General features: G+C 61.0%; 40 protein-coding genes (1 of these 40 running past the window's edge). 13 read left to right on the forward strand and 27 right to left on the reverse strand.

Annotated elements, in window-relative coordinates; translation table 11 throughout:
• Positions 1 to 916: the 5' portion of an AraC family transcriptional regulator gene (locus ACTQ0H_RS01940; RefSeq protein ID WP_441547703.1), read on the reverse strand. Its footprint begins 92 nt before the window's first position; the window shows 916 of its 1,008 coding nt (coding positions 1–916); the start codon lies at positions 914 to 916; its stop codon lies off the left edge, out of view.
• A 116-nt stretch (positions 917 to 1,032) separates the two neighbouring features.
• On the opposite strand from ACTQ0H_RS01940, the gene ACTQ0H_RS01945 reads away from it, so the two are divergent.
• On the forward strand, positions 1,033 to 3,603 hold the full coding sequence (locus tag ACTQ0H_RS01945) for a hypothetical protein (protein WP_441547704.1): 2,571 nt from the start codon (positions 1,033 to 1,035) through the stop codon (positions 3,601 to 3,603).
• A 42-nt stretch (positions 3,604 to 3,645) separates the two neighbouring features.
• Positions 3,646 to 4,500: a MurR/RpiR family transcriptional regulator gene (locus ACTQ0H_RS01950; protein ID WP_441547705.1), complete on the forward strand. Its 855-nt coding sequence runs from the start codon at positions 3,646 to 3,648 to the stop codon at positions 4,498 to 4,500.
• 235 nt (positions 4,501 to 4,735) lie between these two features.
• Here ACTQ0H_RS01950 and pyrE read toward each other — a convergent pair whose 3' ends face one another.
• The 4 genes from pyrE to ACTQ0H_RS01970 all read right to left on the reverse strand — a co-directional run bounded on the left by pyrE (position 4,736) and on the right by ACTQ0H_RS01970 (position 10,352).
• Complete coding sequence (pyrE, locus tag ACTQ0H_RS01955) at positions 4,736 to 5,419, reverse strand: orotate phosphoribosyltransferase (RefSeq protein WP_161145429.1); 684 nt, start codon at positions 5,417 to 5,419, stop codon at positions 4,736 to 4,738.
• Between the two features lie 121 nt (positions 5,420 to 5,540).
• The gene (locus ACTQ0H_RS01960; protein ID WP_427793657.1) at positions 5,541 to 7,085 is read right to left on the reverse strand and encodes a LuxR C-terminal-related transcriptional regulator; all 1,545 of its coding nucleotides are present in this window, start codon (positions 7,083 to 7,085) and stop codon (positions 5,541 to 5,543) included.
• A 315-nt stretch (positions 7,086 to 7,400) separates the two neighbouring features.
• Positions 7,401 to 8,714, reverse strand: a complete 1,314-nt coding sequence (locus tag ACTQ0H_RS01965; protein ID WP_441547706.1) for an apiosidase-like domain-containing protein — start codon at positions 8,712 to 8,714, stop codon at positions 7,401 to 7,403.
• A gap of 210 nt (positions 8,715 to 8,924) precedes the next feature.
• Positions 8,925 to 10,352, reverse strand: a complete 1,428-nt coding sequence (locus ACTQ0H_RS01970) for a PTS transporter subunit EIIC (protein WP_441547707.1) — start codon at positions 10,350 to 10,352, stop codon at positions 8,925 to 8,927.
• A 490-nt stretch (positions 10,353 to 10,842) separates the two neighbouring features.
• On the opposite strand from ACTQ0H_RS01970, the gene ACTQ0H_RS01975 reads away from it, so the two are divergent.
• From ACTQ0H_RS01975 to ACTQ0H_RS02000, 6 genes are all read left to right on the forward strand, one after another.
• Complete coding sequence (locus tag ACTQ0H_RS01975) at positions 10,843 to 12,177, forward strand: prolyl oligopeptidase family serine peptidase (RefSeq protein WP_441547708.1); 1,335 nt, start codon at positions 10,843 to 10,845, stop codon at positions 12,175 to 12,177.
• 78 nt (positions 12,178 to 12,255) lie between these two features.
• Entirely contained in the window at positions 12,256 to 13,767 is a 1,512-nt protein-coding gene (locus ACTQ0H_RS01980; RefSeq protein WP_441547709.1) for a nucleoside hydrolase-like domain-containing protein, read from the forward strand.
• Between the two features lie 208 nt (positions 13,768 to 13,975).
• Complete coding sequence (locus ACTQ0H_RS01985) at positions 13,976 to 14,713, forward strand: DUF4428 domain-containing protein (RefSeq protein WP_154518194.1); 738 nt, start codon at positions 13,976 to 13,978, stop codon at positions 14,711 to 14,713.
• 24 nt (positions 14,714 to 14,737) lie between these two features.
• Positions 14,738 to 16,060 (forward strand): hypothetical protein, encoded by a 1,323-nt coding sequence (locus ACTQ0H_RS01990; protein ID WP_441015342.1) that lies wholly within the window; start codon positions 14,738 to 14,740, stop codon positions 16,058 to 16,060.
• Between the two features lie 48 nt (positions 16,061 to 16,108).
• Positions 16,109 to 17,350 (forward strand): SPFH domain-containing protein, encoded by a 1,242-nt coding sequence (locus tag ACTQ0H_RS01995; protein WP_441537715.1) that lies wholly within the window; start codon positions 16,109 to 16,111, stop codon positions 17,348 to 17,350.
• Positions 17,351 to 17,430: 80 nt separating this feature from the next.
• The gene (locus ACTQ0H_RS02000) at positions 17,431 to 18,273 is read left to right on the forward strand and encodes a hypothetical protein (RefSeq protein ID WP_427718120.1); all 843 of its coding nucleotides are present in this window, start codon (positions 17,431 to 17,433) and stop codon (positions 18,271 to 18,273) included.
• Between the two features lie 192 nt (positions 18,274 to 18,465).
• Here the strand turns inward: ACTQ0H_RS02000 and ACTQ0H_RS02005 are convergent, their stop codons facing one another.
• The 4 genes from ACTQ0H_RS02005 to ACTQ0H_RS02020 form a co-directional block, all read right to left on the reverse strand.
• Complete coding sequence (locus ACTQ0H_RS02005) at positions 18,466 to 19,089, reverse strand: response regulator transcription factor (RefSeq protein WP_418825693.1); 624 nt, start codon at positions 19,087 to 19,089, stop codon at positions 18,466 to 18,468.
• Positions 19,086 to 20,585 (reverse strand): sensor histidine kinase, encoded by a 1,500-nt coding sequence (locus ACTQ0H_RS02010; RefSeq protein WP_441547710.1) that lies wholly within the window; start codon positions 20,583 to 20,585, stop codon positions 19,086 to 19,088. The genes ACTQ0H_RS02005 and ACTQ0H_RS02010 overlap by 4 nt, the downstream gene beginning before the upstream one ends.
• On the reverse strand, positions 20,582 to 22,465 hold the full coding sequence (locus ACTQ0H_RS02015; RefSeq protein WP_441547711.1) for a histidine kinase N-terminal 7TM domain-containing protein: 1,884 nt from the start codon (positions 22,463 to 22,465) through the stop codon (positions 20,582 to 20,584). Before ACTQ0H_RS02015 ends, ACTQ0H_RS02010 begins: the two co-directional genes overlap by 4 nt.
• A 142-nt stretch (positions 22,466 to 22,607) precedes the next feature.
• Complete coding sequence (locus ACTQ0H_RS02020) at positions 22,608 to 24,038, reverse strand: 6-phospho-beta-glucosidase (protein ID WP_441547712.1); 1,431 nt, start codon at positions 24,036 to 24,038, stop codon at positions 22,608 to 22,610.
• Positions 24,039 to 24,501: 463 nt separating this feature from the next.
• Here ACTQ0H_RS02020 and ACTQ0H_RS02025 point away from each other — a divergent pair, with 463 nt between their 5' ends.
• The gene (locus ACTQ0H_RS02025; protein ID WP_441547713.1) at positions 24,502 to 25,608 is read left to right on the forward strand and encodes an ATP-binding protein; all 1,107 of its coding nucleotides are present in this window, start codon (positions 24,502 to 24,504) and stop codon (positions 25,606 to 25,608) included.
• A gap of 116 nt (positions 25,609 to 25,724) precedes the next feature.
• Here ACTQ0H_RS02025 and ACTQ0H_RS02030 read toward each other — a convergent pair whose 3' ends face one another.
• From ACTQ0H_RS02030 to ACTQ0H_RS02070, 9 genes are all read right to left on the reverse strand, one after another.
• Complete coding sequence (locus ACTQ0H_RS02030) at positions 25,725 to 26,369, reverse strand: DUF4867 family protein (protein WP_441546911.1); 645 nt, start codon at positions 26,367 to 26,369, stop codon at positions 25,725 to 25,727.
• Between the two features lie 144 nt (positions 26,370 to 26,513).
• A complete protein-coding gene (locus ACTQ0H_RS02035; RefSeq protein ID WP_441547714.1) occupies positions 26,514 to 27,002 on the reverse strand; it encodes an S-ribosylhomocysteine lyase in 489 nt (162 codons plus the stop codon).
• A gap of 150 nt (positions 27,003 to 27,152) precedes the next feature.
• Positions 27,153 to 28,643 (reverse strand): FGGY family carbohydrate kinase, encoded by a 1,491-nt coding sequence (locus ACTQ0H_RS02040; protein ID WP_441063923.1) that lies wholly within the window; start codon positions 28,641 to 28,643, stop codon positions 27,153 to 27,155.
• Positions 28,644 to 28,813: 170 nt separating this feature from the next.
• On the reverse strand, positions 28,814 to 29,752 hold the full coding sequence (locus ACTQ0H_RS02045) for a transketolase family protein (protein WP_441547715.1): 939 nt from the start codon (positions 29,750 to 29,752) through the stop codon (positions 28,814 to 28,816).
• Positions 29,745 to 30,581, reverse strand: coding sequence for a transketolase (locus tag ACTQ0H_RS02050; protein WP_427718096.1), 837 nt, complete (start codon positions 30,579 to 30,581; stop codon positions 29,745 to 29,747). The genes ACTQ0H_RS02045 and ACTQ0H_RS02050 overlap by 8 nt, the downstream gene beginning before the upstream one ends.
• A gap of 2 nt (positions 30,582 to 30,583) precedes the next feature.
• A complete protein-coding gene (locus ACTQ0H_RS02055) occupies positions 30,584 to 31,984 on the reverse strand; it encodes an L-fucose/L-arabinose isomerase family protein (RefSeq protein WP_441547716.1) in 1,401 nt (466 codons plus the stop codon).
• Between the two features lie 255 nt (positions 31,985 to 32,239).
• Positions 32,240 to 33,250 carry a LacI family DNA-binding transcriptional regulator gene (locus ACTQ0H_RS02060; protein ID WP_427793677.1) on the reverse strand — a complete coding sequence of 337 codons (1,011 nt, stop codon included), beginning with the start codon at positions 33,248 to 33,250 and terminating at the stop codon, positions 32,240 to 32,242.
• Between the two features lie 219 nt (positions 33,251 to 33,469).
• A complete protein-coding gene (locus ACTQ0H_RS02065) occupies positions 33,470 to 34,444 on the reverse strand; it encodes a nucleoside hydrolase (RefSeq protein ID WP_441547717.1) in 975 nt (324 codons plus the stop codon).
• A gap of 4 nt (positions 34,445 to 34,448) precedes the next feature.
• Positions 34,449 to 35,444: a ribokinase gene (locus tag ACTQ0H_RS02070; RefSeq protein ID WP_441547718.1), complete on the reverse strand. Its 996-nt coding sequence runs from the start codon at positions 35,442 to 35,444 to the stop codon at positions 34,449 to 34,451.
• Positions 35,445 to 35,630: 186 nt separating this feature from the next.
• Between ACTQ0H_RS02070 and ACTQ0H_RS02075 the strand changes: the two genes are divergently transcribed.
• Complete coding sequence (locus tag ACTQ0H_RS02075; protein WP_441547719.1) at positions 35,631 to 37,823, forward strand: acyltransferase family protein; 2,193 nt, start codon at positions 35,631 to 35,633, stop codon at positions 37,821 to 37,823.
• A gap of 189 nt (positions 37,824 to 38,012) precedes the next feature.
• Here the strand turns inward: ACTQ0H_RS02075 and ACTQ0H_RS02080 are convergent, their stop codons facing one another.
• From ACTQ0H_RS02080 to trhA, 8 genes are all read right to left on the reverse strand, one after another.
• Positions 38,013 to 39,209 carry an Nramp family divalent metal transporter gene (locus tag ACTQ0H_RS02080; protein ID WP_427747655.1) on the reverse strand — a complete coding sequence of 399 codons (1,197 nt, stop codon included), beginning with the start codon at positions 39,207 to 39,209 and terminating at the stop codon, positions 38,013 to 38,015.
• Between the two features lie 74 nt (positions 39,210 to 39,283).
• Positions 39,284 to 41,128 carry a magnesium transporter gene (locus ACTQ0H_RS02085; RefSeq protein WP_441547720.1) on the reverse strand — a complete coding sequence of 615 codons (1,845 nt, stop codon included), beginning with the start codon at positions 41,126 to 41,128 and terminating at the stop codon, positions 39,284 to 39,286.
• Positions 41,129 to 41,448: 320 nt separating this feature from the next.
• Complete coding sequence (locus ACTQ0H_RS02090; protein ID WP_441547721.1) at positions 41,449 to 42,855, reverse strand: polysaccharide deacetylase family protein; 1,407 nt, start codon at positions 42,853 to 42,855, stop codon at positions 41,449 to 41,451.
• 72 nt (positions 42,856 to 42,927) lie between these two features.
• Positions 42,928 to 43,683: a PRC-barrel domain containing protein gene (locus tag ACTQ0H_RS02095; protein WP_427718078.1), complete on the reverse strand. Its 756-nt coding sequence runs from the start codon at positions 43,681 to 43,683 to the stop codon at positions 42,928 to 42,930.
• Positions 43,683 to 44,072, reverse strand: coding sequence for a YtxH domain-containing protein (locus ACTQ0H_RS02100; RefSeq protein ID WP_154516595.1), 390 nt, complete (start codon positions 44,070 to 44,072; stop codon positions 43,683 to 43,685). Before ACTQ0H_RS02100 ends, ACTQ0H_RS02095 begins: the two co-directional genes overlap by 1 nt.
• Before the next feature lie 136 nt (positions 44,073 to 44,208).
• The gene (locus ACTQ0H_RS02105; RefSeq protein ID WP_427718075.1) at positions 44,209 to 45,036 is read right to left on the reverse strand and encodes a cyanophycin synthetase family protein; all 828 of its coding nucleotides are present in this window, start codon (positions 45,034 to 45,036) and stop codon (positions 44,209 to 44,211) included.
• 24 nt (positions 45,037 to 45,060) lie between these two features.
• The gene (locus ACTQ0H_RS02110) at positions 45,061 to 46,434 is read right to left on the reverse strand and encodes a hemolysin family protein (protein ID WP_441547722.1); all 1,374 of its coding nucleotides are present in this window, start codon (positions 46,432 to 46,434) and stop codon (positions 45,061 to 45,063) included.
• Between the two features lie 114 nt (positions 46,435 to 46,548).
• A complete protein-coding gene (trhA, locus tag ACTQ0H_RS02115; protein ID WP_441547723.1) occupies positions 46,549 to 47,232 on the reverse strand; it encodes a PAQR family membrane homeostasis protein TrhA in 684 nt (227 codons plus the stop codon).
• 161 nt (positions 47,233 to 47,393) lie between these two features.
• Between trhA and ACTQ0H_RS02120 the strand changes: the two genes are divergently transcribed.
• The gene (locus ACTQ0H_RS02120; protein ID WP_441547724.1) at positions 47,394 to 47,609 is read left to right on the forward strand and encodes a hypothetical protein; all 216 of its coding nucleotides are present in this window, start codon (positions 47,394 to 47,396) and stop codon (positions 47,607 to 47,609) included.
• A gap of 7 nt (positions 47,610 to 47,616) precedes the next feature.
• Here ACTQ0H_RS02120 and ACTQ0H_RS02125 read toward each other — a convergent pair whose 3' ends face one another.
• Entirely contained in the window at positions 47,617 to 48,822 is a 1,206-nt protein-coding gene (locus ACTQ0H_RS02125) for a DUF362 domain-containing protein (RefSeq protein ID WP_441537726.1), read from the reverse strand.
• A gap of 359 nt (positions 48,823 to 49,181) precedes the next feature.
• On the opposite strand from ACTQ0H_RS02125, the gene ACTQ0H_RS02130 reads away from it, so the two are divergent.
• Complete coding sequence (locus ACTQ0H_RS02130) at positions 49,182 to 50,300, forward strand: sensor histidine kinase (protein WP_441547725.1); 1,119 nt, start codon at positions 49,182 to 49,184, stop codon at positions 50,298 to 50,300.
• Positions 50,297 to 50,926, forward strand: coding sequence for a response regulator (locus ACTQ0H_RS02135; protein WP_441537728.1), 630 nt, complete (start codon positions 50,297 to 50,299; stop codon positions 50,924 to 50,926). Before ACTQ0H_RS02130 ends, ACTQ0H_RS02135 begins: the two co-directional genes overlap by 4 nt.
• The last annotated feature ends 605 nt before the right edge of the window (positions 50,927 to 51,531 follow it).

Below are 51,531 nucleotides of genomic sequence, written 5' to 3' on the forward strand. Positions count from 1 at the left end.
CCTCTCGTGCCGCGGTTTCGGCAGTGGCGCCGGCGTCGAGCAATGTTGCCGCGCGTGCCAAGCGGCTCTCCTGCACGAGCTGCATAAACGTGCGGCCCGTCTGCCGTTTGAGCAGCGCGCTTGCGTAGTTGGGACTCAGATGCAGGTGGCGGGCTACGTCCTCGAGCGTACAATCGCAGGCATGGCGCTCGATGTAGCTCACGGCGGCCGCGACCTGCGCCGAAGGCAGCGTGGGCATGTCCGCCTGCAGCAGCGATGTCTCATAGCTTTGCATAAGTTCGACCAGCAGCAACTCAAACAGCCTCGACACGATCTGGGGACTCGCCGCCGTCGGCTCCAGAAGCTCGCACAGCATCTCCTGCATATATCGGCGCACGCGGCGGCTGTTGCCCGTGCGGAAATGCACATGACCGCGATGGTCGGTTTCGTCATTGAGGGCATTAATGAGGAACTGCGAGACGGCGCTTGACGGCGACAGGCTCTGCTCTAGGCTGCGGTGCAACATCACCCGCGAGATGACGATGCTCAGCATAATGTCATGCTCGCCGAGCTCGCCTACGGCATGCGGACAGGCCGCGTCGAGCAAGAGCACCTCGTTTTGGGCAAGCGTGAGCCGTGCGCCGTTGACGACCTGCGGCGCATGCCCTCGATAGACATAGCTGATTTCGACATAATTGTGCACATGCTCCGGCACGGGGTTAAAGCGCGAGTTGCGCACGATTGACAGGCCCTCAGGCATGCCTTCTTGGTGCAGGGCTCGCGTCGGGTCACCGATTTTATGGATATGTTTTTCACCGATATTCTGCTGATGACCCGAGCCGAACGCATCGTTCCAGTCATAGCGGGTGCCTGCGCAGTAAGCGCGCTCGCTGTCGGTCAGCTTGAGCAAAAGATTGTCCAAACGCGCGATATCCATAGCGCCACCATCATTGATTTGGTCATATTCTGCCGTGGTTTTGATATTAGCAGGAGTGTGCGCGCGACGTACTCTGACTTCAATCGATTTAAAAGGTTTGTTTTAGAAGAGTGGATATGGCGGCATACGACAACCATGTGCTTCCGTTCTTGTGGCTCAAGGGCGAGGCGCGCGAGACGATTACCGAATACTTAGAGCAGATTGCCGGGGCGGACATCCACGAGGTCTGCCTCGAATCGCGCACGCATCCCGAGTTTTGTCGCGACGGCTGGTGGTCCGACCTGCGTTTTATCATTGGCGAGTGCAAGCGCCTGGACTTGAAGATCTGGCTGCTCGATGATGCCCACTTTCCCACGGGCTACGCCAACGGCGCGCTTGCAGGCGAGGATGTAGACCCCGCGCTCAAAAAGACCGTGCTTAAGCATCGCACGGTAACGGTCGTCGGTCCCCAGCCGTCCACGACCATTAAGCTCGGCAATCTTATGGATCCCACGGAGCGCTTTGTGGGCACGGCGACTTTCGACGCCACCGGTGCACCGCTCGACCTTGAGCTCGCCGTTGAACAGACCGAGGACGGCACTCCCGTCCGCCTGCGCTTTGACGCTCCTGCCGGCATCACCACCCTCGAGCTCTACGTCACCAGCCAAAAGACCGGCTTTCGCGATGAGTACATCAACATGGTCGACGCCGATTCGTGCCGTATGCTCATCAACGCCGTCTACGAACCCACGTTTGAACATCTGGGCGACGAGTTCGGCAAGACCATTCTGGGCTTCTTTACCGATGAACCGGGCTTTATGAACGAGAAGGGTGCGACCCTCGAAGACGCTTCCACCAGCAGCTTTATTGGACGCGGCGATATGGCACTGCCCTGGTCGGATGAACTTGCCCGCCGCTTGCACGAGGAGTTGAGCGCGAGCTGGCTTGCCGAGCTCCGCGGCCTTTGGACGCGCGACCCCGCCGGCGCTCGGGTCCGCCACACCTACATGGACATCGCCACGCAACTCTACCGCGCGTGCTTTGACGAGCAGATTGGTGACTGGTGCCGCAAGCGCGGCGTCATGCACATCGGACATGTGATTGAGGACAAGAGTTGCCACACGCGCCTGGGCCAGGGCGCCGGACACTACTTCCGCGCGGTCGCCGGGCAGGATATGGCGGGCATCGACGTTGTCATCAACCAGCTTGCCCCCAGCGTCGACCACGGACGTTACAGCTACTTCCACGGCGCGTGGAACATGGAGTTCTTTACCTACGCGCTCGCCAAGTTGGGCTCTTCGGCCGCACGCCTCGACCCCAAAAAGCAGGGGCGCTGCATGGCCGAGGTCTTTGGCGCCTTCGGCTGGCACGAGGGCTTGCGCGAGATGAAATGGATCGCCGACCACATGCTCGTCCGCGGTATTAACTGGTTTACGCCGCACGCGTTTAGCATGGCGCCCTTCCCCGATTGGGACTGCCCGCCGCACTTTTACGCACACGGCAACAATCCGCAATGGCCGCACTTTGGCCAGCTCATGAGCTATATGAACCGTACGGCAACGCTGCTTTCAGGAGGCTATGCCATGCGCCCCGTTGCCATCCTGTACCATGCCGATGCCGAATGGGCCGGCAACGCCATGCCTATCGAGCGCGTGGCGGCAGAGCTCACGCGCGCGCAGATCGACTTTGATTTTGTGCCCGCCGAGGCTTTTGAGGATGAGAACCGTTACGAGGTTTCGATTGCCGACGGATTACTTACCGTAAACGATTGTCGTTACCAGGCGTTTGTTATGCCAGGAGCTTCATTTATTGGCGCTGCGACGGCGGAGGCAATGAGACGCATGGCGGATGCAGGCGTTATGGTGCTTGCCGTCGACGAGGTGCCCGGCACATTCTACGATACCGATGGCGCGGTCGAGCTGGGAAGGCTCGTCGCAACGCCGCTGGCCGATGTCGCCCGCGCGCTTGCAAGCGCGGGACTGCAGACCGTTGTGCCTGACACACCGCAGCCTTGGCTACGCGCACTTCGCTACGAGCGGGTGGGCGAGACCTACGTTATGCTCGTCAACGAACACCCACGCGAGCGCATCGACTGCACGGTTGCACTTGCGACAGGCGAGCGCCTTTGCGGCACGCGGCTCGACCTGCTAAACGGCGCCGGGCCCGTTGCGTTTGACGGTGCGTTGGAGCTCGCACCCTTCGAGAGCTGCATCGTTGTTTTGGAAACGAGCAGCGAGAATGCGCCTGGAGACGGCACAATCGACGCTGACACGTCGCTCGGCCTGCGCATCGAAGGCCCATGGACCGTCGCCCTCTCTCCTGCCGGCAGCAATGGCGCCTTTGGTGAATCACAAAAGCTCAAGCACCTGTGCGACCTTACAGCCGATCTGTTCACCGGCACCTGCGGTACCTACCGATATCATGCGTCGTTTGAGCTGGCCAACGATTGCGCCGACGCCACAATCGACCTGGGAGACGTCTACGAAACCGCGACGCTCACGCTCGATGGACGCCCGCTCGGCACACGCATCTGCCCGCCCTATCGTTTTGCCGCCGGCGCACTTTCCGCCGGTGCGCATGAGCTCACGATCGACGTCATCAACACGCTCGACCATGCGATCCCCGACATTTTCGCCCTCACCGAGCCCGTCGCCCCCAGCGGCATCCTCGGCCCCGTTACCCTTTGCGGGCAAAACCTGCCAAAATAAACCTGTCCCTTTTTGGCAGGTTTGGCGAGTGTGGGAGTTCGTATGGATATCAAACGCAAGATCATCGAGGCGCAGGGGCTCACCCCCACCGAGCAACAGCTCGGCATTGCAGCCCTTGCCATCGGTCAGGACATCCGCGGGCTTTCTATTAAGGAATTTGCCGCGCGCACCAACGTTTCGGTCGCGAGCGTGCATCGTTTTTGCAAAAAGCTCGGCCTCGAGGGCTTCAAGGATCTCAAGGTCGAGCTCATCCGCTTGGCAACCGAGGCGGGAAACCGCCGCGACGTGGACATCAACTTCCCTTTCGATGCTACGTCCAGCCCTGCGCAGGTTATGGAGCGCATGGAGGGGCTCTACCAGACCACGCTGGCCGAAACGCAGGAGCTGCTCGACCCCACGCAGCTCGACCACGCCGCCAAGCTCATCGCGAACGCCCGACAGGTCGACATCTACACGGGCTCGCACAACCTCTATCCAGCGGGAATGTTCCGCGACCGCCTGCTCTCTGCCGGTAAAAGCGCGACGTGCCACAACGGTGTCGAGGCCCAGGTGCGAACGGCACTCGCCTCGGATCCCGACCATGTGGCAATCGTCATCTCCTACAGCGGCCTTGCCCCCAACCTCAAGGACATCTTGCCGATCCTCAGCAGTCGGCATGTCCCGGTCATCGTCATCGGCACGCCTTATTGCGCTCGCATTCACCCCGGCTTTGCCGCCTACCTTACGGTGAGTGACCACGAGAGCATGACGCATCGCATCACGCAGTTCGCCAGCCACATCGCCGTGCAATACGTACTCGATTCGCTCTACAGCAGCTACTTCGCCAAAGACTACGCCCGCTGCTCCGAATTCCTGGAGCGTTCGTTCCCCTATACTCGCCTGCCCGGGCTTAAGTAGTCGTTTAAGAACGTCCCCAATGACTACTCTGGCAACGGCAGCGAGCGGGCCGCATTCGGAGCAAGACAACGCCGCAAGTAGAGGACGGACAGCGAGCGACGTCCAGGGCGAACAAGTTGGCGTGAAAAAGGCGAGGCATTGACCTTCTGGTCATGCCTCGCCTTTTGAATGACAAACTGTCGCCCTGGGCGGCGCGCAGCGTCGGCCGGTTACGGCGTTTGGTAAAACGCCGTAACTACTCCTGTGCTCCGTACTGCTCGTAGTAGGCGTCGATGGCGGTCTTAAGTTCGTCATCGATGACGACCTTGCCATCGATCTCGTGGTTGTAGAGGGTCTCGACGACCTCGGCCATGGAGACGATGCTCGCGACGGGGAAACCGTACTTTGCCTCGATCTCCTTCTGAGCGGTGGTCACGCCACCCTTGCCGACCTCCATGCGGTTGAGAGACACGATCAGGCCCTTGATTTCGACGTCGGCGGCAGCCTTAACCTTGGGATAGGTCTCGTCGATGGACTTGCCGCTGGTGGTAACGTCCTCGACCATGACCACGCGGTCGCCGTCCTTGGGCTCATAACCCAGCAGGTTGCCCTTATCGGCACCGTGATCCTTGGCCTCCTTGCGGTCGCAGCAGTACTTGACCTCCTTGCCGTACAGCTCGTGGTAGGCAATTGCGGTCACGACGGCCAGCGGAATACCCTTGTAGGCCGGTCCAAACAGCACATCAAAGTCGTCGCCAAAGTTATCGTGGATGGCCTGGGCGTAATACTCGCCCAGCTTCTTGAGCTGATAGCCCGTCACGTAAGCGCCGGCGTTCATAAAAAACGGGGACTGACGGCCGCTCTTGAGCGTAAAGCTGCCGAACTTAAGAACGTCGGACTCAACCATAAACTTGATGAACTCTTGCTTGTAAGCCTCCATGCGGGCTCCTCTCGTAATCGCGTACGTGCCCTCCAGTTTAGCGCAGGCGAAGCGTCGATGCGGGTGCGCTTTGGAGCCACATCCCCCCGTTAGAGTAAGGAACTGGGCGGCGCCTCATACGCTAGTCCTTGGGTGCCCAGGACCAGAAGAAGTTGATAAGGGCCACACGCGAGTCGGTACCGGTCTTTCTGTTGATCGAGGAAATGTGGCGGTAGAGCGTAGAGCGCGAAAGGAAAAGCGTTGCGGCAATGTCCTGAACGCTCTGATCCGAAACGACCAAGGCCTCAAGAATATCGCGCTCGCGCTCTGTAAGCCCAAAGGTGGTGACGAAGGCATCGAGGCGTTCATCGGGCGTGGGCTCCGCTGCCTCCACAAGCGCGGGGTCGGAACATGCGGGCGCAAGATCTCCACCAAGATTGTCGGCAGCAAGCGCCAGCCCGTCCTGCATCACGGCATCATCGGCCCGTTGCCCCAACTGTCCCAACAGCGTAATCGCAATACCCACAAACATCACGAGTGCCGCGCCGACTGCAGCCAGCACGTTTTGACTCGAGATAATCGCCACCGCCGGCGCCGTCACGAGCATCGAGCACACGTTATTGACGACGCGACCCATGCACGGCCAAAAATACGACCAGTGCGCATAGAGCGAGATAGCGGCGAATTTTGTGGTAAAGAACACCACAAAGAAGCCCGAGCCCAGATAAAAGATGATCGTGGCAGCAAGCTCGTTGCCGCCATTGCCATCGATGATGAGCACAAAGAACGAAAGCGTGGACAGCATGGCGACACATGTCATGCCGATATTCATATACGAACGGCCGCTCAGGTCAAATAGGGCGCCGGCGGCCAACGAACTCGCAACAAGCAGCAGGCGCGGCCAATCACCCAAATCAACGGCTCCGGTAGCATGCAGGGTTGTGAGGCCCGCGTTGAGAGCGGCGAATACGCCGGAAAGATACGCCGTCGCCACGGTCAGGCGAACTACGGCGCGGCGGAATGCCGCCTTTGTCTCGGGCTCGTCATGCCACTTGGCGCCATATTCCAAAGCATCTACCGAAAGCCCGGCAGCACTGGGTTCAAAGTTGGGATCGGACTCATCGCGCAGTTTGGCGCGTCGGGCACCGTGAAGCAACGCCACCTGCGCGATCGCACCGACGACCAGAACAGCCTGCTGAGGAATGCCGGCAGGTATCACCATATGGTTGAAGACCTGCACCAGAACGCCCATGGCGTAAGAAAGTGCGGCGGCGCGCGCCAAGCAGGGCGTCCGCGCAAAGCGCCGCGCAAAGTTTGCATGGGCAGTCGATCCGCAGTAGCCCAGCGCGCAGCACGCCACCAAACCGCCGGCGATTACCACCTCAGTCCGAACCGCCATAATCAACAGCAGGAATGCCGCCACCAGCAAAACACCCGTAACGTCACTCGTTGCATCGATGGCATGGGGACGGCGATAGTACAGAACGGGACGTACAAGAAAGCCAATCACACTCGCGCCGAGGACAAGGCTCTCATAAATAACGACCTCGTTCGGAGACACGAACTCGGCCATGCGCACATCAAAGAGATACTCGCACGCCAAAAACGTGAAGAAGAACAGAGCCAGGCATATAATCTCCTGAATGCCCCGACGCAGACATGCGGTTGTGTCTCCCGTGCCTCTCATGGTTAACCCCCAGCCGCTCAATTGTCTGGAAATCTATTTTAAAACAGAACCAGTCTCAATATCGAAGCCAGGCTCGAAATGCCGCTCATTTCGAGCCCACCGTCCACATCACGCCGCGATTTTGAGCCGCATGGACCAGAAGGGACACGCGAGACCTCTAGATCGGCTAGGAGCGTCTCCCACTACCACTCATTTAAGTACGTCCCCAATGAGTGCGACGGAATGGCTCCCTTGGCAGCTTAAAGCTGTCATGCAGGAACCATTCCGTCGCAACCTCATGAAAGGGACTGGATTGTAAATGTTGGAGAAGAGCCGTTAGCGCCCGGGAGCCAAGATCACCAGTGCGTCGTGCTCAAAGGGATGCTGAGCCACGCGCACGGTACCGTCACCGTTGTCGCGAACGGGCAGCTTGGCGATGCGCTTGTCCTCCATGTCAAGGACCGTCGCCGTCCAGCCGCACGCGCCGTCGAGCTTAAACTTGAGCGCCGTAGTGCGCGGCAGGTACGTGACGACGTGATCGCCAACGCGCGCCACACGAATGGCCTCGCGCGCGTCATCGAGCAGCTCCTGCGCCGGAACCACGGCAAGTGCGTCGTCGCCAGCCGTAGCGCCCAGACCGGCAAGCACATGCTCGATCGCGCCAAAGTCCCAAACGCCCGCAAACTGCAGGCACTCCTGCCAGCGGAACGGCATGTCGAAGCCCTCGCCCAGCACCGAGCCCTGGCTCTTGCTGGTCTGCCAGTTCCAAACGCCGTGCGCGCCATAGGTCACGCCAGCGCTCGCACCGGCAAGGATCGACGACCACACGCTCGCGCGGCAGTCCTGCGCGGTGAAGCGCCAGTACACATTGCGCGACGCACCCATCTGCTCGTAACAGGGCTCGGAGTTGACCATCGGCTTTTTAGGGTAGTTGGCGATAAAGTCCTGCGGCAGGTGCCAGGCCTCGGGCTGGCCCTCGTAGTTGTGGCCGGGCTGGAACATGTAAAAGTCCAGGCGGTCCAGGTACTGTGCCGGAATGGTGCGGTTGCCGCGGTTGATATGCATAGTGCGCAACGCCTCGGGCGCGCGCTTGACGACTTCGTCGAGAGCATCCTCGTAGTAGGCGATCGCCTCGTCGCTGGTAAAGTCGGTATCGCCCGTCACCACGTAGACGGGGTCGAACTCGCCCAGGTTCTCGACGACGCGGGCAACGTGGGCACGGACTTCCTCGCGCGGCATAACCTCGGCACCGCAATGCTCAGCAATCTTGGCACCCCAGGTGCCGGGCACGTAGTTGCACCACATAAGCACGAGCGCCGGACGGATGCCGTGCTCGACGGCAGCGCGACACATGGCAGCAGCGCGATCCCAGTACACCTGGTTGGGGCGGGACCAATCAAAATGCACGCCATCCTCGCTGGCATAGGGCCAAATGCCAAGGTCGGGGCAGCAGCGATCCCACTGCGGCAGCGTGTTGATCTGCAGCACGTTCATGCCCTGCTCGGCGCGGCGGGCCAGATAGTAGTCCCAATCGGCCTCGGTAATGCTCGTAAACGCGCTCCAGCACGTATCGGCAAACCAAAAGAACGGTTTGCCCTCGCACAAAAAGCCGTCCTGGCGACCGTTGACGGTCAGCTTTCCCAAACTCATCTGCATGTCCTTTCGTTTGATAAAGGAGTTGCGAACCGCCAGGGGTTTTCGCGGTAACCCCGCGCGAAAGCCCCTGGCGCTTAGCAAGCCCCGGCGAGCAGACGCCACGCGCCCCCAATCAGTCTACCTTGCAAGAAGGGCCCCGCCGGGCTTGCGCCTGACGGGGCCCTGTCGTGTAGGTAAGGTCGTATGTGACCGAATGGCTTGGCCTTAGGCCTCCATCTCGGCGAGCTCCTCTTTGGAGAAGCCAGTGGCAAAGACGACGGCGGCTGCGATGACAAAGGAGATTGCCATACCGACGATAGCCCAGACGGTGTTCATCTGGCCACCCTGCAGGTAGTTGGTGAAGACCAGGAAGTTGGAGGCACCGCCGGCCAGGTAGTAGGTAACACCCATGAGGCCGGAGAACACAGCGCCGATGGCACCGCCGATGAACATACCGAGCATGGTGCGACGGAAGCGCATGAGGATACCGAAGAGTGCGGGCTCGGTGACGCCGCCGGCGATGGCGGAGATGACGTAGCCCAGGGCAAGACCCTTCTCGTCGGGGTTCTTCATCTTGAGGAAGGCACCGAAAGCGCAGCCCCAGACGGCGGCCATAGCGCAGTTGGTGGAAACGAAGACGAAGGGATCGTAGCCGGCGGCGATGATCTGAACCTGAGCGAGCAGGATGACGGGCATGTGCATGCCGCAGACCACGAAGAGCTGCCAGAAGGCGCCGAGGACGGCCATGACGATCAGGATGCCGATACCGCCAAGGTCGGCAAGACCAAAGAGAGCGTTGGCAATCAGCGTACCGAGCTCGTTGCCGATCGGGGCAAGGACGATGAAGGCGATGGGGATGGTGACGATCATGGTGCAGAACGGCGTGAAGACCGTGGACAGCACGTCGGGCATGACCTTCTTAAAGAACTTCTCAACAAAGTAGAGGACCGGCACCGAGAGGATAATCGGCAGGACGGACTGCTGGTAGTTGGCAGCGGTGATCTGGATGCCATAGACGGAGATGATTCCGCCACCCTCCTGAGTCGCGACACTCACGACGGACGGGGCCATGAGAGCGCCGCCGAGGAGCATGCCCAGAACCGGAGAGGCGCCGAGCTTCTTAGCAGCGGCATAGCCCAAGTAGATGGGGATAAAGGTAAACGTGGCCTCGTACAGGGTGGTGTAGAGGAACGTGTAGGTCGGATCGGTATCGGAGATAACGCCGAGCATGGTGGGACCAAGAACCGCAGCGATGGTGCGGAACAGACCGCCGGCCATGAGCAGCGGAATCAGCTGGGTCATGGAACCCGACAGGTAGTCGAGGATGATGTTGGGCAGGTTCTTGATCTCGAACTTCTCCTTAGGAGCGTCGAGGTTCTCGTCGACCGCGGCACCCTGCTTGACGCCGGACATGGCGACGAACTCGGCGAGCACCTTGGGCACGTTCTGGCCGATGATGACCTGGAGCTGGCTGCCGGCGAACTGGCAGCCCAGAACACCCTTGACCTTCTTGATCTTCTCCACGTCGGCCTTGCTGTTATCCTTGAGCGTCAGACGCAGGCGCGTCATGCAGTTGGTGGCGACGGTGACGTTTTCCGCACCGCCCACGAGCTCGAGGACATCGGTGGCAATCTGCTTGTTATCTACTGCCATGGGACCCCTCCCCATATCGTCGTGTGCCTAATCGCCTGGGCGCAGGCACGCCTTTGGCCCGGTGACCATAACCCCTTACGGTTACCGAACCCTTGGATACGCTGTCGTAAACAATCTGTTTACTGAACGTTTACAGCGCTTAGTTTACACTCAGCGTTGAATTTGTGGCAGTTTTGCCGTTTGCAGTCCGGTGAACGGTAGGAAATCGGGGGTGAACGTAATTGAATGCAGAGGCATTACATATAGTGCCATTTATTTATAAATGGTCTTTTACGTGGGATTTTATATAATCTGGCACCTCAATGCCTTGTTGACTCATCAACAAAAGCCCTGCTAGATAGTAGTAAACAAGTGTTTAGTAGTTCATTGAACGTTTGATGCTACCGTTTACCGAGTTCATCCGCTTATTCTCAAATTCTGCTTTACACTAAACATGTTTAGATTGTATTGCCGCGATTGTTTAGCACGCGCGGCACAAGGGAGGCAGCTCATGGAACTCAAATCGTGCACCTACGCAACCGTCAGCACCTTGGGCGACTTTGGCCCCTGGATCAGCAAGGTCGTTCTCGACCTACCCTGCACCGTGCGCGCCAACGATGTCGATGCGAACACTTTCCATATATATGTAGAGCGTCGCGAGCGCACGGGCGAGGTCCTGATGCGCAAGGAGCACGGCGCCGACCATGCCACGCCCTCCGTGGGCTACATCGACGTTCTCGCCGCGTATCCGAGTGACGAGAACGGCCGCAAGCTCGCCGTGGGCACCCATGTGGCACTCGAGGTCGCCGAGCAGCGCCTGACCAAAAAGATCGAAGGCGGCGTCATGGGCTCGCGCATGCTCGACAACCAGCTGCACGTCACGCAGCTCGCGGCTCTTCCCGGCAACGACGGCGAACCCACCTGCGGCCTGGTCTTCGATACCTGTCGCGGCGACATCTGCCCCGCGCTCAAGGGCTGGAGCAATGCCGTGCAAAAGACTGCCATTGATGGCATCGCGCTCGAGTACGGCTTCTTTGAGCCCAGCTTTAAAGCCGAGGACTCGGCCTGCTTCAATCCCTTCGCGCCCGAGGCCACGGTCGTGCCCCAAAAGGCCCCGCTCGTGGTGTACCTACACGGCGCCGGCGAAGGCAGGGGTGCCACGCAGGGCGAAGGCGCCACGCGCGCCTATATCGGCAACCGCGTGACAGCCATTAGCCAGGCGCAAATCCAGCGCTACTTTGGCGGCTTTGCCTGGGTGCTCGTGCCGCAGTCTCCCACGTTTTGGATGGATAACGGCGTCGAGCAGCTCGGCCGCTCCAACCAGAGCATCTACTCCCCCGTACTCAAGGCGCTCATCGACGAGTTTGTCGCCGAGCATGCCGAGCGCATCGACACCGACCGCATCGTGGTCGCCGGCCTTTCCAACGGCGGCTTTATGACCCTGCGCCTGTGCGCCGACTACCCCGATTTCTTCGCCGCCGGCCTTCCCTGCTGTGCCCCGTGGTACAACGCCACGGACGAGGACGTAGCCGCGCTCGCCAAGACGCCGCTGTGGTTTACGCACTCCAAGGGCGACGAGCTCGTGTCGCCGCAGCAGACCGTGCTGCCGCTCACGGCACGCCTGCGTGACGCCGGAGCCAACGTGCACCTTACCTACTTTAGCCATGTCGAGGACCTGACCGGTCGCTATCGCGAGACCGATGGCTCGCCCAAGAAGACGTTCAACCACGGCGTGTGGATCCACCAATTCAACGACCTGTGTTATCAAGACTTCGACGGGGGCAGCGTGCTCATCGACGGCGAGCCGGTGGGCTGCTGGGAGTGGTCGGCCAGGGTCAAACGGTAATCCGTCCCGGCGCGGGGACGGGGTCCCGTCTTGCCTTGCGCGTAACTGGCTGAATTGATTTTGATTGGAGCTGTTCCTATGTCCCAAGAGTTAACTCGGGTGATTGTTACTACCGATATGGAAGTCGACGATATGAACTCGCTCGTTCATTTGGCTCTGTATCTTAATGTGCTTGATGTTCAGGCTGTGGTGTATACGGCTTCGCAGTATCACTTTCTTGGGGATGGGGTTCATACGCTGGGCGAGGTGAATTCGCATTGGCGGACCAAAGGGCGTCGCTCTTATGAGTGGGATGTTGTGCCTCATGAGCCCGATCCGCTGGCCGGCGAGCTTCGTGAGTATCGTCCGTTTCCCGAGCATTGGATTGAGAGTCTCTGGAGTAATGAATACGCCCAGGCTTGGCCGCAGTTGCAGGCGAATGCGGGCGCTGCCGGTGAGCCGCCGTTTCCCACGCCCGCCCAGATGATCGAGCGCACCTTTGTGGGAAATGTTGCCTTTGAGGGTGATGTGACTGAGGAAACTGAGGGATCTCGTGTAATTGCGCAGGCAATCTTGGATGATGATCCGCGTACGTTATGGCTGCTCAGCTGGGGTGGCATGAACACCATCGTTCGCGCCCTCATGAGTATTGCCGAGCGTTATCGCGCCACGCCCGAATGGCCTGCCGTGCAGCAGCGGGTCTATCAGAAGGTGCGCGTGATGGGCGTTGCCGATGGCGTGGGGCAGGACAACTCATGGCTCGACCATGGACGCGAGCTCTTTCCCGAGCTCATCTTTTGGTGTGTGCCCTATATGTATGGCGGCTATGTCGATGCCAAGATGGCTCAACCCGATACGCTGCCGCTGTTTAGGGCACCTTGGCCTGAGCAGAATCTCACGCAGGGTAACGGCCCCCTCATGGCACGCTACATGCTCTATGGCGACGGCAAGGTCTACGAAAATGAACCCGAGCGCTTTCAGTTTGGCAAGCATGCCCGTCTGGATTGGGGTCTAGAAGGCATGCCCGCGATGCAGTTTGAGCACGGCGACTTTATGGCCGAAGGCGACAGCATGACCTATATTCCGCTGCTGCCGTTTGGCCTGCGCGGTATCGACGACCGCGGCTTCGACACACTGCTCGGCCGCATGTTTCTTGATGGACATCCCGATACGGACGCACCCGCCGGTTTTGCCGCCATCGGCACGCCCGTAGACGGCAACCCCAATCCCTACCTGCGCGCCTATCAGGAAGACTTTGCCGCCCGCGCGCAATGGTGCGCCCATGATCCGGCAGCTTGCTCGCATCCGGCATATGTTGTCGAGGTCACGGCCGACCGCAGCGCTACAGCCGGCGAGCGCGTCACCCTTGCAGCGACCGTCGTCGACCCCGACGGCAAGGGCTTTGATGCACATTGGGATGTCGCCGTGGACCCGTCGAGCTATGCAGGCACGCAGGATCTTTCGCTGTGGCAGGAATGCACGGTGAGCACCGCTTTTATCGTGCCCGCCGACGCGCAGCCCGGCGACCGCTTCGTGCTCACCCTTACCGTGCAGACGCGCGCCGAGCGCCCCTGCAGCCGCTACGCCCAGGTTGCCGTGACCGTGGCGTAGCAGGGACGGCGCCCACATTCGGCAGCCGCCACATTCGGCATGGAGCATCCCCAGCTGCCACTCATTTAAGTACGTCCCCAATGAGTGGCCGAAAATGGGCCATGTGTCCCAGTTGTGGAGACTCGTTGAGCCGTCTGGGTATCGTGAAAGATCGAGCGCTCACCCATCATCAAAAGTGACACACGCTACCTGTTGATGGGAGGCAGCCATGGGCTTCTTTGACAAGATGTTCGAGAAGAAAGAGTGCGCGATTTGCGGTACCGAACTGGGGATTTTGGGAAAGACCAAGATCAACGAAGGCTACCTGTGCAAAGAGTGCGCAGGCAAGCTGTCCCCCTTCTTTAGTGGTTGGCGCTCCAGCACCGCGGACGATATCCGCGAGCAACTCGCCTACCGCGAGGCCAACGCCGAGCGCCTGGCCTCGTTCAACCCAACGCGCACGCTCTCTGCCGGGCGCACCAACATCATGCTCGACGAAGACGCGGGTCTGCTGATCATCACTTCGCAGAGCCGCTGGCGCGACGCCAATCCCGACATCATCGAGTTCTCACAGGTACTCGGCTGCGATATGGATATCGACGAGCATCGCACCGAGATCTATCGCGAGACCAAGGACGGCGAGCGCGAGAGCTACAACCCGCCGCGCTACGACCTGGATTACGACTTTAACCTGACCATTCACGTCAACACGCCGTACTTTACCGAGATCAACCTGCGCGTGAACGACTCCACCATCGATCAGCGTGGCTCCATCGAATATCGCGAGGCCAAGCGCCAGGCAACCGAAGTCCGCGATGCGCTGGTACAGCTGCGTCAGGAGACACGCGACAGCGTCGTGGCCGCCAAGGCCCCCAAGACCGCGGTCACCTGCCCCTTCTGCGGTGCAACCACCATTCCCGATGCCAGCGGACGCTGCGAATACTGCGGCGGCGCCATCGGCGCATAGCCTCCGGCACGGAAAGGACCGATCATGGCCTTCGAGAGTGTCAACTATCAGTGCCCCGCGTGTGGCGGCCCCCTTCACTTTGCCAGTGCCGAACAAAAGCTTGTCTGCGACTACTGCGATTCGCGTTTTGAAGTCGAAGAAGTCGAGGCCCTCTATCGCGAGCGCCAGGACAAGGCAGATGCCAAAGCCGATGCCGCAGCCGCGGCCCCCAAACCTGCTGTCGACGATGCCGTGCAGGATCTGGCCCAAAACGCCGGCTACATCTGCTCGTCGTGCGGCGCCGAGCTGGTCTCGGACGGCACCGTCGCCGTTACCACCTGCCCATACTGCGGCAACTCCGCCGTGGCGCCCGGCCAGCTCTCGGGCGACTTCTCACCCGACCTGGTGATTCCGTTTAAGCTCGGGCGCGATGATGTCATGGCAGCACTCAAAGAGCATTACAAGGGCAAAATCCTGCTGCCCAAGAGCTTTGTCACCGGCAACCACATCGACGAGGTCCAAGGCGTTTACGTGCCGTTTTGGCTCTACGGCGCCCGCGTGGATGGCGAAGTGTACTTCGATGCGACCAACGAGACCGTGACCGAGGAATCCGACCGCACCGTCACGACCACCGACCACTACGACGCCTACCGTAAGGGCAAAATCTCGTTTGAGCGCGTGCCCGTCGACGGATCGTCCAAGATGCCCGACGGCCATATGGATGCTATCGAGCCGTTTGACTACGACGCGCTGCGCCCGTTCTCGGTCGCGTATATGCCCGGCTACATCGCCAACCGCTACGATGAGGATTGCGAGACCTGCAAGGCGCGCGCCGAGCGTCGTATGGAAGAAAGTACGATTTCGGCCCTGCGCGAGACCGTCGTCGACGAATATGACGATGCCAAGGTCGAAAGCAAGCAGCTCGACTACACCTGGGAAGACAGCAACTACGCTCTGTTCCCCGTGTGGATGCTTTCCACCTCGTGGAACGGCAAGAGCTACCTGTTTGCCATGAACGGCCAAACCGGCCGCATGGTCGGCGAGCTGCCCTGCTCCAAGCCCAAGCTCGCCATCGCCTCGGTGCTGTTCTTTGTAATCGGGTTTGTCCTCTCCCAGATTCTCTTTATGGGCGAGAACGCCTTCGATCCGGACTACCTCACCTTTGATATCGAGGGCATCCTCATCAACATCGTCGCACCGCTGATTATCGTAATCATCGGAGACGTGCTGCTGGTAGGCCAGCTCAAGACGGCCAACGAGGCCACCCACGCCGATTGCTACTGCGGCGAGCTCGACTTGACCGAGAAGCACGACACCTTCAGCCACACCGAGACCACCGTTGTCATGAAGGACAACAAGGACGATTAGCCATTCTGACCAATACCACCCGGCCTTTGACGAGAAAGGAAGATCACCATGGGACTCTTGAAAGCTGGATTGGGAGCTGCCGGCGGCGTCATGGCCGACCAGTGGAAGGAATATATCTATTGCGAATCGATGCCCGCTGACGTCTTGGCCTGCAAGGGCAGCAAGCGCACCGGCGGCCGCAGCTCCAACACGCGCGGCGAGGACAACGTCATCTCCAACGGCTCCGTCATCGCCGTCAACGACGGCCAGGGCATGCTCGTGGTGCAAAACGGCAAGATCATCGAGGTCGCGCTGGAGCCCGGCGAGTTTGTCTTTGACACCGGCAGCGAGCCGAGCGTCTTTAGCGGCAACCTGGGCGACTCCATCAAGGAGACGTTCGCCAATATCGGCAGCCGTTTTACCTTTGGCGGCGACGCGGGCAAGGACCAGCGCGTCTACTTCATCAACACCAAGGAGATCATCGGCAACAAGTACGGCACCGCCTCGCCTGTGCCCTTCCGCGTGGTCGATAACAACATTGGCCTGGATGTCGACATCTCCGTTCGCTGCAACGGCGAGTATTCGTACCGCATCACCAACCCGCTGCTGTTCTACACCAACGTGTGCGGCAACGTGACCGATAGCTACACGCGCGATAAGATCGATAGCCAGCTTAAGTCCGAGCTGCTCACCGCTCTGCAACCCGCCTTTGCCAAGATCTCGGAGATGGGCATCCGCTACAGCGCTATCCCCGGCCACACCACCGAGCTCGCCCGCGCGCTCAACGAGGTTCTCTCCGCCGACTGGCGCGACCTGCGCGGCGTCGAGATCGTGAGCTTTGGCGTCAACTCCATCGCCGCCTCGCAAGAAGACGAGCAAATGATCAAGGACCTGCAGAAGGCCGCGGTCATGCGCGATCCCACCATGGCAGCCGCCAACATCGCCAGCGCCCAGAGCGATGCGATGCGCGCGGCAGCCGCCAACCCCAACGGCGCGATGGCCGGCTTTATGGGCATGGGTATGGCGGGCGGCATGGGCGGCATGAACGCCAGCCAGCTGTTCGCCGCCGGCCAGGCACAGCAGCAGGCCGCCCCACAGCCGGCTCCGGCACCCGCCCCCGCACCGGCTCCTGCCGCTGCCCCCGCGGCCGGCACGTGGACCTGCAGTTGCGGTGCCACCAACACCGGCAAGTTCTGCCCCGAGTGTGGCAGTCCCGCACCCGCCCCGGCACCGGCCAAGTGGTTCTGCCCCAACTGCGGCAGCGAAAACGGCGGCAAGTTCTGCAGCAACTGTGGAACGCCCAGGCCCTAGCGCCTCTATCTGGTAATTGGCGGGGGGTCCGCCACCCCCGCATTTGCTTCTATGGGTTTCGTTCGATAAAGGAGGACACCATGAAGACAACGTTCAAAAAGTCCGTACTCGCATTTCTGACATGCGTCCTGGCGCTCGCCTTTGCCCTGACGGGCTGCAGCGGCGGCGGCAAGGACCCCAAGGCCAACTTCGTCGGCAGCTGGGAACTCTCGGGTGGAACCCTGGAGGGCGAAGAGCTCACCGATGAGTACATGGATATGCTCAAGGAGTGGGGCCTCAACTGTATCCTGATCCTCGACGAAGACGGCACGGGCGTCCTCGACATGTTCCTTGAGGTCGCCGACCTGAAATGGGAGGCCAAGGACGCCACCACTGCAACCATCACCGCCGACGGCGATTCGCAGGACATGAAACTCAAGGACGGCAAGCTCGTCCTCGAGGTGGAAGGCGACAAGCTTATCTTTACGAAGTCCGACAAGGATCTGTCCGGTACGATAAAAAAGGATCGCGAGGCGGCCGAGAAGGAAGAGGAGATCGATGAGGCCGTCGAAGACGACGACGTCCAGAGCGTCGAAATCTCCCCCGCCGTCACCGTCGCCGATGACGATCTGTGCACCATCACCATCACCGAGAAGTTCAAGGACGAATGGGGCGACATCGGCTTTGTCGTCAACATCACCAACAAGAGCGACAAGGACCTGACCTTCTACGCTCCCTCCGGCAAGACCAACGTCAACGGCACCATGAAGGAACCCTGGTTCTCGGCTAACCTGATGCCCGGCACCAACGCCACCGAGGAATTCACGTTCTCGAGCGGCGAGCTTGACAGCCTTGACGACCTGGTCAACACGACCATCGGCATCGACGCCTACCTGACCGATTCCTACGAGGACGTCGCCTCCTACACCGCAACCATCGCGTAGCGGCACGTAACATCAGCCGCGGATTGGCGGACGCATCCGCGCACTTGCCAGGCGGGGCCGCAGGAGTTGATCCTGCGGCCCCGTCGTTTTTATGCCGACAGCACAGCCGCACAAGCAGGCCGACCGTCGTTTTCTGATCCAAAACGGCGGGCGGCCTATCTTTACGGCGCCGGAACACGGCGAGCGCGTCGATTACGGGCGCTCCATGTTGGGGACGATGCTGCCCTCCGTTACCGCGCGCACGGCAAGACGCATGATGTTGTCGTAGCCGGTCTTGCTTAGGATCTCCGAGATGCGACGCTTGATGGTACCCTCACTCATAAACAGCTCGGCCGCGATCTCGCGGCGGCTTTTGCCCTCGCAGGCAAGGCGCAAAATCGACAGCTCGACATCGTCGAGTGCCGCCGTGCCCGAAAAAATGCTTTCGGGCGGCTTGGGAAACGTGCAGTAGCCCGCCAGCGTGGAGCGCATCACGGCGAACAGCTCGTCGATACCGACGTTCTTGTACACAAAGCTATCGACGCCCGCCTCGCGAGCCTGATCGACAAAGGTGATCTCGGGCATGCCTGTCATGATGATGACGCGGCACTCGGGCAGCTGCTCCTTGATGCGCGCCGCCGCCACGATGCCGTTTGAATCGTGTTCGGTGCACACGTCCATCAATATCATGTCCGGGCGCTCCTTGAGCGCGACACCCAAGGCCTCGGAGGCATCGGCGATCGCGGCGACGACGGTCATATCGGGCTGGTCGCCAACGGAGCGCGCCAGGCTTTCACGCAGAATGGCCTGATCTTCGACAATTAACACGCGGATCATGAACTTCTCCTTTGGACCGTGGCGTTGGGGCTCAGCGGGATGGACACCGCAAGCGTAAAGGGCTGGGCGGCGTGGACTTCCAGGCCGCCGCCCAAATCTTGCGCGACATGCCTCATACCTGGGATACCCGTTCCCTCGCGATACGATACGGGGGCCGGGGACCCGTCGTTAGAAATCGTCATGCGCGCGACGGCGCTAGCATTCGTCCCCTCCTGCCACAGGCGCACGTGGACCTGATGCGCCTGCGCATGCCTGGTAGCATTGGTCGAGGCCTCGCGGATAATCTGCAAAAATGCGGCGGCGACACGCGCGTCCTCAGGCAGCGCACCCTCAACATCGATCTGCACACTCACCAAGCCAAAGGCGTGGACGATATCGCTCAGCTGCTCTGCAGGCTCGCTGGCACCGCCACTGCGCAAATCGGCGGCGATTGAGCGCAGCAACGGGTCAATCTGCTCGAGCGACTCATCATCCAGACGTCCCTCCTCCAAATAGCGATGAAGAATGGACAGGCGCTGGCCGATCACATCGTGAACGCGGGCACGCATACGTAGGTAGGCCGCATTGTCGGCAACCTTTTTGGCTTCTTCGATCTGGGCCTGGAGCTCTTGGCCAGCACGCTCAAGCAGGTGGTTGGCTTGCGCCAGACGGTCGTAGGCGTGTGCGTATTCCGTCACGTCCAGGCCGACGACGCGCTCGAACGGACGGCTCGAGACCGTAACGGAGTCACGCACGAACAGACGAATCTCGGAAGGAGAGATCTCGACCACGGCGCGATCCCTACCAAAGCGATCAAGGTCGATATGGGCGCGATTAGCGCTGCTTTCGGGCATTTGCATGCTCAGTTTGCGCAGGTCGTTCCATGTGCTGCTCATGTCGCCCAGGTCGGTGGGCATATGGAGCTCTACGAGGTTTTTACGCATGCAGCGGTTCATGAGCAGCGGACGGCCCCTCGGGTCTAGATACAGGATGCCCACGGGAATCACGTTGATGGTCTCGATCGTCGAGAACATGGTGATATCCTCTTGGCGGTTACGGACGTCCATCAAGAGCGCCGCGATGGAACGGAACAGGAAGAACGCTCCCTCTGCGATAAGGACAACGGTCCACGCCGAGCCCATGGCAAAAACCACCGGTGGTGTAACGGCGGCAACAAGCAACAGCTCGACCAGCATGACGGGACGACGATAGTGCACCATAAGTACCACGCCATAGGCAAAGATTGCGGCATTGAGCCACAACGCTCCGCCCATTGCCCTGGCGCAAACGTCAAGCGGCGCCACCAGATACGAGCCAGACGACGTGAACAAGATGAGCGCCGAAATCATCAGGTGAAGCACAAGACTCGCCTCGTAGGCGCAAATCACCTTACGGTTATAGGACGAGCGGCGCGATGCGATGAGCGGGACGTGGATCGTCTGCAGACACGCAGCCAGGGCAAAGACAACATCGAGCGCAACGATTTGGGGAAGGATGAGCGAAATCTGCATCGTCACTCACCCACCCTCGGCATCAAGACGATCATGCGCAGCTGACCGGACTCGCCCTCAAGGCGGTATGCCACGTTGCGCCCTTGCAAAGCGCTTTCGAGCTCTTGCGCAGCGGGCGTCTGCGAAAGATCTTCATCATCGTTGGAAAAAAGTGTGGCGCGCAGCTCGACGCTGCATCGGTCATGGTCGCCCAAGTGATACATAAGTGCCGGATGATCGGTGGTGTAGGCAAAAAACGCAAAGTCATACACGCAGTCGTACAGCGCGCTTACCGTACTGGCGTGCATCGGGCGCCGTATGGCAATAATCGAGGCGCAATCGACATCGATCGTGCGCAGGTCGCTTGCGAGCTCGTTGGCAATGAGCTGAATGCGGTCGCGGTCAAAACCGCTCTCCCCGTGCTGTGCCAACGTGAGCGACCCCTTCCGTTTGCAATAGGCAACGAGCATCTTGGCGCGCTGCAGCATGCGGTAACGCTCGCGCGAAGATTCCTCGTCAGTCAACGGCGGCAGCGAGCTCAACAAGTCGTACATCTCTTCGAGCGCGCGGGCAAGCGCCTGGTCCACGTCTTGGACTAGCAAGGTCTCGGCCTCTTGATCTGCCAAATGTGTCTTAAGGTCGTAGTCGGCGGCAAGCAGCTCGTTTTGGCGTTGCAGCTCCATGCGACGATGTGCCAGTTCGCGATTGAGCTCGTTGAGCTCCGATACGTCTTGGGCAAGCAGGGCCGATCCCCCCAGCAGCGGAAAAGCACGATACATCACATCGGGATCGGACGCCACGGTAAAGGCATGGGCGCGGCCGTGCTCCTGGGTCCGCAGCTCCTCGCGCACGCCTACCGGCATTGGCTTTGACACCGGCGTGGCATAGACCTCCTGCAGGTCGCGCGTTAGAACTTTGAGGTCAAGCGGCAAGGTGTCGAAGATGCCGGCGATATCGTGGTACGACGGAATGACACCGCAATCGAGACAGATTTCCATCGCCACCACGCACAGGATGCAATAGACGAGCGAAAAGTTGAGCCTCCATGCCCAGGGCACGCGCAGAGCATATGAGATGCCAAAGAATGCGCCGCCCAGCAGCACGAGCGCCGCCGTGCCCGAGAAACGTTGGATGCGAAAGGACGAGGACCGACCAACCAGGATAAAAAAGGCCACGAAGTTAGAGGCCGTCCACACGAGGAAGGCGAAATAACCCCGGCCGTACGTGTAATCGTTGCTCCAGGTGTCGCTTGTACGGTCAAAGCGGAAGACCTGCTGGTGAAAATCGTTGGTGAGCACAAATCCGATAAGCAGGATGGCCACAATCCACAGCGCAGCACGGTAGCGGCGACCCAGGCGGCGTTGCTCCAGGCCCGCAAGGCGCAGGCCGCAGAGCTGGTAGAGCAGCGGAATGAGCGTCATGGGCACGTAGTACAGGTACCACAGCAAGGTGGCATAGAACGGCGTGTACGACTTGTACTTGAGAATGACCTCGATCATCCACAGGGCACAGATGGTGGCGATGGCAACAAGGCGGCGGCGCAACACATAGTCCAAACAACGCAGATAGACCAACACGCCCCAAATTGAAAATACAATTGCGGCGACAAGCAGCAGGAGAGGGCTCGAATGGGTGAGCCCATCCACGACCTCTTCGGACACCTCGCTATAGGCGGGCACGGCGTTAGAAAGTTTGGGGTCGAAGGCGAACAGCACCGGCAAGATTGCCAAAAGCATGAGGAACAGCGCGGTGATGGCGCCGGCGATAGCAAAGACGCGGTGACGGTACACCTGATGCGTTATGCCAACAAGGAATCGCGGCATGGCGAAGAGCCTGCCGCCCCTGGGATCCGCAACCGGAGCGGTCCGGGCGGCCGCGTGGCCGATATGTCGCTCGCGGGTACTCATAGTCCCTTTAGTGTACCGACAGGCGGGTCCAAAAAGCGGGCCGCATGTCCCAAAATCCGCAGACGGCAAGACGCCCGGCGAGCAATAACTACTCGCCGGGCGCCTTGGTTAGAAGGCTATGAAGTTGAGTGTCTCAGCTTCCTTAGGACAGGTCCTCACCATTAGAAGCAATAACCTTCTTGTACCAGTCGAAGCTCTTCTTTTTGGAACGCTTGAGGGTACCGTTGCCTGCATCGTCGCGGTCCACATAGATAAAGCCGTAGCGCTTGGACATCTCACCCGTGCCGGCAGACACCAGGTCGATCGGGCCCCAGGTGGTGTAGCCCAGCAGGTCAACGCCGTCCTCGGTCACCGCATCGCGCATCGCGGCGATATGCTGGCGCAGGTAGTCGATACGGTAGTCGTCGTTGATGGAGCCATCCTCCTCGACAACATCCTTGGCGCCCAGACCGTTCTCGACCACAAACAGCGGCTTCTGATAACGGTCGTACAGGTCGTTGAGGGTGACGCGGAAGCCCAGCGGATCGATGGCCCAGCCCCACTGGCTCTCCTGCAAGTAGGGGTTCTTGGCGCCGGCGAAGGCGTTACCCTGGGTGCGCTCAACATCGGGGTTATCGGCACCGGCAGAGCAGCGGGTGCTGTAATAGCTAAAGCTGATGAAGTCGACGGTGTTAGCGGCCAGGATCTCGCGGTCCTCGTCCGTCATGCCCACATCGATGCCTAGACGCTCGAGCTTCTTGACGGCATATGCCGGGTAGTAGCCGCGGCTCTGGACGTCGACGAAGAAGTAGTTGTCCTGGTTATCGAGCTGCGCCTGGCGCACGTCGCCCGGACGGCAGCTGTAGGGGTAGTAGCTACCCGCGGCGAGCATGCAGCCGATCTTGATCTCGGGGTCGATCTCGTGGGCGATCTTGGTTGCCCAAGCGCTGGCGACGAGCTCGTTGTGGGCGGCCAGGTACTCGACGGCCTCCTTGTTCTCGCCCTCCTCAAAGACCAGACCGGCACCCATAAACGGCAGGTGCAAGATCATATTGATCTCGTTGAAGGTGAGCCAGTACTTCACCAGCCCCTTGTAGCGGGTAAAGATCGTGGTCGCGAGGTTCTTGTAGAAGTCGATGAGCTTGCGGTTGCGCCAGCCGCCGTACTCCTTGATGAGGTGAATCGGGCAGTCGAAGTGCGTGATGGTCACGAGCGGCTCGATGCCGTGCGCCTGACACTCGCGGAATACGTCCTCGTAGAAGGCCAGGCCAGCCTCGTTGGGCTCGGTCTCGTCGCCGTTGGGGAAGATGCGGGTCCAAGCCAGGCTCATACGGAAGGTCTTAAAGCCCATCTCGGCAAAGAGAGCGATGTCCTCTTTGTAGTGGTGATAGAAATCGATGCCGGTCTGCGCGGGATAGTAATAGCCGTCCTCGAAGTCGAGCATTTTACGCTGGCCGGAGACCACCGCATAGCGCTCGGGGCCGTGCGGAGCCACGTCCACGTTGGCCAGGCCGCGGCCGTCCACGTCGTAGGCACCCTCGCACTGGTTGGCAGCCGTTGCGCCGCCCCACAGGAAGTCATTACGGAAAGCCATGTATCAATCCTTTCGCACGCTGTTGTCATAGGCTCAGTATCCCTGCAAACGGGGTACCGCTCAACGGCAACGGCACAGGCCGATACTTCTTTTCGCGTGCAGGCGCCCGGCAGCCACCCCGCCTGACACTTTTTGATACCCGCCTGCCCAATCCACCACAAAGGGGACAGGCGCCTTTGTGGCGGTTTGGAGCGGTTGTCTCGATCTGTAACAGTTAGGCCGCCAAAACCGGGCCAGGTGTTACAGATTGAGATTGTTCGGCCAGTCCCTTGCAGTTTGTCTAAATCTGTAACAGGGAGAGACGATTAAGCCCGCTAGATGTTACAGATCGAGACAGAAGATTCTAGTCACAGGCGATGTCGAGGTTTTTGCCGATGAGACCTACGTAGCCGCCTTCGCTCAGCAACTCATTTGACTGAATAGGAAAAAAAGGAAAAAATAGGAAAAAAAGGAAAGGAGACTTATGCCTGAAACCATCTTCTCCCCCTCATTTGGAAATCGCCCGTCCTATCTGGTGGGACGCAGGAGCGTGATTTCGACATTCATCTCCGGCCTTGAGCAGGAGCCGGGCAATCGAGACCGATCCATGCTCATGCTCGGCCAGCGAGGCAGCGGCAAAACGGTTCTGTTGTGGGAACTTGCCGATCGCGCCCGCAAGCTCGGCTTTGTTGTCGCCACGCCCACCGTAGCCTCCGAGGATATGCTCGAGCGCATTGTTGAGAAAATCCAGGAAGCGGGCGAGCCTTACGCCAACAAGTATCGTCTCCCCAAACTTACAGGTGGCAGTTTGAGCGTCTTCGGTTTCTCAGCCGGCCTCGAGTTTACGCGCGACGTACAGGAAACTAAGAGTTTCCAGTTCAAACTCACGCAGTTGGCACGCAAGTTAACCGAGCAGGGACACGGCATCCTCATCCTCATCGACGAGCTCCAGGCAAATTCACCCGAGATCAGACAGCTCGTCACCGCCTATCAAGAGCTGGTCGGCGAGGGACTCAACGTCGCGCTCGTCATGGCGGGCCTCCCGGGAGCAGTCTCCGCGACACTCAACGACCGCGTACTGACATTTCTCAACCGCGCACGCAAAGTCACACTCGAACCGCTTTCAGTCGGAGATGTCGATGCCTATTATCAGCGGGCTTTCGAAGAGCTCGACCTTGATATTCCAGGCGATCTTCGCCTCCGTGCCGCTCGTGCAACCCAAGGATCGCCCTATATGCTGCAGCTCATCGGCTACAACATCGACAATCGCTGCCAGGCAGGAGAATACGTAACGCCAGAGCAAGTCGACGGAGCTATCGAAGCGTCAAAGGCCGATTTCGAAAACGATGTTTGTGAAACGACGCTCGCCGCGCTATCGGACCAAGACGTCGCGTTTCTCGACGCAATGACTGATGACAAAGACGGCGTGTCGCGCATCTCCAATGTGGCCGAGCGCATGTCAGTCACACCCGACTATGCGCAAAAGTATCGCCGACGCCTCATCGACGCCGGCGTTATCGAACAGGCACGCCGCGGTTACGTGCGTTTCGCTGTTCCATATATGGCTGACTATCTGCGCAGCCAGCTCTAGACAGCCACCACAATGGGGACAGGCACCTTTGTGGTGGCTGGGGGGCGGTATGTCTCGATCTGTAACAGGTAGAGACGATTTAGCCCGCTAGATGTTACAGATCGAGACAGAAGATTCTAGTCACAGGCGATGTCGAGGTTTTTGCCGATGAGACCTACGTAGCCGCCTTCGGCTGCCTTGGGGCTGTCAGCATGGCAGAGAACCCACTTGTCGGCCTTCCAGTAGCAGTAGCTGTCGCCGGCAGCAGGCATATCGGCCGCAGCCTCGGGACGCGGACCGTTGGTGCCGGCGGGCAGCGCCACCATCACCTGGAAGCCACCGTCGTCGACCATGCACGGCGTGTAGTGGAGCGTGGTGTTGAAAACCTCGACAACCTTGCCCGCCGGCACGCGAAACGCCTTGACGCACGCGGTGTCGAGCTTACCGCCCTCGATCTCCCAGCGATGCGCCACGAGTAGGATAAAGTCACGCGCCCCCAGGTTGAACTCGCTCGCGCGGTGGTACTCCAGGCAGTTGAGACGCGTGTTGTGGCCATTGCACCAGCCGAGCTGGAAGGGGCGGCCGCCAAACATGAGAAAGCCCAGTTTATCGGCACCCTTAACGCCCTCGAGCTCCGGCGCGCTCGCTACGTACTTACTGCCCTCGGGGATGGGCGTAGCGGAGAGTGCCTCGACGAGTGGAGCGGTCAGGCCGGACGGGACGTCGTCCCACACGCGGCCATAGGACTTGAACTCGGGATCGTTGACAGAGTAGATATGCATGTTCACTCCTGTTCGTAAATGTGACTATACGAACATTCTAGAACAAACATGAGCGATTTTGAACGCTCGTCCAGACCACTCAACAAAAAGGCGCCCCCGCATAAGCGAAGGCGCCCAATGCGCGCGTTTTGGGCGATAAAACCCTTACGCCTGCTGATAGTGCAGGTGCTTCTCGTCGATATCGGCCAGGTCGCGGTCGAGGTAGCGGCGCGCGAGCCAGTTTGCCATGGGAAGGTTCTGGTCCAGGTAGTTGCCGCACTCCTCGGGAGCGGCTCCGGGGACATCGCCCTCAAAGTCGGCGACAAACTCAAACAACTCACGCACGAGCGGCAGAATCTCCTCGCTCGTCACCTCACCAAACACGACCAGGTAAAAGCCCGTGCGGCAGCCCATGGGGCCAAAGTAGACAATGCGACTCGACCACTCGACATGGTTGCGAAGGAATGTCGCGCCTAGGTGCTCGATGGTGTGGCACTCTGCCGTGTTCATGACCGGCTCCTTGTTGGGCGTGGTCAGGCGCAGGTCAAAGGTGGTAACGACAGCGGCGGTCGCCGGATCGCGGTCGATGCGGCTCACGTACACGCCGGGCTCAAGCAGCAAATGGTCAACGGAAAAGCTCGCGATGCGCTCCATGGCAGATCCTCTCGATAGTCAATTTGGGACGGGGCTCTTTTAGCTGGTTCGAGTGGTCGCACCAATCATACCAGTCAAAAAAGCCCCGTCCCAAATGAGCTGCCCGGGACGGGGATCAATGAGTTTTTAATCCCGTCCCAAAAAATCATGCTAGGCAGTGTATGCAATTGTTGATTTGACAGCGTGGCGCCAGCCGGCGATCTTTTTGGCGCGTTCGTCAGCGGGCATCGACGGCTCCACGATGCCGCGGGCGCCGTAGACATCGACGACATCGCGCGTGTACATGCCCAGCGCGATGCCGCAGGCCCAGGCCGCACCCAGGCCGCTCATCTCGTCGTTGCTCGCTATGCGGATGGGCGAGCCAACCAAGTCGCTCTCAAACTGCATCAGGTACGCGTCGCGCGTGGGACCGCCGTCAACACGAAGCTCGGCCAACGTTGCACCCGAATCCTCAACCATCGCATCGATCACGTCAAAGATCTGATAAGCGATCGACTCGTCGGCGGCCTTCACGAACTCCGCGCGACCCGTGGTGCGCGTCATGCCAAAGACGCAGCCCTCGGCGTCACTCGCCCAGTGCGGCGCGCCCAAACCGGTAAACGCCGGCACAAAGTAGACGCGGCTCGCCGGATTGGCGGCGTAGCACAGATCGGTAACTTCCTCGGGGTTATTGATGAGTTCCAGATCGTCGCGCAGCCACGTCTTGACGGCGCCGGCGTAGCTCACGTTGCCCTCGAGCACGTACTCGGTCACGCCGTCCATACGCCATGCGAGCGAGCTCGAAAGCCCGTGCGAGCTGGCAACGAACTCGTCGCCGACGTTCATCATGACCGAGCTGCCGGTGCCATAGGTCGCTTTGGCCATGCCGCGGCTATGGCAGCCCTGCGCGAACAAGGCGGCATGGCTGTCGCCGAGCACGCCGTGAATGGGCACGGGTGCCGGCAAAAAGCCGCCCAGGTCCGTCATGCCGAACAGGCCATCGGAATCGGTCACCTGCGGCAGGCAGGCCACATCGACGCCAAAGGCCTCGCACACCGGCTCGCTCCAGCAGCCACGGCGCAGGTCAAAGAGCTGCGTGCGGCTGGCGTTGGACCAGTCGCAGCGAAACTCCGCGCCGCCCGTGAGCGTCCAGACCACCCAGGCATCGATGGTGCCCAGGCACAGCTCACCTGCCGCCGCAGCCTCGGCAGCAGCGGGAACGTTCGCGAGGATCCAAGCCATCTTGCCCGCCGGGTAGTAGGGCGAGAGCACCAGACCCGTCGTGTCGCGCACCAGCTCGGCCACACCCTCGCGCGCATCCAGCTTGTCGCACAGCTCGCGGGCGCGGGCGCACTGCCACACTACGGCGTCGCACAGCGGCTCGCCCGTCGCGCGGTTCCAGGCAACGGTGGTCTCGCGCTGGTTGGAGATGCCGATGCCGGCGATGTCGGCAGGGTCGACCCCGGTCTCCTCCACCACGGCACGCGCCACGGCCAGCACATTGGCGGCAATCTCGGCCGGATCATGGCTCACCCAGCCGGCCTCGTTGACAATCTGGCGATGCGAGCGATCGGCACGATGAATCAAATGGCCGCCCTCGTCCACCAGCAGTGCCTTGGTGCCCTGCGTGGATTGATCGATTCCGATGATGTATTTGCTCATGTACTCTCCCATTCCTTCCGCCAAATCAAAGACGACTGGCGGACAAGGAGCGAGCGGCCGTCAAGTGCCGCAGATTGCCGTGAAAGAGGAGCGCCGCGTACCTTGCGTACGCAAGCGACGGTTTGAACGGCAAGGTGCGGTGCTTGGCGGCCGCGCAGCGTCTGTATCTACTAGTTGCCGAGGAACTCGGCGACGGTCTGCGCGATTCCGGCACCCGTCAGACCGTAGTGTGCAAAGACCTCGGGGCTCGTGCCGGTGATGACCGGTGCGTCGGGCAGGGAGAGGCACTTGACCGGACGCGGGCAATGCTCGCCCACCACCTGCGCGACCATAGAACCCAGGCCGCCGAAGGGGCTGTGCTCCTCGACCGTCACGACGGCGCGCGTGGCACCGGCGGCCTCGATCACGGCCTCGGCGTCAAGCGGCTTGACGCAATACATGTCGAGCACCGTTGCCGAGATGCCCTGCTCGGCCAGCAGGTCGGCAGCGTCCACAGCATGGCGGACCATCTCGCCGGTGGCGATGAGCGTCACATCGGTGCCGCGACGCACCCAGGTGGCGCGATCCATCTGGAACGGGCACTCGTCCTCGGTGTACACGTCCTCGACCGGGTTGCGGCCCACGCGAATGTAGGCCGGCTTGTTGTCGGCGACCAGGGCCCGCACGAGCTCGGCGGTCTGGAAGCGGTCGCTCGGCAGATACACGCGCATGTTGGGAATCGCACTCATAGCGGCGATATCCTGCGCGGAGTGGTGGCTCATACCCAGGGCGCCGTAGGACACGCCGCCCGAGATGCCGATGAGCTTGACGTTGGTGTTGGAGTACGAGACATCGACCTTGCACTGCTCATACGAGCGCGTGGTCACAAAGGACGCCGGCGAGGCGGCCCAGGCCTTCTTTCCGCACGAAGCCATGCCAGCGGCGATGCTCACCAGGTCCTGCTCGGCAATGCCGACCTCGACGGACTGTTGGGGATACTGATCAAAGAACGGCGTGAGCGATGCGGAGCCGCGGGAGTCGGAGCATAGGACGACGATGTCCTTATCGGTCTTCGCGGCCTCGAGCAGCGTGTCGCAGATAACCTTGCGATTGGCGATCTTGTTAGCCATTGACGGCCTCCTTATGGGCAGCGAAATCGGCGATGATCTGGGCATATTCCTCATCATTGGGCAGGTGATGGTGCCAGGCGGCCTTGTCCTCCATGACGGGCGAGCCATAGCCCTTCACCGTGTTGAGGATGATGACCGTGGGCTTGCCGCAGGTCTCGGCCGCAAGCGTCAGCGCGGCGTCGATGGCCCGGACGTCGTTGCCCGGAATGGAGAGCACGTTCCAACCGAAGGCGGCCCAGCGCTCCTCCTGCGAGTCCTGCTTCATAACATCCTCGGTGCTGCCGCTGATCTGCAGGCGGTTGCGGTCCACGAGTGCGCACAGGTTATCGAGCTGGTAGTTGCCGCCGCTCATGGCGCCCTCCCAGACCGAGCCCTCGGCAAGTTCGCCGTCGCCCATGATGGTGTAGACGCGGTAGTCGCGGCCGTCCATCTTGCCGGCGAGCGCCATGCCCACGGCCACCGGCAGGCCGTGACCCAGCGAGCCCGAGTTCATCTCGATGCCCTTGAGCTTATTGTTGGGGTGGCCGATGTAGGGGCTGCCGAACTTGGAGAAGCGGGCCTTGACGTCATCGAGGTCAAGATAGCCCTCGTGGCAGAGCACCGCGTAGTAGGCTTCCATGGCGTGGCCCTTGGAGAGCACGAAGCGGTCGCGGTTGGGATCGTCGACGGTCTCGGGCGAGATGTTGAGGTGGTTGGCATAGAGGGTCATGAGGGCGTCGATCACCGACATGTCACCGCCGATGTGGCCGCCAGCGCCAGCCATGATGATATCGACGCAATCGCGGCGAAGGTCCCAACGCAGGGACTCAAGCTCTTCGATAGTTGCCATTTCTACTCTCCTCGCAGGTAGGCTTTAACGTCTTCTTCGATGGGGTCGTACAGGTCGGGGGCAATACCGAGGTACTTGCACGCCTCGTAGAGCACCGGCACCACGTTGGCGTGAATAGCGACGCAGTGGTGGATGTAGGGACCCTCGACGATCTTGGCCTCGAGGCGCTTAAGGTTGTCGACCTCGACCCATAGGTAGGTGCCCATGCCAGCCGGGCCGTCGATGCCGCGGGCGTTACCCAGCAGCAGCGAGTACTCGCCGTTGTCGCCGTCAAAGCGGGCAAGGGTGAGGTCGCCGTGCTTGGCCTCGGCCGTCAGCGCGCCGGGGTGATCGAAAGCCAGCGGATAGGTGAGCTTGGGCTTGACGGCCGCGCAGCTGCAGGGCCAGGGGCCGCAGTGCTGCAGCAGCTCGCCGTTCTCGTTATCGGGATGGCGCACGGTCCAGTCGGCGAACATGCCGCGGTGACGGCCCAGGTCGGCGGCCTCGACCATCAGCGCGGTGATGGCGCCGTGGATATCGGTCTCGCATACGATAGGAATGCCCATCTCGTTGAGGATGGCGTTGGCGGCGCAGGGCATAATGCCCAGCTCGTCCTGCAGAGCGTTCCAGCACTGAATGGCGCCGGCGTTGCAACCGTACTTATCGACCAGGCGCTTCATGGCGATGGCAAGACCGGCGACCGCGGGAACCTTATCCTCGGGGATGCAGATCTCAAAGCTGTCGTTGATGTGGGCAAGCATGGTAGCCATGGCCTGCTCGTCGGCCTGGGCGTCGCGCACGGCCTGGACAAGCTCGGTCATGGGAATGGGCGAAAGCTGGATGTTGAACTTCTCGAGCAGCTCGCCCTCGTTGCACATGGTCGACCAGAAGTCGAACGGACGGGTGGCCATCTGCAGGATGCGGGTGTGCTTGAAGGTCTTGACCACGTTGCACACGGCCAAGAAGTCCCAAACGCCGCGCTCGAACTCGGGATCGGTCAGGCGGCAGTTGGTCATGTAGGTGAAGGGAACCTGGAAGCGGCGCAATACTTTGCCGGTGGCGAACAGGCCGCACTGGCTATCGCGCAGGCGGGTGCCGTCGGGCTCGGGGCGCTCGTCGCGCGGGCCCCACAGCAGCACGGGTAGGCCGAGCTCGCGGGCAAGGCGAGCGCAAACGTACTCGGTGCCAAAGTTGGCGTGGCACAGCATAATGCCATCGACGCCCTCGGCGCGGAACTTCTTGACGATAGGCTCAATGTGGCTGTCGTCGAACAGCAGGCCCTCGTCATTGATGTCGTCGATATCCACGATGTCGACGCCGATCTCGCGCAGGCGATCAGCCGTCAGGCCGCGATACTTGATTGCGTCCGGCGCGCTAAAGATACTGCGGCGCGTGGGCACAAAACCGAGCTTGATCTTGTCCATGTACGTCCTCCCCTAATCACATGTTCAGTAAACAGACGCATGTTTCGTTTTGTTCTGTTTACTAAATTTTTACTCCAGTGTTTAGAAGTTTAACGCGAAATACCCGTGGGCGGTAGAGAAATCAGCCTAAACGGTATGTAAACAAACTGAACATACAGGGGCAACAAAAAGAGGGCCCCGAAGGACCCCTTTTGGATGACGTTATTTTTCTGCCTTAGCGAGCTTTGCCGCCCTGCGGCCCGGCGTTGCCTTTGCCTAGATCTCACGCACGCTCTGACGCTCGACAAAATAGGTCGATACGGCTGTCTTGCAGGTATAGCTCTTGGGATTGCGGATGTTGCCCACCAGGCGGCGCACCGCGATCTCGCCCACCTCGTGCTTGGGAACGTGCACCGTGGTGAGCGGCGGGTTGGAGAAGGCGCCCAAAGACAGATCGTCAAAGCCGATGATCGAGACATCCTCGGGCACGCGTATGCCGTGCTCGTTGAGCGCGCGCATGGCACCCACGGCGAGCACGTCGTTTTCGGCAAAGAAAGCCGTCGGCAGGTCGTCGCGCGAGACGCTGTCGAGCCATGCGCCCATGTCGCGATAGGCGCCCTCGAGCGTGGTGCCCAGCGTAACGCGCCATGTCGGGTTGGCCTCAAGGTCTGCGTCCTCAAGCGCTTGGCGATAGCCGCGCTCGCGATCCTTAAAGTTGCGGATGCGAAGGTCGCCTGCCAGATAGCCGATCTGCCTGTGACCTTTCTCGATGAGGTGATCCACGGCGCGCAGCACCGAGTCGGTGTTGGCAATAACCACGGCATCGAAGTACTGACGATCGCTCCAGCCATCGAGCACGATCAGGTGGGCGGCAGCGTTGGCAAACAGGGCGTAGTCTTCCTCACCCAGCTCGGTACCCATCAGCACGATAGCGGCGGACGGATCGGCGATCAGGCCCTCGACCTGCGGACGCACGGCGTCCAAGTCGCTAAAGTCGAGCGAGACAAAGCTCGTGCTCATGCCGTGACGACGCGCCTGGCGCTCCACGCCCTCGATGACCGCGGGATGGAAGGTGCTCTCGTCCAGAATGGCGCCCGTCTTGCGCGCGAGCACAAACTGAATGCTCTCGAGCTGCGTCGACTGCTGATAGCCAAGCGATTGCGCGCACTCCAGGATGACCTTGGCGGTCTCTTCACTCACGCTGCGCTTGCGGTTGAGCGCGTTGGACACGGTCGCAGGCGAAAAACCGGTGATGCGGCTGATCTCGCGAACACTTGCTTTGGCCATTGTTCCCCCTAGCAACGGCCGTGGCGGAGCATCGCAACTTGATGACTCGACAACTAAACGACCGCAAATTCAATCTAAACAGAATAGTAAATGTTTATGAGCTAGTTTAGCCTGTTGTCAAGCGAAGTGGCACGACTATTCCCCCAACGGGCACATTTACTCGGTAGCTAAAAAAGCCCCGTCCCAAATTGACTACATGGGGCGGGGCACGGAAATCATTTAGCCAAGAACACGGGCCATGCGCGTCTTGAACTCGGACAGGAAGCGCGGGGCATCCACGGTCAGCGCCACAAGCGCGCTCTTGTCCGGATCGGACAGGCGATGCTCGTCGCAAATGGTGCGGCCGCGATACTCGCCCAGCAGATCAACACGCAGATTGCAGCCGAGCGCACCCACGAGCGTGGGGTCGATCGCCACGGCAACGGCCAGCGGATCGTGCAGCGCACAACCACCCAGGTAGGGTGCGTTCATCTCGTACGAGCCAATGTAGTGCTCGACCATGCTCGCAAACGCACAGCCCGCCATGGTGCCCGAGCCCGTCCATCCGGCAATGTCGCGACGCGTGAGTACCACGCGATGCGTCACGTCCAGACCCACCATAGTGAGCTTGCGGCCCGAGCGCAGCACGGCATCAGCCGCTTCGGGATCGCTTGCCATGTTGGCCTCGGCACCCGCGCTCACATTGCCGGGCACGGTCAGGGCGCCGCCCATCACCACCACGCGGCCGATAGACATCACCGCCGCCGCATCGCGCTCCAGGGCAAGCGCCAGGTTGGAGAGCGGGCCGGTCGCTACGTAGACCAGATCGGGACCATAAGTGCGCGCGGCATCGATTAGATAATCGACTGCAGCGTTGCCATCGGCCGACGTCGCCCCCACCGGCTCGTAGGGCGACGCGGGCACGCTCGCGCCTCCGATGCCGTTCTTGCCGTGAATGAGCGCGGTGGACGCCGGCGGCGTATAGGGCTCAGTCGCCTGCAGAGGACGGTCAGCACCCAGGTACACCGGCACCTCGGGACGGCCCAACAAGTCGAGCACCGCCAGGCAGTTGCGCGCCGACTGGTCGACGCGCACGTTGCCAAAACACGTGGTAATGCCCACGAGCTCAACCTCGGGGCTCGCGATGGCATAGGCAAGCGCCATCGCATCGTCCACACCCATATCCAGATCAAGGATCAGCTTCTTGATTGCCATTGTTCTACTCCGCTTCTCCGTCTTGTACTAAATCGTCTAAACCAAACACGCGCTCAACTTCGGCACGCGTGGGAATCGACTGCTGCGCGCCCAAGCGCGACACCGTCACTGCCGAGGCGCGAGCACCCGCGGCCATGCACTCAAAGAGTGGCAGCCCCTCCAAACGAGCCGCAGCAAGCGCACCGATAAATGTATCGCCCGCGGCCGTCGTATCGACCACCGCGCTCGAAAGCGCCGGCATGCGCAGCAGCTCGCCGTCGTCGCCGAGCGTAACCGAGCCGGCGCCGCCCAGCGTGATGACCGCAGCTCCGGCACCCTTGGCGAGCAAGGCATTGAGCGCCGCGACGCAGCTCGCATCGTCTGCAGGCAAGATGCCCGTCAGTACCTGGCACTCAGTCTCGTTGGGACAGACCAGGTCGACTGCAGGCCAGACCTCCGCAGGCAACTCGCAGGCTGGCGCTGGATTAAAGACCGTATAAAACCCCAGCTCGCGAGCGCAAACAAGCGCCTCGGCCGTCGCTGCAAGGTCACATTCGCCCTGGGCGATAAAGACGCTTCCGGCAGCCGGGGCAATCTCGCTGGCGTTACTATCGAGCTCATCGGCCACCAGACGCCTCAGCGCGCGGGCAACGTCCTCGCCCGCAAGTGCATGGTTGGCGCCCGGCGACAGCACGATTCGGTTATCTCCCTCACAGCGAATGATGGTCGCCGTCCCCGTCTCCACATCGTCGCGACGCGCCACAAAGTCACAGTCCACGCCAACATCTTGGAGCCCCGCCACGAGCGACGAGCCAAACGCGTCGCGGCCGACCGCGCCGATCATGCGCGTGCACGCGCCCATGCGCGCAGCTGCCACGGCCTGGTTGGCGCCTTTGCCGCCGGCGTTGGTGATAAACCCGCTGCCGCCGACGGTCTCGCCCGCACGCGGCATGCGCTCGCACGCCACCGAAAGGTCCATGTTCATGCTGCCGAACACCGCAACGATGCCGCAATCTGCCATGGAAACCTCCTCGTCCGCGGGCTCCGCACCCGCTGTCGGCCGTCAATCGTGCGCTCTCGCACTTCTATAACTTTAGTTCACTTTGATGTGGACGCGCGCTTGAGCTTACGCCAGCAGCAAGCATTCACAGGAGTAGGCGGCTACAATGAAAGCGTGCTGATTATTCTCGTCATTGGATGATGTTTTATGGAACAATTCCCGCGATCGAGCTCGCGCAGCTCACGCCATGCGAGCGATCAACAAGCGCCGCACGAACGTTCGCGCACTAACCGCCAAACCGCCGAGCCGCGCCGCGCTGCAGGCTCCCATCGCTCGCCCGCCAACAAGGGCGCCCGCACCGACAGCGCCGCAAAAGAACAGGCGCCCACGCGTCCCAAATCTCGCTACATCCCCGCCCTCGACGGCCTTCGCACGCTCGCCGTTGTCGCGGTGGTGCTCTATCACCTCAACCTCACGTGGGCACAGGGCGGCCTGCTCGGTGTCACAATCTTCTTTGTGCTCTCGGGATACTTGATCACGCGCCTGCTCCTCAACGAAATCGCAAAGACCGGCCGTATCGATCTCAAGAGCTTCTGGATCCGCCGCATCCGTCGCCTGTTCCCCGCCGTGGTAACCGTCGTGGTGGTGACCTGCGCACTGTGCACTGTCTTTAACCATGTGATGCTCACCAAGATGCGCCCCGACATCCTGCCGTCGCTGCTGTTCTTTAATAACTGGTGGCAGATCATGCAGGACGTTTCGTACTTTAACGCCCTGGGCGACCCCTCGCCGCTCACGCACTTTTGGTCGCTTGCCATCGAGGAACAGTTCTATCTTATTTGGCCGCCGCTGCTGCTCGCCATGGTGTCGGTGCACATGAGCAAGCCCAACACGCGCCGCGTGGTCCTGGGCCTCGCCGCCGTCTCCGCCCTCGCCATGATGGTGCTCTACAACCCCGCCACCGACCCCAGCCGCGTGTACTACGGCACCGACACCCGCGTGTTCTCGTTGCTGCTGGGCGCCTGGATGGCCTTTATCCCCGACCGCGACCTGGCGCCTGCGCGCCTTGTCCGCCATCTGGGGCTCGACCGACTGGCCGGCGCCGGCAAGCACGACAAGTCAAAGAGCGACACCGCCGAGGCCGCCACGACAAAGCCAAGTGAGCTCGCACGCTTTTGGTCCTCCCCCGCATCCATCGATTTGATGGGCGTCGTTGGCCTGGTCGGACTCGCCGCCATAGTCGCGCTCACCAACGGCTATACCGCGTTTCAGTATCGCGGAGGCACGCTGCTGTGCTCCATCCTCACACTGATGGTTATCGCGGCATGCGTGCAGCCCCAGGGCATGGTCGCACGGGCCTTGGCCGCCGAGCCGCTCGTATGGATCGGCAAGCGCTCCTACAGCATCTACCTGTGGCATTATCCGCTGCTGCTCCTCATGAACCCGGTCGCCAACATTAACGACACGCCCTGGTGGCACTACATTTTGCAGGTACTGCTGGTAGTTGCCGCCGCCGAGTGCTCCTATCGCTTTATCGAAACGCCGTTTAGGAAGGGCGCTTTTGGGCGCACCGTTGCCGAGCTCCGCGACGGCACCACCACGCCCGCCGGCTGGGTGCGCGCACATGTCCCCACCTGCGCCGTTTGCTCCGTCGTGATTGTTGTGGCGCTGGGCGGCCTGGTCTTTGTGCCCGACACATCCGCGCTAAGCGGCGAGGGCGCCGAAATCCTAAACAAGGAGGCCAAAAATGCAAAGCCTCAAGATCAACAGGCGGCCGATGACACCGACAAAGATGACGACGGCTTCCCCGACGGAGCCTACGACCTGCTAATGATTGGCGACTCCGTGTCCCTGCGCGCCGTCGATGCCTTTGACGGCGTGTTCCCGCACAGCCACATCGATGCCGAAAAGGGCCGCCAGTTTGATGCGGGCCGCGCGACATTTGAGGGCTATATCCAGCAAAATCTTGCAGGCAGGATTGTGGTCTTTGCGCTAGGCACCAACGGCCTGGTAACCGATGATCAGATTGATGCGATCATGGCCGACGCCGGCAGCAAACGTATCGTGGTATTTGTGAACACGCGCAGCCCGCAGCCGTGGGTCGGGTCCACGAACCAGGCCATCGCCAACGCCGCTACGCGCTACAAGAATGTACGCGTTATCGACTGGTACGGGCACAGCGCCAACCGCAACGACCTGTTCGATGGCGACGGCACGCACCTGTCGACTACCGGCGTGACCGAGTACCTTAAGCTCATCCACGATGCCGTCAAGAAGGACCTACCCGTGCACCCCGAGGACCACGTTAACGATCCGCAGCCGGCGGCTGTCAAATCCGCTGCCGAGGCACTCGTCAACGCCCTCGCCTACAAACCACACAAGCTAGGCACCGACAAGTAACGCACAGCCAAATCTGCTTACAATCCGGCACTTGGGACCACTTCCGCGACTTACAAAGCCGCCTCTGGGCTGTTAATTCACCCCAGAGGCGGCTTTATAGCTGCACATCGGTATATAACTAGCACCCTATAGCAGACAAAAACAGGCCGCAGCCCATGGCGGCGGCCTGTTTAGAGTCCAAGAGAGGCGCTACGCGCTGTAACCCATCGCTTGCAGAACAAACATGACGACCGTCAGCACCGTAATAACGCCGATAGTCGCCCAAGTGAGCACATTCCACACACGGCCGTTGCGGTTGGCGCCCATAATGTGTCGATCGGCGGCAATAACCACCTGGAACACCAGAACCACGGGCAGCAACACGCCGTTGATGACCTGCGAGGTCATCATAATCTGGAACAGGTCGACGCCGGGCATGAGCACCAGCACGGCAGAAATGCCAATGATTGCCGTAATGATGCCGCGATAGACCGGGGCCTCGTCCCAGCTGCGATCGGCACCGCGTTCCCAGCCAAACGCCTCGCAGATAGCGCTGGACGTAACGCCCGGCAGCACACAGGCGGCCAAGAAGCTCGCCGCGACCAGGCCCGAGGCAAACAGCACCGTGGACCACTGGCCCGCAATGGGCTCCAGCGCGCGGGCAGCGTCTGCAGCGTCGCTAATCTGAATGCCCGCGGGGAACAATACCGTACCGGTCGTGATGATAATAAAACCGGCAATGACATCGGCGGCAATCGAGCCGCTCACGGTATCGATGCGCTGCAACACGATATCGTCCTCGCCCGCATTCTTATCGACCACGTTGTTCTGTGCCAGGAAAATCATCCAGGGCGCGATGGTGGTACCGATCGTCGCGACCACAAGCGACACGTAGCTGGGGTCATTTTGAATGTTGGGTACAACCAGATCGACCGCCACCTCGCCCCAACTGGGACCAGCCATAATTGCAGCGACAATGTAGGTCACAAACACGCAGCTCACCAGCAACAGAATCTTCTCGATGCGCTGGAAGCTACCCGACATGGTAAGCATCCAAACCATCAGCGCCACCAGCGGCACCGAGATGCTCGCCGGCACGCCAAAGAGGGCAAGGCCGCTCGCGATACCCGCAAACTCCGAAATGGTCACGGCTGTGTTGGCAATCAGCAGCGCCGCCATGGCCAGCACGCTCTTGCGCACGCCAAAGCGCTCGCGAATGAGCGAGGCCAGGCCCTTGCCCGTCACGCAGCCGCAACGTGCCGCGGTCTCCTGCGTCACGATGAGCAGCACGGTCATGACGGGAAGCATCCAGAGCATCTTGTAGCCATAGCTGGCACCGGCGCTGGAATACGTGGCGATGCCGCCGGCGTCATTGCCCGAAAGCGCCGCCAGAAGGCCAGGACCCATGGCACCAAAGATGGCCGCGATGGTCAGCTTTTGCTTGGTGCCCTGCTTTTGCTTGCTATTTTGCACGCGACCACCTAGCCCATGACCGACATGGTGAGCAGCACCGCAGCGGCACAGTACGCCACGCACGAGATCATGACGGCAATGACGTTCATGGCGGTACCCGACGTATTGAGGTCGTGCTCGTCGCGCCAGAACAGCACCATCAGGTAAATCACAGCGCTCATGTTGCCAATCAGGCAGACGATGGCCGCGATGTTAAAGCAGCCGGTAAAGAGCTGCTCCTCAAGCATGGGCGCGTCGGGGAACGCCGTGGTGCGCACCAGCTGAGCGCACAGGTAGGTCACGAGCGACAGGATCAGGCCCATGCCCGTGCTCTGGAAGAAGAATCCCAGATACGGCTTGGGTTCATCGTCATGGCCGTCGTACTCCAGGAAGTAGTTCTTGACGAACGACACCATACGCGAGGCAGCCAGCAGCACGAGCGGCATGGCGCACATGGGGAACACCACCAGATGTGCGGAGCCCAGCGCCGTCCCCAGCACTGCCGCCATGATGCACGAGGCAATGCCCCACACGACAACCCAGTACTGGCGATGCACAAACCAGCTGAGCACATTCGTCGAATCGTCGGACGCGCTATCGCCCGAGCCGACGCCTGCGATCTGCAGGTCCTCCTGGTACTCCTCGGCGATAACGTCCATGGCGTCGTCGAAGGTCACAATGCCCAAGATGTGGCGGTTCTCATCGCAGACGGGGATGGCGACCAGGTCGTACTTGGTCATCTCGTCCGTTACGTCTTCCTGGTCCTCGTCGGGCGACACATAAACCAGGTCGCGGTAGGCCAGCTGGCCCAGCGTGGCGTCGCGGTCGGCCACGATCAACGTGCGCAGCGAGAGCACGCCGGTCAGCATACCGCTCGGATCCTCGGTATAGACGTAGTAGACGCTTTCGAAATCCTCGTCGAGCTTGCGGATCGCCTCGATGGCGTCACCGACCGTCGCCGTGGCAGGCAGGGAGACAAACTCCGAGGTCATAATGCGGCCGGCAGTGTTTTCCTCATAGCCCAGCAGGTTACGAATCGCCTTCTCCTCCTGAACGCCCATCAGGCGCAGGAGCTTCTCGGCCTTCTCGTAATCGAGCTCGTCAATCAGGTCGGCGGCGTCGTCCGGGTCCATCATGGCCAGCATCGACGACGCATCCGTGTCGGACAGGCCCTCGAGCATCTCGGTCATGAGCTCGTCGTCATCGAACTCCGAGATGGCCTCGGCGGCCTGGGCGGTGTCGAGCTGCGCGAACACCTGCGCGCGCAGGCGAGGATCGAGCTGCTCGATAATGTCGGCAATGTCGGCAGGATGCAGCTCGCCGAGCGTCTTATGCGACACCGACAGCTGGATGTTCTTAGTCGAGCGATCGAGCAGGTCCATGTAGGACCAGGCGATGATGTCCTCGCCGAGCGGTTTGCCCAGGTGCTTCATAAAGCCCTCGACGACATGTTCAAGAGCGGGGCTGATTGCGCGCAGCAGACCGCGGGCACCGACTTCGGCACCCAGCAGGCGCAGCTGATTTTCGCCCGACATGGAAAACTTGATGTCGTTTACGCGCACGACCTTCATGCCCTGCGTGTCGACGATTTGTTTGTTGAGCACGTCGCGCGCGAGCAGGAGTTCGGTCGGCTGCAGGTACGAAAAACGGATTTCGGTGGCCGACGTCTTAAGGTATACGCCCGTCTCGTCGATACGGTCGACCCATTTTCGCCAGCTGATCATAAACGGCGTCTTGCCGGGACCGCGGAACGCGAGCGACGTCACGTGCGGAAAAACTTCGCCGGTAGCAATGCCAAAATCGTTCACAACGCCGAGCTTTTCGCCATCGACGTCCAAGACCGGCAGCTTGAGCATCTCACTCAGATAATTCACTGGTGCTCCCCATCATTATTCCTTCGGACCGTGGCCATGCCGGCACGCCATCCGTGGACTTTTAGATATGTATACGCATGCGCGGGCGGCACACCGCTCGGCGCTCACACCCCGTGCATGCGCAAGAAGCACCTGCAAGGGGTCATCGACTGTATGGTCGAGGTTTGGATTTCACCTGCAACCTTTCTCTTGACCCTTGTTATCCGCAGTAACTATAGCATCAGCATCGCGCCGTGACGCCAAATTTATGCTCCAAACATCGCAGGCATACCAAACGCTGACGCATCCGTGACATAGTCGTTTAAGAACGTCCCCCATGACTAGTCTGCGGTGTCGTTATCTTCGGCGAGCTGGGGAAACACGGCGTTCTTGGGCATGGAAGTCTTCGTTAGCGAGGTGAGTTTTTTGCTCAGCGACGTATCCGTCTTCACCAAATCGCTCAGCGTCACGATCTTGTAGCCCTTGGCGACAAGGCCATCGATGATCTGCGGCAGCGCTTCGAGCGTCTGTTCGGAGCACTCGTCGCTATCGGTGAACAAAACAATGTTGCCCGGAGTCACCGATTCGAGCACTGTCGAAACCTGTTCGTCGGCGCCGTTGAGCAGCCAGTCGCCCGAATCGACATTCCACGAGACCACGGCAGACACCAGGTCCATCGCATCGATCCAGTTTTGCTCGTCAAACGCGGCGTAGGGAGCACGCAGCAACATCGTCTCGACGCCGGTCGCCGACTTAATCGCCTCGGTGCCCTTCGTGATCTGCTTGCGCACCGCCTCGCGATCCTTGCCCTTGAGCGAATCATCGCTGTAGCTGTTGGAGCCGATCTCGCATCCGGCATCGACAATCGCTTTGGCAGTAGCGGGCGAGGCTTCCGCAGCATCGCCCGAAAGGAAGAACGTCGCCGTGACGCCCTTTTCCTTGAGCACCTGCAAGACCTGCTTGGTCGCGCCGCTCGGACCCTCGTCAAATGTCAGGGCCACGTACTTTTCGTTGCCCTTGGGCGCTACGCTCGCGCACTCGACTACGCAGTCGGTGGCGGGCACGACCTCGCCGCGGTCCTGCGTCTTGCCCGACTGCTCGCCGACCCATACCTCGGAGCGGCCCCGAACGCCCCAGGTTTTAACGTATTCGATAGCGCCCGTGCCCTCGACCTTCAACTTGGGCTCAATGGTCGTGACCTGGACCTCGTGCTTCTCGTACGTGTCGCGGCCGTCTTTGACCGTCACTTTCTCGCCGCCCGTTAGCTCGCGGCTATTCCACTTGCCCTGCTTCACCCGTTTGCCGTCCACCTTCACCGACAGCTTTTCGCCGCCACGGCGGGTAAGCACGCTATCGTCGACAGCCAACAAGTCGCCGGCATCGTAGGTGTCGGTCAGGCCTTGATCATCGATAAGGTTCTGCAACGTGGAGCCCACGCGCACCGAAGCCTGCTCCCCATTGAGCACAATGTCCACGCTGCGATTGACATAGCCCACGACGGCAGCGATAAACAGCACGAGCGCACAGCCGACAGCGATGAGCGCATAGGGCAGGCGGGAGGGTCGGCGCGGTGAGCGCCCGTTGCCGATGCGCGCGCTGCGATCGCTAAACCCACGGCTATGGTTGAGGTACATCGCGCCGGGTTTACGGCGACGTCGACGCTGACCGCTGGGCAGCTGCCCCAGGTCGCGTCGCGCCGTCGGACGCGCACCCGAGCGCCCGTTTAAGTTAGATCCGTTTTGGCGCATGTGCCCTCCCCCATAAACACAGCGAGCCGGAGCAACATGTCTCCGGCTCGCCTCCCATCATTTGGTACGTCGCTATTTGCTAGCTTTTGACGAGCCCCCGCTCGCCTTTTGATATTCGTCCTTAAAGGCCTTGAACATACCGCGCGTCTTGCCGAGCTGCTTGCCCAGTGCGCGACTGCCCTTGTCCACGGCGACCGATCCCTTGTCATCGAGCACCTTGGCGCCCTTCTTGACCTTATCGCCCACCACGACACTGGCCTCGGCAGCCTTGGCGGCCGCGCCACCCGAATACCCGAGCGACTTGACCTCGTCCGAGACAATCATCGCGCCGTTCTCGTAGCCGCGCAGCATCGTCGGCGGCATCTGTGTGTCGCCCACCAGCACACTCGAGGCAGTGCCGGCGGTCACGTAGAACGTCTGCACGATACCCGAACGCGGCTTGAACTCAACGTCCGAGCAGTAGCCCACGACGTCGCCCGATTCCGTGCGCACGTCCATGCCAACCCAGATGATGCAATCGTCCAGGTTGATATCGAGGCGCTTGGCCGCGGCGGCATCGTAGGTGCCCTTGACATCGTCGACCGCGACAGCACCCTCATAGACGCCGATGGCATCGAGCGCCACAAATCGATCGGGGCGCTCGATCATGCCCGCGATATCGGACTGGCGAACCATAAAGCCCACCACGCGCGTACCGCCCGGGGTAAAGACCGGAAAGTGAATCTTGCCGAGCTTTTTGGGGCTGCGCGGCGTGCCGTCCTTTTTGGTGCGCTTGTCTTCGGCAGGCTTACGATAAACCTTGACGCCGACAAAATCCCCTGCGCGCATTATGCCTCGGTCGAGGGCTCCGTGGCCTCGGTGTCGGCCTCAGTGACGTTCTCGACCACGACGTCGGCAGCGGGCGTCACGTTGCCGCCCGAGATGGCGTCGTTGAGCTGCTCGCGAAGCTGGTCCATGCGCTCGCGGGCCAGGTCGACCTTGGCGCGCAGGTCATCGGTCTTGGCGTCGACCATCGGACCAAAGTCGTTGACCGCGGCACGAGCCTCCTCGGCACCGTGCTCGTAGGTGTCGCGCATGTTGTCCCAGGCATCGTTGGCGATATCGGCGGCCATGGCACGGGTCTCGGCACCCGAGCGCGGGGCCAGAGCAACGCCGATGATAGCGCCGGCGGCAGCGCCAAAGAGCGCACCGGAGACAAAGCTGAAAGTCTTTCCCATGATCATTCCTCTCCTGCGGGCACCTCAATGCCCACCGTTTGAATGCTGTCCATTATACCCGCAGCGCAACACTTGCCGTCGCGCTCATCTGCGTACGGTAAAAGCGCAGGTACATGATGGTGATAAGCGAGTGAGCCTACTCCTGCGGTATGGCAGGCATGGCCACCGTGGCGGCCGGGTCCTCGCCGGCGCCATCAACGAGCGGAAGCGCACCTTCCTGTGCGGGGCCTGCCGGAACCGTCGCCGCGCCACCGTAGACGGCAGCGGGGGCCTCGTGGCTCTCGGCGGTCGCGCCCTCGGTATCGATTGCCTCCTGCAGCTCATCGTCAAAGCTCGGGACACCCTGGGGCTCCGCGGGCTCGGACTCGACAGCTTCCTCAGCAGCTGCCTCGACGCCGGGTTCGGAATCGGCAGGAGCCTCGCCTTCGGCCCCGTCCTCGGCGTTTGCGGCGGCGATGGCCTCGTGCGGATCCTTGCCCTCGGCCTCGGCGCGCATACCCAGCACCAGGTTGCGCAGGCCCGCGACCGTGCCCTCCACGTCAGGGGCAGGCTGGTCGGCGTGCAGATAAGCCCAGTCCATCATAAAGGTCGCCGAAGACAGCGCGCCGATGGCCAGCGCGTCATCGGGGCATGAAAGCTCAACCTCAAAGACACGCTCATCGTGCTCGCTTACGCGGGTACGGCCGCACGAAATGCTGCCGGCGAGACCGGTCTCGTTCATGAGCTCCACTGTCACGTGCTCCAGCAGATGGCAAAGCTCGGTCTGGCCCATGCAGTCCTGGAATTCACGACCGGAATCGCCTAGGCACAGGTGCTTGGCAATCGCGGGCACCAGGTAGTACACGCGCGCCGTGGCCTCGATGTCCTCCGAGGTCATGAGCGGCATGCCGGGGTTCACCAGCACATGCGCGCAGATCTTGTCCTCGCTGACGGTGACCTTAAGGATGTTGAACAGGCCTGCCATAACTCTCCCCTACTCTTCCTTGCCCTACTCGTCGCCGTCGTGCGGGCCCGCAGAGCCCGCGCCCGGCGTCGCCGGCTTATCTGCCGAGGACTCGGAATCCTTCTTATCGGTTTCGGCCGGAGCGATCACGCGAATAAGCGAGATGCGCTGGCCACGCATCGACTGCACCTTGAACTTGTACCCTGCAACCTCAAACACCTCTCCGATGTCGGGCACCGAGTCGCAAAGTTCCAAAATCCAGCCGGCGATGGTCTCATAATCATCGCTTTCCTCGAGCGGCCAACCAAGCTCAATCGCATCATCGCACGAAAAACGCCCATCGACGAGCCACTCACGGCGCGAAAGACGCGTGAGGTACTTGTTGTCGGGGTCGAATTCGTCCTCGATCTCGCCCACGATCTCCTCGACGATGTCCTCGATGGTAATGATGCCAGCCGTACCGCCGTACTCGTCCACGACCACCACGATCTGGTCGTGCGAAGTCTGCATCTCGGACAGCAGCGGCAGGATGTCCTTGGTGTCGGGCACAAAGGTGGCGTCGCGCAAATAACCGGCGATGGGCTGGTCGCCCTCGCCGTCGAGCGAGGGCTGAATCAGGTCCTTGATGTGCGCGATGCCCGCCACGTTGTCGGGATCTTCGTGATAGACGGGGATGCGGCTAAAGCCGGTCTGGCGCATAGTGGACAGCACGTCGGCGACCGTCTCGTCGTCCTCGCACATGGTGGTGTCCACGCGCGGCACCATGACCTCGCGGGCAACGGTATCGCCCAGGTCGAAGATCTCGTGGATCATACGCTTTTCCTCGTCGAGCAGGTCGTCCTGCTCCGAGACCATGTACTTAATCTCTTCCTCCGAGACGTTTTGGCGATCGTCGGCGCTCTTGATGCGCAGGATGCGGGCCAGGCCATCGGAGCAAGCGCCAGTCAGCCACACGAGCGGACGGGCGATCTTTTGGAAAAACGACAACGGCCCCACGACCTGCTTGGACACGCCTTCGGCATTGGCCAGACCAATGCGCTTGGGCACAAGCTCCCCAATCACGATGGACACGAAGGCGACCGCAACGGTGATGACGACCGGCGCCAGTCCGCGCGCGATGGCAGAGAGCGGCGCGATGCCAAAGCTCATGAGCCACGTGGCGAGCGGGTCAGACAGGCTCGTCGAAGCAACGGCGGACGAGGCAAAGCCCACGAGCGTGATGGCGACCTGGATGGTGGCGAGCAGCTGGTCGGAGTCGGCAGCCAGCTTAACGGCGCGCTCGGCGCGTTTGTCGCCTTCCTCGGCCTCGTGCTCCAGCACGGCGCGCTTTGCCGTGGTGAGCGCCATCTCGGACATAGAGAAGTAGCCGTTGATGAGGGTCAAAACGAGGGTGGTGATAAGGGAGATGGTTATGTCCATCGGGAGTTTCTCGAACCTCCAAGATTCGGGACGTTAGGTAGTAAGCGTAGATAACGGATAGGGCAGTTGCGTCCGGCGGCCGCTTGGATGGGTCCGCAGGCACAGACGTGATCGCTAGATTACGAAGAGGATCACCGCCATGAACTGGAAGATACTGCCGGCGAGCACCCACAAGTGAAACACACTGTGCAGGTAGCGCACGTTTTTAGCGATGTAGAACGGCACGCCCACGGTGTAGCACACGCCGCCGACAGCGAGCAGGGCAAGTGCCACGGGGTTGAGCAGCGACACGAGCTCGGGCAGCTTAAAGACGACGAGCCAGCCCATCAGCAGGTAGACCAGGCCGCTTACCCAGTGCGGTTGACGCTCGCACATAAAGCACTCGAGGGCGATGCCGATAATGGCGATGGCCCATACGGCAAAGAACAGCATAGGGCCGCCATCGTTTGCGAGCGTGATGAGGCAAAACGGCGTATAGCTGCCAGCTATGAGCAGGTAGATGCAGCTGTGGTCGATGATGCGAAACACGCGCTTGGCGCGCGCGGGCTGAATCGCGTGGTAGAGCGTAGAGGCTAGGTATTCGAGGATAATGCTGACGCCATAGACAATCGCCGCGGCCATGTGAGCCGGGCCTCCGCCGCGAAGAGCGGCAAATACGATCAGGAGCACCAGGCCCGCGATGCCCAGCAGGCAACCGACACCATGGGTGACGGAGTTCATGATCTCCTCACCCACCGTGTAGTGTGGAACGGCCGCGGTCTTGGGTCGCGGCTTAGAACTGTCGCTCGAATCGGACATGCCGGTTACATCCTCCAACGTAAAGAGTTCTCAACACTATATCAAAGCGTCTGGGTACGTGCGAAATTTGCACCATACGTGACCCCTTGTTTACCCATTCTTTGCTTGTTGACGCATCAACGGCGAACAATCATGGTTGATTACAGCGCTGGAGGACCGTTTTGGCTCCCGCCTTCGGAAGTATGCGGCAAAATCTGGAACTGCCGACCAGACCGCAGTTTTACCAACAATTTATCAGGGGTTTTGTTGCCAAAAACGCCTTGTGGTCGGCGGTATTCGACTTTTCCCCGCACTTCCGAAAAGCCGCCCGTGAGCGCTGTGCTCGCGAGCGGCTTTTGCTCGAATTACGCCACAAAGGCGCTTATATTGCCCAATAGCTAGGCGCTATTTGACCTCGATAAGCTCGTACTTGCTCGTGCCCAGGCCGATCTTCTCGGCGTGCGCGATGCACGCGCGCCAGTCGGTGTCGGGATGCGTGATGCAGAAGGGGTCACGCGCCTGCTCGCCCTCCAGATGCTCGTGGTTATGCTCCATCTTGGCCGCGCTATCGGTGAGCTCGGTGTTGGGCAGCGGCTCGGACGCCATGACGGCATCGGCACAGGCCTGGTCGATGGCGACCGGGTCGAAGCTCGCGAACATGCCGATATCGTTGACGATAGGCGTATCGTTTTCGGGATGGCAATCACAGTTGGGGCTGATATCCATGGCAAGCGAGATGTGGAAGCTCGGGCGGCCGTCGACGACGGCCTTGGTGTACTCGGCGATCTTGCAGTTGAGCACGTCGGCCGCGGCGTCATAGACGGGCTTGATGGCGTCCTGGTTGCACACGCCGATGCAGCGTCCGCAGCCCACGCAGCGATCGTGGTCGATGGCGGCCACGTGCACCGTACGAGTAGCGCCGCTGGCAAGCTCGCGCTCGCGGGTGTCGTCGAACGAGATAGCGTTGTGCGCGCAGATCTTTTCGCAGGCACGGCAGCCAATGCAGTGCTCGGTCGCGACGTTCGGCTTGCCGGCGGCATGCTGCTCCATCTTGCCCGCACGGCTGCCGCCTCCCATGCCCAAGTTCTTCATGGCGCCGCCAAAACCGGCCTGCTCATGGCCCTTAAAGTGGGTGAGGCTGATCACGATATCGGCATCCATGAGCGCCTGGCCGATCTTGGCCTCGCGCACGTACTCGCCGCCCTCGACCGGGACGAGCGCCTCGTCGGTGCCCTTGAGGCCGTCGGCGATGATGATCTGGCAACCCGTGGCATACGGGGTAAAGCCGTTCTGATAAGCGGTGTCGATGTGCTCGAGCGCGTTTTTGCGGCTACCGACATAGAGCGTGTTGCAGTCGGTGAGGAAGGGCTTGCCGCCCAGCTCCTTCACGACATCCGCGACGGCGCGGGCGTAGTTGGGGCGCAAAAAGCTCAGGTTGCCCAGCTCGCCAAAGTGAATCTTGATAGCGACGAACTTGTTCTCAAAGTCGATCTGCTCAATACCGGCGCGGCGGATGAGGCGCTTGAGCTTGTCGAGCTGGCTCTCGCGAGCATGCGTACGCAAGTTGGTGAAGTACACCTTAGCGGATGCTGCGGGTGAAGTTGCGGTCATAGATCTATCCCCTCGGTCTATATGGCGTTACAGACATAGAGGATGGTACCCGTTAAAGCGGGGTCAAAGTCAAGTACGGCGCCTAGTCATTGGGGACGTTCTTAAATGAGTGACTACTCATTGGGGACAGACTTAAATGACTGAAACCACTCATTGGGGACGGACTTAAATGAGTGCCTCGCCACCTGGAAGCTAGGGACGTTCCTTTCCTGCCGGCAGCCAGGGACAGTCCTTGGCAACCCTGCCGGCGAGCCGGCGAATCGGCAAAGACTGTCCCCGATGACTAGTCGTTTAAGTCTGTCCCCAATGACCACTCTTGGTCGTTTAAGTCTGTCCCCAATGTTTTCGACAAATCGATCATGCTGGCGTGCTGCATTGCGGCCGCCATGGGTCTTGCTGTGGATGCTTGCTTGGTCGCGGCGTTTTGTCTTGGCGTCGCAGTCGCCTCGCTTACGGAAATTGCGCAAGGCGAACGTGCCCGCCGCGCCGGTGAGGCCGCGAGCTACGCTTACATTATGGTGACCGTCTTTGTGCCGCCGTTTGTGCCGTTTGCGCCCCTCGCCCTCTATGACATCGCGCGATACGTGCGCCGTGAGCACGCCTGGGTCGCGCTGGGCGCCGGCGCCATCTTTGTCTGCGCACTCGTCGCATATGCCCACGCCGGCGCGCTTCCCACCCGTGCGCTGCTGTTGACCGCCATCCTTTCAGTCGCCGCCACCTTGCTGTCTCTGCGCACCGCTCAGCTGGAGCGCGAGCAGGAGCGCATGCGTCGCACCCGCGACGAGCTGCAGGAGCGAGCCCTCGCGCTCGAGGCGCGCAACCGCGACCTTGCCGACCGCCAGGACTACGAGGTCGAGCTCGCAACGCTCGCCGAGCGCGCCCGCATCGCACGCGAGATCCACGATAACGTGGGGCACCAGCTCACGCGCGCCTCGCTGCAAACCGAGGCCCTACGCGTGGTCCACGCCAACGAGCCCGGCGTCGCCGCCGACTTCGCTGACGTCAAGCGCACCGTGGACGAAGCGCTTCAGCTCGTGCGCTCGAGCGTCCACGCGCTCAACGACAACGCGGCGAATCTCTCCGTACAGCTCGAGCGCATCGTGGAGGGCGCGCGCTCAGATGGCGGGCCGCAGATTGAACTTGAGGTTTTGGCCGAGCATGCGCCCGCAAATGTCGCCAACTGCTTTACGGCGGTCCTGCGCGAGGCGCTTTCCAACGCCATACGCCATGCTTGCGCCCATGCTGTCACCGTACGATGCATGGAGCATCCGTCGTTTTACCAGCTCATCGTTACCGACGATGGCGCGGGCGGGGCTCAAGCAAGCAGCCGCGGCACCGCAGAGGGCATGGGGCTCGGCTCCATGCACGAGCGCGTCGAGGCGCTTGGCGGCACCTTCACCGCCGGCCCGCACGCCGGCGCCGGCGACTGGCGTGTGTTTGCCACCGTTCCCAAACAGCAAGGAGATGAGGGCCGATGAGGCTCATCGTTGTCGACGATGACCGCTTGGTGGTCGATTCGCTCAAGATAATCCTGGGCGCCCAGCCGCAGATCGAGGTGGTGGGTACCGGCGCCGACGGCAACGACGCAGTGGCTCTTTATGCCGAACACGCACCCGATATCGCGCTGCTCGACATTCAGATGCCGGGGCGCGACGGGCTTTCGGCGGCCCGCGAGATCCTTGAGCGCGACTCTGCGGCGCGCGTGGTGTTTCTGACGACATTCTCGGATGACGAGTACATTGTGTCGGCGCTCAAACTGGGTGCCCGCGGCTACCTGATCAAAACCGATGTCGCCGCCATCCCGCCGGCGTTGGCCCAGGTCATGGACGGTAAACGCGTGCTCGAGGGTAAGGCGATCGAGGATATCAACTTTGATGAGGCGGGCGTCGAGGTGGGCACGACCCGCCGGCCCGCGGCCTTCGTCAGCCTGACCGACCGCGAGTTCGAGGTCGCCGAGCTCATTGCCCGCGGCCTCGATAACAAGGAGATTGCCGCCACCGCCTATATGGGCGAAGGCACCGTGCGAAACCACATCAGCTCAATCCTGGCCAAAATGGGCCTGCGCAACCGCACCCAAATCGCCATCGCCTACCTGCGAGGGTAGTTGCCCGAAGACCGACCGCCCCGACATAACAAAATGTCTGCTACCGGTTTAATGCCATTTCAAAACTATGCCGGTTTACGGGGCCAAACTCAGGACCCCCATCCATACCCGCGTTTTCTGTAAAATGACGGCTCGTCTACCTGCGGTTTTATTTTCACGAATATCAGCATGGTTGGGGACTCGTGACTCAGCCCCGTAAACCGGCCTAGTTTTGTCCGAGCGGCCACGTCAAGTGTCTCCGCAAGCCGCTTCAAGCCAAAAATGATCCGTTTTCCTCCGTCCCCAAGGGATCAGCCGGAACCGCTCCACGAAATCGGCCCATCTACTACGTTTAACTCGATACCCCTGACCATACCTTCGTTTTGAGCAAAACCGCAGGCGTTCTACCTGCGGTTTTGTTTTCGCGTTTTTTGACATGGTTGGGGGTAAGGGACTAAACGTAGTAGATGGGCCGGTTTCGTGGCGAGCCCTCCTCGCCTACGCACAAAAGCGCCGCCACGGAGGAGGGAGATACCTCCGTGGCGGCTGGGGGTGGGGGGTGGGGCTTTGTTCTGGCTACCCGCCCGCCGCCCCGGGGCCTTTTTGCCCCGGCGCCCCCCACCAGC

The organism is Collinsella sp. LCP21S3_A3, from assembly GCF_052118905.1.
Classification (GTDB): Bacteria; Actinomycetota; Coriobacteriia; order Coriobacteriales; family Coriobacteriaceae; genus Collinsella.

What these genes read in the sequence shown, in the direction of transcription:
- ACTQ0H_RS01945 (WP_441547704.1), top strand. Translation starts at nt 1,033, where the DNA reads ATGGCGGCATACGACAACCATGTGCTTCCGTTCTTGTGGCTCAAGGGC.
- ACTQ0H_RS01950 (WP_441547705.1), top strand. Translation starts at nt 3,646, where the DNA reads ATGGATATCAAACGCAAGATCATCGAGGCGCAGGGGCTCACCCCCACC.
- pyrE (WP_161145429.1), bottom strand. Translation starts at nt 5,419, where the DNA reads ATGGAGGCTTACAAGCAAGAGTTCATCAAGTTTATGGTTGAGTCCGAC.
- ACTQ0H_RS01960 (WP_427793657.1), bottom strand. Translation starts at nt 7,085, where the DNA reads ATGAGAGGCACGGGAGACACAACCGCATGTCTGCGTCGGGGCATTCAG.
- ACTQ0H_RS01965 (WP_441547706.1), bottom strand. Translation starts at nt 8,714, where the DNA reads ATGAGTTTGGGAAAGCTGACCGTCAACGGTCGCCAGGACGGCTTTTTG.
- ACTQ0H_RS01970 (WP_441547707.1), bottom strand. Translation starts at nt 10,352, where the DNA reads ATGGCAGTAGATAACAAGCAGATTGCCACCGATGTCCTCGAGCTCGTG.
- ACTQ0H_RS01975 (WP_441547708.1), top strand. Translation starts at nt 10,843, where the DNA reads ATGGAACTCAAATCGTGCACCTACGCAACCGTCAGCACCTTGGGCGAC.
- ACTQ0H_RS01980 (WP_441547709.1), top strand. Translation starts at nt 12,256, where the DNA reads ATGTCCCAAGAGTTAACTCGGGTGATTGTTACTACCGATATGGAAGTC.
- ACTQ0H_RS01985 (WP_154518194.1), top strand. Translation starts at nt 13,976, where the DNA reads ATGGGCTTCTTTGACAAGATGTTCGAGAAGAAAGAGTGCGCGATTTGC.
- ACTQ0H_RS01990 (WP_441015342.1), top strand. Translation starts at nt 14,738, where the DNA reads ATGGCCTTCGAGAGTGTCAACTATCAGTGCCCCGCGTGTGGCGGCCCC.
- ACTQ0H_RS01995 (WP_441537715.1), top strand. Translation starts at nt 16,109, where the DNA reads ATGGGACTCTTGAAAGCTGGATTGGGAGCTGCCGGCGGCGTCATGGCC.
- ACTQ0H_RS02000 (WP_427718120.1), top strand. Translation starts at nt 17,431, where the DNA reads ATGAAGACAACGTTCAAAAAGTCCGTACTCGCATTTCTGACATGCGTC.
- ACTQ0H_RS02005 (WP_418825693.1), bottom strand. Translation starts at nt 19,089, where the DNA reads ATGATCCGCGTGTTAATTGTCGAAGATCAGGCCATTCTGCGTGAAAGC.
- ACTQ0H_RS02015 (WP_441547711.1), bottom strand. Translation starts at nt 22,465, where the DNA reads ATGAGTACCCGCGAGCGACATATCGGCCACGCGGCCGCCCGGACCGCT.
- ACTQ0H_RS02020 (WP_441547712.1), bottom strand. Translation starts at nt 24,038, where the DNA reads ATGGCTTTCCGTAATGACTTCCTGTGGGGCGGCGCAACGGCTGCCAAC.
- ACTQ0H_RS02025 (WP_441547713.1), top strand. Translation starts at nt 24,502, where the DNA reads ATGCCTGAAACCATCTTCTCCCCCTCATTTGGAAATCGCCCGTCCTAT.
- ACTQ0H_RS02030 (WP_441546911.1), bottom strand. Translation starts at nt 26,369, where the DNA reads ATGCATATCTACTCTGTCAACGATCCCGAGTTCAAGTCCTATGGCCGC.
- ACTQ0H_RS02035 (WP_441547714.1), bottom strand. Translation starts at nt 27,002, where the DNA reads ATGGAGCGCATCGCGAGCTTTTCCGTTGACCATTTGCTGCTTGAGCCC.
- ACTQ0H_RS02040 (WP_441063923.1), bottom strand. Translation starts at nt 28,643, where the DNA reads ATGAGCAAATACATCATCGGAATCGATCAATCCACGCAGGGCACCAAG.
- ACTQ0H_RS02045 (WP_441547715.1), bottom strand. Translation starts at nt 29,752, where the DNA reads ATGGCTAACAAGATCGCCAATCGCAAGGTTATCTGCGACACGCTGCTC.
- ACTQ0H_RS02050 (WP_427718096.1), bottom strand. Translation starts at nt 30,581, where the DNA reads ATGGCAACTATCGAAGAGCTTGAGTCCCTGCGTTGGGACCTTCGCCGC.
- ACTQ0H_RS02055 (WP_441547716.1), bottom strand. Translation starts at nt 31,984, where the DNA reads ATGGACAAGATCAAGCTCGGTTTTGTGCCCACGCGCCGCAGTATCTTT.
- ACTQ0H_RS02060 (WP_427793677.1), bottom strand. Translation starts at nt 33,250, where the DNA reads ATGGCCAAAGCAAGTGTTCGCGAGATCAGCCGCATCACCGGTTTTTCG.
- ACTQ0H_RS02065 (WP_441547717.1), bottom strand. Translation starts at nt 34,444, where the DNA reads ATGGCAATCAAGAAGCTGATCCTTGATCTGGATATGGGTGTGGACGAT.
- ACTQ0H_RS02070 (WP_441547718.1), bottom strand. Translation starts at nt 35,444, where the DNA reads ATGGCAGATTGCGGCATCGTTGCGGTGTTCGGCAGCATGAACATGGAC.
- ACTQ0H_RS02075 (WP_441547719.1), top strand. Translation starts at nt 35,631, where the DNA reads ATGGAACAATTCCCGCGATCGAGCTCGCGCAGCTCACGCCATGCGAGC.
- ACTQ0H_RS02080 (WP_427747655.1), bottom strand. Translation starts at nt 39,209, where the DNA reads ATGGGTCCTGGCCTTCTGGCGGCGCTTTCGGGCAATGACGCCGGCGGC.
- ACTQ0H_RS02090 (WP_441547721.1), bottom strand. Translation starts at nt 42,855, where the DNA reads ATGCGCCAAAACGGATCTAACTTAAACGGGCGCTCGGGTGCGCGTCCG.
- ACTQ0H_RS02095 (WP_427718078.1), bottom strand. Translation starts at nt 43,683, where the DNA reads ATGCGCGCAGGGGATTTTGTCGGCGTCAAGGTTTATCGTAAGCCTGCC.
- ACTQ0H_RS02100 (WP_154516595.1), bottom strand. Translation starts at nt 44,072, where the DNA reads ATGGGAAAGACTTTCAGCTTTGTCTCCGGTGCGCTCTTTGGCGCTGCC.
- ACTQ0H_RS02105 (WP_427718075.1), bottom strand. Translation starts at nt 45,036, where the DNA reads ATGGCAGGCCTGTTCAACATCCTTAAGGTCACCGTCAGCGAGGACAAG.
- ACTQ0H_RS02110 (WP_441547722.1), bottom strand. Translation starts at nt 46,434, where the DNA reads ATGGACATAACCATCTCCCTTATCACCACCCTCGTTTTGACCCTCATC.
- trhA (WP_441547723.1), bottom strand. Translation starts at nt 47,232, where the DNA reads ATGTCCGATTCGAGCGACAGTTCTAAGCCGCGACCCAAGACCGCGGCC.
- ACTQ0H_RS02125 (WP_441537726.1), bottom strand. Translation starts at nt 48,822, where the DNA reads ATGACCGCAACTTCACCCGCAGCATCCGCTAAGGTGTACTTCACCAAC.
- ACTQ0H_RS02130 (WP_441547725.1), top strand. Translation starts at nt 49,182, where the DNA reads ATGCTGGCGTGCTGCATTGCGGCCGCCATGGGTCTTGCTGTGGATGCT.
- ACTQ0H_RS02135 (WP_441537728.1), top strand. Translation starts at nt 50,297, where the DNA reads ATGAGGCTCATCGTTGTCGACGATGACCGCTTGGTGGTCGATTCGCTC.